This is a genomic window from Kocuria sp. 2SI (assembly GCF_005502825.1).
Taxonomy (GTDB): Bacteria; Actinomycetota; Actinomycetes; order Actinomycetales; family Micrococcaceae; genus Kocuria; species Kocuria palustris.
In genome coordinates, this window is the sequence record NZ_SCNB01000005.1 from 1 (window position 1) to 55,030 (window position 55,030).

At 69.8% G+C, this 55,030-nt stretch carries 55 protein-coding genes, 2 tRNA genes, 4 pseudogenes and 1 other annotated feature (1 of these 62 cut by a window edge); of the genes and pseudogenes, 30 read left to right on the forward strand and 31 right to left on the reverse strand.

The window, feature by feature from the left end; translation table 11 throughout:
- Positions 1-14: 14 nt before the first annotated feature.
- Positions 15-941 (reverse strand): hypothetical protein, encoded by a 927-nt coding sequence (locus FFS25_RS13370; RefSeq protein WP_171004092.1) that lies wholly within the window; start codon positions 939-941, stop codon positions 15-17.
- 238 nt (positions 942-1,179) lie between these two features.
- Entirely contained in the window at positions 1,180-2,259 is a 1,080-nt protein-coding gene (ychF, locus tag FFS25_RS04040; RefSeq protein WP_137802021.1) for a redox-regulated ATPase YchF, read from the reverse strand.
- A 151-nt stretch (positions 2,260-2,410) separates the two neighbouring features.
- Here ychF and FFS25_RS04045 point away from each other — a divergent pair, with 151 nt between their 5' ends.
- The 10 genes from FFS25_RS04045 to FFS25_RS04085 all read left to right on the forward strand — a co-directional run bounded on the left by FFS25_RS04045 (position 2,411) and on the right by FFS25_RS04085 (position 9,818).
- Positions 2,411-2,983: an LppP/LprE family lipoprotein gene (locus FFS25_RS04045; RefSeq protein ID WP_137802022.1), complete on the forward strand. Its 573-nt coding sequence runs from the start codon at positions 2,411-2,413 to the stop codon at positions 2,981-2,983.
- A 97-nt stretch (positions 2,984-3,080) separates the two neighbouring features.
- A complete protein-coding gene (locus FFS25_RS04050) occupies positions 3,081-3,605 on the forward strand; it encodes an LppP/LprE family lipoprotein (RefSeq protein ID WP_137802023.1) in 525 nt (174 codons plus the stop codon).
- A gap of 237 nt (positions 3,606-3,842) precedes the next feature.
- Positions 3,843-4,007 (forward strand): hypothetical protein, encoded by a 165-nt coding sequence (locus FFS25_RS13375; protein WP_171004093.1) that lies wholly within the window; start codon positions 3,843-3,845, stop codon positions 4,005-4,007.
- A 99-nt stretch (positions 4,008-4,106) separates the two neighbouring features.
- Positions 4,107-5,072, forward strand: coding sequence for an ABC transporter ATP-binding protein (locus FFS25_RS04055; RefSeq protein ID WP_249933768.1), 966 nt, complete (start codon positions 4,107-4,109; stop codon positions 5,070-5,072).
- 43 nt (positions 5,073-5,115) lie between these two features.
- Positions 5,116-5,949 (forward strand): ABC-2 transporter permease, encoded by an 834-nt coding sequence (locus tag FFS25_RS04060; protein WP_171004094.1) that lies wholly within the window; start codon positions 5,116-5,118, stop codon positions 5,947-5,949.
- Positions 5,946-7,046 (forward strand): sensor histidine kinase, encoded by a 1,101-nt coding sequence (locus FFS25_RS04065; RefSeq protein WP_137802025.1) that lies wholly within the window; start codon positions 5,946-5,948, stop codon positions 7,044-7,046. The genes FFS25_RS04060 and FFS25_RS04065 overlap by 4 nt, the downstream gene beginning before the upstream one ends.
- Positions 7,043-7,657, forward strand: a complete 615-nt coding sequence (locus FFS25_RS04070) for a response regulator transcription factor (RefSeq protein ID WP_137802026.1) — start codon at positions 7,043-7,045, stop codon at positions 7,655-7,657. Before FFS25_RS04065 ends, FFS25_RS04070 begins: the two co-directional genes overlap by 4 nt.
- Before the next feature lie 67 nt (positions 7,658-7,724).
- Positions 7,725-8,321 carry a hypothetical protein gene (locus FFS25_RS04075; protein WP_137802027.1) on the forward strand — a complete coding sequence of 199 codons (597 nt, stop codon included), beginning with the start codon at positions 7,725-7,727 and terminating at the stop codon, positions 8,319-8,321.
- On the forward strand, positions 8,293-8,493 hold the full coding sequence (locus FFS25_RS04080; protein ID WP_137802028.1) for a hypothetical protein: 201 nt from the start codon (positions 8,293-8,295) through the stop codon (positions 8,491-8,493). The genes FFS25_RS04075 and FFS25_RS04080 overlap by 29 nt, the downstream gene beginning before the upstream one ends.
- A gap of 86 nt (positions 8,494-8,579) precedes the next feature.
- Complete coding sequence (locus FFS25_RS04085) at positions 8,580-9,818, forward strand: DNA recombination protein RmuC (RefSeq protein ID WP_137802029.1); 1,239 nt, start codon at positions 8,580-8,582, stop codon at positions 9,816-9,818.
- Positions 9,819-9,839: 21 nt separating this feature from the next.
- Here the strand turns inward: FFS25_RS04085 and FFS25_RS04090 are convergent, their stop codons facing one another.
- Both FFS25_RS04090 and FFS25_RS04095 read right to left on the reverse strand, forming a co-directional pair.
- A complete protein-coding gene (locus tag FFS25_RS04090; RefSeq protein ID WP_058871506.1) occupies positions 9,840-10,922 on the reverse strand; it encodes a 4-hydroxy-3-methylbut-2-enyl diphosphate reductase in 1,083 nt (360 codons plus the stop codon).
- Positions 10,923-11,001: 79 nt separating this feature from the next.
- Entirely contained in the window at positions 11,002-12,054 is a 1,053-nt protein-coding gene (locus tag FFS25_RS04095) for a hypothetical protein (protein ID WP_137802031.1), read from the reverse strand.
- A gap of 82 nt (positions 12,055-12,136) precedes the next feature.
- On the opposite strand from FFS25_RS04095, the gene xseA reads away from it, so the two are divergent.
- Both xseA and FFS25_RS04105 read left to right on the forward strand, forming a co-directional pair.
- Positions 12,137-13,423: an exodeoxyribonuclease VII large subunit gene (gene xseA / locus FFS25_RS04100; RefSeq protein WP_137802032.1), complete on the forward strand. Its 1,287-nt coding sequence runs from the start codon at positions 12,137-12,139 to the stop codon at positions 13,421-13,423.
- A gap of 36 nt (positions 13,424-13,459) precedes the next feature.
- Positions 13,460-13,720 (forward strand): exodeoxyribonuclease VII small subunit, encoded by a 261-nt coding sequence (locus FFS25_RS04105; protein ID WP_006215477.1) that lies wholly within the window; start codon positions 13,460-13,462, stop codon positions 13,718-13,720.
- Between the two features lie 9 nt (positions 13,721-13,729).
- On the opposite strand, the gene FFS25_RS04110 is transcribed toward FFS25_RS04105, so the two are convergent.
- Positions 13,730-14,275, reverse strand: coding sequence for a TetR/AcrR family transcriptional regulator (locus FFS25_RS04110; protein ID WP_024289014.1), 546 nt, complete (start codon positions 14,273-14,275; stop codon positions 13,730-13,732).
- 233 nt (positions 14,276-14,508) lie between these two features.
- Here FFS25_RS04110 and FFS25_RS04115 point away from each other — a divergent pair, with 233 nt between their 5' ends.
- Positions 14,509-16,089, forward strand: coding sequence for an MFS transporter (locus FFS25_RS04115; protein WP_137802033.1), 1,581 nt, complete (start codon positions 14,509-14,511; stop codon positions 16,087-16,089).
- A gap of 107 nt (positions 16,090-16,196) precedes the next feature.
- On the opposite strand, the gene FFS25_RS04120 is transcribed toward FFS25_RS04115, so the two are convergent.
- Both FFS25_RS04120 and FFS25_RS04125 read right to left on the reverse strand, forming a co-directional pair.
- On the reverse strand, positions 16,197-17,420 hold the full coding sequence (locus FFS25_RS04120; protein WP_137802034.1) for a pyridoxal phosphate-dependent aminotransferase: 1,224 nt from the start codon (positions 17,418-17,420) through the stop codon (positions 16,197-16,199).
- A 19-nt stretch (positions 17,421-17,439) separates the two neighbouring features.
- Positions 17,440-18,492 (reverse strand): glycine betaine ABC transporter substrate-binding protein, encoded by a 1,053-nt coding sequence (locus tag FFS25_RS04125; protein ID WP_137802035.1) that lies wholly within the window; start codon positions 18,490-18,492, stop codon positions 17,440-17,442.
- Positions 18,493-18,548: 56 nt separating this feature from the next.
- Between FFS25_RS04125 and FFS25_RS04130 the strand changes: the two genes are divergently transcribed.
- Positions 18,549-19,553 carry a magnesium and cobalt transport protein CorA gene (locus FFS25_RS04130; RefSeq protein ID WP_137802036.1) on the forward strand — a complete coding sequence of 335 codons (1,005 nt, stop codon included), beginning with the start codon at positions 18,549-18,551 and terminating at the stop codon, positions 19,551-19,553.
- Between the two features lie 79 nt (positions 19,554-19,632).
- On the opposite strand, the gene FFS25_RS04135 is transcribed toward FFS25_RS04130, so the two are convergent.
- Positions 19,633-20,448 carry a DedA family protein gene (locus tag FFS25_RS04135; protein WP_137802037.1) on the reverse strand — a complete coding sequence of 272 codons (816 nt, stop codon included), beginning with the start codon at positions 20,446-20,448 and terminating at the stop codon, positions 19,633-19,635.
- Between the two features lie 151 nt (positions 20,449-20,599).
- Here FFS25_RS04135 and FFS25_RS04140 point away from each other — a divergent pair, with 151 nt between their 5' ends.
- A complete protein-coding gene (locus FFS25_RS04140) occupies positions 20,600-21,607 on the forward strand; it encodes a mechanosensitive ion channel family protein (RefSeq protein WP_058871395.1) in 1,008 nt (335 codons plus the stop codon).
- Positions 21,608-21,637: 30 nt separating this feature from the next.
- On the opposite strand, the gene FFS25_RS04145 is transcribed toward FFS25_RS04140, so the two are convergent.
- The gene (locus FFS25_RS04145; RefSeq protein WP_137802038.1) at positions 21,638-22,663 is read right to left on the reverse strand and encodes a LysR family transcriptional regulator substrate-binding protein; all 1,026 of its coding nucleotides are present in this window, start codon (positions 22,661-22,663) and stop codon (positions 21,638-21,640) included.
- A gap of 74 nt (positions 22,664-22,737) precedes the next feature.
- Here FFS25_RS04145 and FFS25_RS04150 point away from each other — a divergent pair.
- Positions 22,738-22,810 (forward strand) — tRNA-Ala (locus tag FFS25_RS04150).
- A 28-nt stretch (positions 22,811-22,838) separates the two neighbouring features.
- Positions 22,839-23,447, forward strand: a complete 609-nt coding sequence (locus FFS25_RS04155) for a hypothetical protein (RefSeq protein WP_137802039.1) — start codon at positions 22,839-22,841, stop codon at positions 23,445-23,447.
- On the opposite strand, the pseudogene FFS25_RS14100 reads toward FFS25_RS04155, so the two are convergent.
- Positions 23,373-23,945 (reverse strand): annotated as a pseudogene (locus FFS25_RS14100) (recombinase family protein); the annotation flags it as partial. The gene FFS25_RS04155 and the pseudogene FFS25_RS14100 overlap by 75 nt on opposite strands.
- On the opposite strand from FFS25_RS14100, the gene FFS25_RS13695 reads away from it, so the two are divergent.
- From FFS25_RS13695 to FFS25_RS04210, 11 genes and pseudogenes are all read left to right on the forward strand, one after another.
- The gene (locus FFS25_RS13695; RefSeq protein ID WP_024290233.1) at positions 23,856-24,170 is read left to right on the forward strand and encodes a transposase; all 315 of its coding nucleotides are present in this window, start codon (positions 23,856-23,858) and stop codon (positions 24,168-24,170) included. The pseudogene FFS25_RS14100 and the gene FFS25_RS13695 sit on opposite strands and share 90 nt — an antisense overlap.
- Positions 24,128-24,235, forward strand: a sequence feature (AL1L pseudoknot). (Overlaps the previous gene by 43 nt.)
- Positions 24,167-24,784: pseudogene (locus tag FFS25_RS04165) on the forward strand (IS3 family transposase); the annotation flags it as partial. It overlaps the preceding feature by 69 nt. The gene FFS25_RS13695 and the pseudogene FFS25_RS04165, both read left to right, overlap by 4 nt.
- A gap of 140 nt (positions 24,785-24,924) precedes the next feature.
- Entirely contained in the window at positions 24,925-26,274 is a 1,350-nt protein-coding gene (locus FFS25_RS04170) for an IS30 family transposase (protein ID WP_502704719.1), read from the forward strand.
- A 4-nt stretch (positions 26,275-26,278) separates the two neighbouring features.
- Positions 26,279-26,581 (forward strand): annotated as a pseudogene (locus FFS25_RS04175) (integrase core domain-containing protein); the annotation flags it as partial.
- 22 nt (positions 26,582-26,603) lie between these two features.
- A pseudogene (locus FFS25_RS04180) lies at positions 26,604-27,023 on the forward strand (HAD family hydrolase); the annotation flags it as partial.
- Positions 27,020-27,466 (forward strand): riboflavin kinase, encoded by a 447-nt coding sequence (locus FFS25_RS04185; RefSeq protein WP_171004095.1) that lies wholly within the window; start codon positions 27,020-27,022, stop codon positions 27,464-27,466. The pseudogene FFS25_RS04180 and the gene FFS25_RS04185, both read left to right, overlap by 4 nt.
- 210 nt (positions 27,467-27,676) lie before the next feature.
- Positions 27,677-28,588 carry a sensor histidine kinase gene (locus FFS25_RS04190; RefSeq protein WP_137802044.1) on the forward strand — a complete coding sequence of 304 codons (912 nt, stop codon included), beginning with the start codon at positions 27,677-27,679 and terminating at the stop codon, positions 28,586-28,588.
- On the forward strand, positions 28,585-29,217 hold the full coding sequence (locus tag FFS25_RS04195; RefSeq protein WP_137802045.1) for a response regulator: 633 nt from the start codon (positions 28,585-28,587) through the stop codon (positions 29,215-29,217). The genes FFS25_RS04190 and FFS25_RS04195 overlap by 4 nt, the downstream gene beginning before the upstream one ends.
- A gap of 99 nt (positions 29,218-29,316) precedes the next feature.
- A complete protein-coding gene (locus tag FFS25_RS04200) occupies positions 29,317-29,838 on the forward strand; it encodes a hypothetical protein (RefSeq protein WP_137802046.1) in 522 nt (173 codons plus the stop codon).
- A gap of 168 nt (positions 29,839-30,006) precedes the next feature.
- Positions 30,007-30,519, forward strand: coding sequence for an anthrone oxygenase family protein (locus FFS25_RS04205; RefSeq protein ID WP_137802047.1), 513 nt, complete (start codon positions 30,007-30,009; stop codon positions 30,517-30,519).
- 19 nt (positions 30,520-30,538) lie between these two features.
- Complete coding sequence (locus FFS25_RS04210; RefSeq protein ID WP_137802048.1) at positions 30,539-30,916, forward strand: hypothetical protein; 378 nt, start codon at positions 30,539-30,541, stop codon at positions 30,914-30,916.
- Between the two features lie 278 nt (positions 30,917-31,194).
- On the opposite strand, the gene FFS25_RS14105 is transcribed toward FFS25_RS04210, so the two are convergent.
- Positions 31,195-31,539 carry a helix-turn-helix domain-containing protein gene (locus tag FFS25_RS14105; protein WP_137802049.1) on the reverse strand — a complete coding sequence of 115 codons (345 nt, stop codon included), beginning with the start codon at positions 31,537-31,539 and terminating at the stop codon, positions 31,195-31,197.
- A 225-nt stretch (positions 31,540-31,764) separates the two neighbouring features.
- On the opposite strand from FFS25_RS14105, the gene FFS25_RS04220 reads away from it, so the two are divergent.
- Positions 31,765-32,538, forward strand: a complete 774-nt coding sequence (locus FFS25_RS04220; RefSeq protein ID WP_137802050.1) for an SDR family NAD(P)-dependent oxidoreductase — start codon at positions 31,765-31,767, stop codon at positions 32,536-32,538.
- A gap of 1 nt (position 32,539) precedes the next feature.
- Here the strand turns inward: FFS25_RS04220 and FFS25_RS04225 are convergent, their stop codons facing one another.
- The 4 genes from FFS25_RS04225 to FFS25_RS04240 form a co-directional block, all read right to left on the reverse strand.
- On the reverse strand, positions 32,540-33,952 hold the full coding sequence (locus FFS25_RS04225; RefSeq protein WP_137802051.1) for a TIGR01777 family oxidoreductase: 1,413 nt from the start codon (positions 33,950-33,952) through the stop codon (positions 32,540-32,542).
- Positions 33,953-34,142: 190 nt separating this feature from the next.
- Positions 34,143-36,455, reverse strand: coding sequence for a choline BCCT transporter BetT (gene betT, locus FFS25_RS04230; RefSeq protein WP_137802052.1), 2,313 nt, complete (start codon positions 36,453-36,455; stop codon positions 34,143-34,145).
- 209 nt (positions 36,456-36,664) lie between these two features.
- Positions 36,665-37,420: a DsbA family oxidoreductase gene (locus FFS25_RS04235; protein WP_137802053.1), complete on the reverse strand. Its 756-nt coding sequence runs from the start codon at positions 37,418-37,420 to the stop codon at positions 36,665-36,667.
- A 36-nt stretch (positions 37,421-37,456) separates the two neighbouring features.
- Positions 37,457-38,035: a YceI family protein gene (locus FFS25_RS04240; RefSeq protein ID WP_058871400.1), complete on the reverse strand. Its 579-nt coding sequence runs from the start codon at positions 38,033-38,035 to the stop codon at positions 37,457-37,459.
- Between the two features lie 197 nt (positions 38,036-38,232).
- Here FFS25_RS04240 and FFS25_RS04245 point away from each other — a divergent pair, with 197 nt between their 5' ends.
- Complete coding sequence (locus FFS25_RS04245; protein WP_058871401.1) at positions 38,233-38,655, forward strand: YccF domain-containing protein; 423 nt, start codon at positions 38,233-38,235, stop codon at positions 38,653-38,655.
- Between the two features lie 105 nt (positions 38,656-38,760).
- On the opposite strand, the gene FFS25_RS04250 is transcribed toward FFS25_RS04245, so the two are convergent.
- The 16 genes from FFS25_RS04250 to FFS25_RS04325 form a co-directional block, all read right to left on the reverse strand.
- Positions 38,761-38,837, reverse strand: a tRNA-Leu gene (locus FFS25_RS04250).
- 53 nt (positions 38,838-38,890) lie between these two features.
- Positions 38,891-40,279, reverse strand: a complete 1,389-nt coding sequence (locus FFS25_RS04255) for an NAD(P)/FAD-dependent oxidoreductase (RefSeq protein ID WP_137802054.1) — start codon at positions 40,277-40,279, stop codon at positions 38,891-38,893.
- A gap of 131 nt (positions 40,280-40,410) precedes the next feature.
- Positions 40,411-41,820 (reverse strand): S8 family peptidase, encoded by a 1,410-nt coding sequence (locus tag FFS25_RS04260; RefSeq protein ID WP_137802055.1) that lies wholly within the window; start codon positions 41,818-41,820, stop codon positions 40,411-40,413.
- Positions 41,821-41,879: 59 nt separating this feature from the next.
- Positions 41,880-42,872, reverse strand: coding sequence for a Ppx/GppA phosphatase family protein (locus FFS25_RS04265; protein ID WP_137802056.1), 993 nt, complete (start codon positions 42,870-42,872; stop codon positions 41,880-41,882).
- 46 nt (positions 42,873-42,918) lie between these two features.
- Positions 42,919-43,482, reverse strand: a complete 564-nt coding sequence (locus FFS25_RS04270) for a DUF501 domain-containing protein (RefSeq protein WP_375543934.1) — start codon at positions 43,480-43,482, stop codon at positions 42,919-42,921.
- A 92-nt stretch (positions 43,483-43,574) separates the two neighbouring features.
- Positions 43,575-44,156: an FtsB family cell division protein gene (locus FFS25_RS04275; RefSeq protein ID WP_058871403.1), complete on the reverse strand. Its 582-nt coding sequence runs from the start codon at positions 44,154-44,156 to the stop codon at positions 43,575-43,577.
- A gap of 239 nt (positions 44,157-44,395) precedes the next feature.
- Positions 44,396-45,676, reverse strand: a complete 1,281-nt coding sequence (gene eno / locus FFS25_RS04280; RefSeq protein WP_137802057.1) for a phosphopyruvate hydratase — start codon at positions 45,674-45,676, stop codon at positions 44,396-44,398.
- A 124-nt stretch (positions 45,677-45,800) separates the two neighbouring features.
- The gene (locus FFS25_RS04285; RefSeq protein ID WP_058871405.1) at positions 45,801-46,499 is read right to left on the reverse strand and encodes a MazG family protein; all 699 of its coding nucleotides are present in this window, start codon (positions 46,497-46,499) and stop codon (positions 45,801-45,803) included.
- Positions 46,496-47,761, reverse strand: coding sequence for an adenosine deaminase (locus FFS25_RS04290; protein WP_137802058.1), 1,266 nt, complete (start codon positions 47,759-47,761; stop codon positions 46,496-46,498). The genes FFS25_RS04285 and FFS25_RS04290 overlap by 4 nt, the downstream gene beginning before the upstream one ends.
- A 4-nt stretch (positions 47,762-47,765) precedes the next feature.
- On the reverse strand, positions 47,766-49,583 hold the full coding sequence (locus FFS25_RS04295; RefSeq protein WP_137802059.1) for a hypothetical protein: 1,818 nt from the start codon (positions 49,581-49,583) through the stop codon (positions 47,766-47,768).
- A gap of 78 nt (positions 49,584-49,661) precedes the next feature.
- Entirely contained in the window at positions 49,662-51,002 is a 1,341-nt protein-coding gene (locus FFS25_RS04300; RefSeq protein WP_249933770.1) for a thymidine phosphorylase, read from the reverse strand.
- Entirely contained in the window at positions 50,999-51,415 is a 417-nt protein-coding gene (locus tag FFS25_RS04305) for a cytidine deaminase (RefSeq protein ID WP_024289054.1), read from the reverse strand. Before FFS25_RS04305 ends, FFS25_RS04300 begins: the two co-directional genes overlap by 4 nt.
- Positions 51,416-51,476: 61 nt before the next feature.
- Positions 51,477-52,559 carry a BMP family ABC transporter substrate-binding protein gene (locus FFS25_RS04310; protein WP_137802060.1) on the reverse strand — a complete coding sequence of 361 codons (1,083 nt, stop codon included), beginning with the start codon at positions 52,557-52,559 and terminating at the stop codon, positions 51,477-51,479.
- A gap of 41 nt (positions 52,560-52,600) precedes the next feature.
- Positions 52,601-53,302 carry a BMP family ABC transporter substrate-binding protein gene (locus FFS25_RS04315; RefSeq protein WP_137802061.1) on the reverse strand — a complete coding sequence of 234 codons (702 nt, stop codon included), beginning with the start codon at positions 53,300-53,302 and terminating at the stop codon, positions 52,601-52,603.
- A 51-nt stretch (positions 53,303-53,353) separates the two neighbouring features.
- The gene (locus FFS25_RS04320) at positions 53,354-54,616 is read right to left on the reverse strand and encodes an amidohydrolase (RefSeq protein WP_082676939.1); all 1,263 of its coding nucleotides are present in this window, start codon (positions 54,614-54,616) and stop codon (positions 53,354-53,356) included.
- Positions 54,617-54,703: 87 nt separating this feature from the next.
- A protein-coding gene (locus tag FFS25_RS04325; protein WP_058871410.1) for a mannose-1-phosphate guanylyltransferase crosses the window boundary here: on the reverse strand, positions 54,704-55,030 show its final stretch. 792 nt of this gene lie beyond the right edge of the window; the window shows 327 of its 1,119 coding nt (coding positions 793-1,119); the start codon falls outside the window, past its right edge — the gene reads right to left on this strand; it ends in the stop codon at positions 54,704-54,706.

Sequence of the window (55,030 nt, forward strand, 5' to 3'; positions counted from 1 at the left end):
CCCACGAGGCCGTCTCATGGAACCGGCCCAAGGAGGTGCACCTGGGCCTGGCCGACCCCACCACCCCGACATTCAAAACCAAGGAAATCCTGCCAACTACTTGACGCGGGACATAATGCCGGAAGCGTGATGTCAGAGCCTTCAGTGGATACGACCGGCACACAGTAATTGTGTACGGTGCTGGCGGGTGTCTCCATTGCTAGCTCGGGCGTGCGCGGGACCAGGATGAGCGGTTGGGGCGAGGCAGTCAACTGCCTCCATGTGGATACGTCGTCAACGAATGCGAGCCGTGCGAGCATCTGGCCCTTGCCCTGTTCGTCGAGGTTGACGGCGATCGCATCGATGAAGGCGCATACCTCCTCCATCGATGCGCCAGCAACCGTCGTGACGGAACCGGACGAAGCGAGCCGCTCTACCAGGTCCTCTGCAGCGTCGTTTCGACCAGCGAGTACAACTTCCGGCGTCAATGCCGGATTTGTTTGTGCTGCCCAGTCGCGCCACCATGTCAGGCCGGTGCGAAGGCCGTATGGCGACAGCCCGAGTTCCTCCGAGAGCCATGCCCATGTGACTGGCGCTGCCTCAAGCCAGGTCTCGATGTCGTCTAGTCCGAGGGCCTTGACGTCTCTCCAGACCTTGTCGCTTCGCTTGCCCGTAGCCCATCTGGCCCGTGCCGTCCACGGACGCAGGATCGCTTCTACGTAAGTGCAATCAGAGGTCGGTGTCCCATCTGGAGTGTCTGTTCGCTTGGAGTAGTCGTCGTCGGCCTTGGGGTTAGGGTGGGAATTGACCGACAGTTCCCACACAGACAAACCGTCAGGAACCCAAGCCGTCGCCTCGGTTGTCCGGAGAGAACCGTCCCAGTCACCAGCCGCCACGCCGTCGCCCGCGGGCATACCAAAGTCGACCAGACCCGGTGTGGTCTCAAGGATGAGGCGTCGCACCAGACGTGGGAAGTCAGACTGTGAGGAGCGTGTGTCAGCCCAACCATGCAGCTTGTTTCGGTCGATGTACCCCGCTCTAGTCTTCATGGTTAACGTCCCCGGTCGCGTACGAGTTGGTCCTCACATCCTATGAGCGCTCCAAGTCCGAACAAAGCGAATATGTCGGCTGCACGCCTCATGTTGATCGAACGAGTAATCCGACACTAACAATGAAAAAAGATCAGGCCATGGGAGAGTTCTACACATTAAACCTAAATTCCACCACGTCCCCGTCCTGCATGACGTAGTCCTTGCCCTCCATGCGCACCTTGCCGGCGGCCTTGGCATCGGCCATGGAGCCGGCGGCCACGAGGTCGTCGAAGGACACGATCTCGGCCTTGATGAACCCGCGTTCGAAGTCCGTGTGGATCACACCGGCCGCCTGGGGAGCCGTATCGCCCTTGTTGATCGTCCAGGCACGGGCCTCCTTGGGCCCGGCGGTGAGGTAGGTCTGCAGCCCGAGGGTCTCGAAGCCCACACGCGCCAGCTTGTCCAGGCCGGCCTCGTCCTGCCCGGACATCTCGAGCATCTCGGCGGCCTCCTCCTCGGAGAGCTCCACGAGCTCGGACTCGAGCTTGGCGTCCAGGAACACGGCCTCGGCCGGGGCCACGAGCTCGGCCAGCTCGGCCTGGCGCTCGGGCGAGCCGAGCACGCCCTCGTCGCAGTTGAAGACGAAGATGAACGGCTTGGCCGACAGCAGCGTGAGGTCGCGGATCTGATCGAGCTCCAGCGAGTCCTTGCGGGAGTAGATCGTGTGCCCCTCGGAGAGCACCTCGTAGGCCGCCTGATAGGCCGAGAGCTTGGCGGGGTCCGCCTTCTTGATCTTGACCTGCTTCTCCAGGCGCGGGATCGCGTTCTCGAGGGTCTGCAGGTCGGCGAGCACCAGCTCGGTGTTGATGGTCTCCATGTCGGAGGCGGGATCAATCTTGCCGTCCACGTGGACCACGTCGGGGTCGTCGAAGGCGCGGACCACCTGGGCGATGGCGTGCGCCTCGCGGATGTTGGCGAGGAACTGATTGCCCAGCCCCTCCCCCTCGGAGGCGCCCTTCACGATGCCCGCGATATCCACGAACGACACCGTGGCCGGGAGGATCTTCTGCGACCCGAAGATGCCCGCGAGCGCATCCAGTCGCTCGTCCGGAAGGCTGACCACGCCCACGTTCGGCTCGATGGTGGCGAACGGGTAGTTCGCCGCGAGCACGGTGTTGCGGGTCAGCGCATTGAACAGGGTCGACTTGCCGACGTTGGGGAGACCGACGATTCCGATAGTAAGAGCCACGGGAGGACACCCTACCGGCGACGGGCGCGGCGGTCCTCCGAGCGGCCGAACATCACAGTCCGATCACAACCCCTTGCGATCGCGAATCACGACTACCAACGTGGGTGCCATCGCAAATCGCGATGCAGGACACACCGAAGAGGTGAGCACGATGAACAGCAAGCAGATCCGCAGCACCGCCATTGCCACCGGAGCGGCTTCCCTGCTCTTCCTGGGCTCGGGCGTCGCCGCACAGGCCGCATATGCTGGCCCCACCACCGACCCGTACGAGGCCGACCAGGCTGCCGCCGCCGAGAAGTGCGACGGACTGACCGGCCAGGAGGCCTTCGACAAGAAGGTCGACGACCTGCCGGACGCCGACGACGGCCACTACACCTGGACCGCCGACAGCGGCATGGCCGACACCGAGCACTACGACCCCTGCGACGGCCTCTCGGCCATCACCGTCAGCTACGCCACCGACGAGGGCATGCCCGCCGGCAGCCCGGGCTACTCCATCGTGATGCTCTTCCACGACGGCGAGTACCTGGGCACGGACACCGCCGAGGCCTACGAGTGGACCCCGGAGATCGAGCGGGTGGACGAGCACACGCTGGATGTCGAGTACCCGTACGGCCAGCGCGACGATGCCGTCGGCCCGGAGGGCACAACGGAGTCCACCTTCACCTGGGACGAGGAGTCCGATTCCGTCGAGCACTCGGGCGAGTTCCCGGACACCTTCTGATCCCCTCTCCGCCGTTCGCCCTCTGGGCGGGCGGCGGCCTTTCTGAGCACCGGAACCCAGACGCTTCAGCACGATCGATCCTCACGAGGTGAGACTCATGAACCGCACCCAGCTCCGAGACTCCTTCATCGCCGGCGCAGCGGCCTCCGCCCTGCTGCTCGGCACCGGCACCGCAGCCCATGCCGCAGACGTCGCCCCACCCCAGAACCAGCCCTCACAGTCCTGCTCCGACCTCACCGGAGAGGAGGCCGTCTCCGTCTGGGGCACCCTCGTCCTCAGCGCCGACGACAGCACGGAGATGCTCGACCATGCCGACACCTCCGGCTACGATCGCTGCGCCGACCTGTCGTGGATCGTCGTCCCGCACGGCGGCACCGCCTCCTCGGCCAACAGCGTGATGCTGTTCCACCACGGCATCTACAAGGGCACGGCCACGGCCGAGCCGCAGGCCTTCGTCCCGCAGATCGAGCGGATCGACGACGGCGCGATCTCCGTCACCTACCGGTATCTGGAGGGTGACGAACCCAACGCCGCACCCCAGGGCCGCGCCGAGTCGACCTTCACCTGGAACGACGCGAGCGACTCCGTCGACCACGAGGGCGAGTTCCCGCCGACTGCCTGACCTGTGTCGACAGATCTCAGATCTCGGCTCCAAGGCCACGGGGTCCCGCACTCGCATGAGTGCGGGACCCCGTGACTTTGACGACACCCGGGCGCAGTTCACCGCGAAAGGACTCCATGCCAGCTCTCGGAGCACCCACCCCGTCGACCATCTCGCGTCGCCGCGTCCTCCACTCCGCATATGATCCCGCCACCCGCACGACGCGTCTGCAGTGGATGCTCCCCGCAAGGGACCCGCGTGACGAGCGAATCGCGCTCCAGCAGGAACCCGCAGACCCTGTTCATGTTCCGCGACGGCGCCTCGGTCTCCAGCCCGTGCGAGCTGTGCGAGGGGCGCCGCTACGACGCCTCCGTGGTCAAGGACTACAACCAGAGGGCGACCAGCCCCGACGGCATCTACTGATCCCGTCGGGCTCGTCCCGCACATATGGGTCATCTGTCATGGTCAGCTCATGACACCTCCTGACGGCGCGCTGGGGCCTGCGCAGTGGACCATGGAGACATGCGCACAGCACCTGATTCCCCAGACCCCCGCTCGGAGCCCGTCGCTCCCCCGGCTGTCGAGCTGACCGACCTGCACAAGAGCTTCCGCACACGCTCCGGCCGGGTCGCAGCCGTCGACGGACTGGATCTCACGATCGCCCAAGGCGAGATCGTGGCGCTGCTGGGCCCCAACGGGGCCGGCAAGACCACGGCGCTGGACATGGTGCTGGGCTTCACCGACCCCACGTCCGGGACCTGCCGCGTCCTGGGGCTTCCCCCGCGCCAAGCGGTCAACCAGGGTCGGGTGTCGGCGGTGCTGCAGAGCGGAGCCCTGCTGGATGACCTGACCGTGCGCGAGACCGTGGCCATGGTCGCCACGCAGCATCCCCGCCACCTTCCCGTCGACGAGGCCCTGGAGCGCGCCGGAGCATCCGGCATCGCCCGCAGGAAGGTCTCCAAATGCTCCGGTGGCGAGCAGCAGCGCCTGCGCTTCGCCCTGGCACTGCTGTGCGAGCCCGAGCTGCTCGTGCTCGACGAGCCCACCGCCGGCATGGACGTGACCGTGCGACGCGACTTCTGGGCCTCCATGCACCAGGAGGCCCAGCGGGGGCGCACGATCATCTTCGCCACCCACTACCTCGAGGAGGCGGAGCAGTTCGCCGACCGCATCGTCGTGGTGAGCGCCGGGCGCATCATCGCCGACGGGACGACCGAGCAGATCCGCGCCATGGGCGGGCTGCGGCGCGTCACCTGCCGCTGGGACCCCGTCGACGGCGATCCCGCCTCCGTGCTGAGCCGTCTTCCGGAGGGCGTGCAGATCGAGCAGACCCCGGAGCGCACCGTCTTCAGCGGCGCCGATACCGACCTGATCGCCCGCACGCTGCTGACCACGACCCGGGCCAGCGACCTGCTGATCGAGCAGGCGGGCCTCGAGGAGGCCTTCGTGGGACTGACCTCGACAACCGCCGACGACGACGCCGCCTGAGCGTCCCCGGACAGCCCTCCGCCCGCATGAAGGAGCCCTCGTCATGATCACCTCCACCGCACACGGTACGCAGGCAGCGCCCTCGCCTGTCTCTGCAGCTCGACGCAGCCCCGTCCTGGCCGTCCTGCGCTACGCCGCTTACGACCTGCGACGGAATCTGCGCATGGTCGAGAGCCTGTTCTTCGTCATCGTGCTGCCCTCGGCGCTGTACCTGATGTTCGGGGCCCTCACGGAATTCGGCGACTTCCCCGCCGGCTCAGGCAACGTCGCAGGGACGATCGCCGTCTCCATGGCCGTCTACGGAGCCACGGTGGCCACGACCAGCATCGCCGGCACCGCAGCCGTCGAGCGCTCCAAAGGATGGGGCCGGCTGCTCGGGCTGACCCCCATGCGCCAGGCGGAGTACGCCGCCGCCAAGGTCCTGGTGGCGCTGGCCATCGCAGCGCTTCCGGTGATCGTCGTCTTCATCGTGGCTGCGCTGACGGGCGCCGACATCGGCCCGATCGGCACCTGGATCTCCACCGGGCTGATCACCGTGGCGGCCTCGGCCATGTTCGCGCTCTACGGGCTGACCTTCGGGCTGCTGTTCCGCTCGGAGTCCGCCGTCGGGGCCGCCTCGGGCCTGCTCGTGGTGCTCGCGTTCTTCGGCAACCTGTTCATGCCGCTGTCCGGGACGCTGCTGGAGATCGCCAAGTTCACTCCCATGTACGGGCTGAAGGGACTGGCCTCCTGGCCGCAGATGGAGGGGATGACCACCGGGATGAACGCCGCACAGGAGGACAGCCTGCTGGGACTTCTGGTCAACGTGCTCGCCTGGACCGCGATCTTCGCCGTCACCACCCTGCTGGCGGCCCGACGCTCGACGGCACGGGCATGACCATCTCCCCCGCCGAGACCACGCACGACGAGCGCGTCGGATCGACCCTCTATGCCTCCATCTGGCTGATCTTCCTGGCCTTCCCCGTGGTCGGTCTGCTGCGCAGCGCACACGGCCCGGCGGCCATGGCCGTCGGCGTCGGGCTCCTGCTGCTCTTCGCCGTCGTCTACGTCCTGTCCTGGTGGGAGCCGGGCGCCCTGAACCGCCTGCCGCGCATCCCGGCCACCCTCATGTGGCTGTTCGGCCTGACTCTGTGCCTCGCTCTGCTGACCCCCTTGCTGGGCGGGTCGGTGCTGGGGTGCTTCCCCTTCCTGGTGGCGCTGCTCGCATTCCGCCTCCCCTCGGTGCGCTCCCGGGTGTTGTGGATCCTGGTTCTCGACGCGATGACGGCGGCGCTGCTGATCTGGGTGTGGCCTCAGCACCTGTTCTGGGCCGTCCCGGTCATCGCCATATCCTCGGTGCTGATGGCCGTGCTGGCCTCCGTGATGGACCGCGAGGAGCGCACGCGCGACCTCGCCGAGCAGCTGCGCCTGGCACAGCAGCGGGAATCGCTGGGACGCGACGTCCACGACCTGCTCGGGCACTCGCTGACCGTCATCACGGTCAAGACCGAGCTCGCTCGCCGGATGGTGGAGCGCGACCCGCAGCGCGCGATCGCCGAGCTCGACGAGGTGCTCGCCTTGTCCCGCGAGGCCGCCAGTGAGGTGCGGCAGGCCGTCGGCGGTCTGCACAGCCCCGAGTGGGCGGCGCAGCTGCGCGCGGCGCGCACGGCCCTGGACGCCGCCGCGATCGAGGCACGGCTGCCCGGCCCTGCTGGTCTTCCGGCCGAGCAGCAGACCCTGCTGGCCTGGTGCCTGCGCGAGGCCGTGACCAATGTGATCCGCCATGCCCAGGCCACCGTCTGCACGGTGGAGGCCGGACCCGGCAGACTGGTGGTGGAGGACGACGGCGTCGGAACCGATCCGGGCGCGGGCACGGGCAACGGCCTGCGCGGCATGCGCGAGCGCGTGCGCCAGGCAGGCGGCGAGCTGATCCTCAGCGCCGCCGACGCCTCCCCCGATCGACCCGGAACCCGACTGGAGGTGCGGCTGCCATGACCGAGAAGATCCGCCTGCTGCTGGCCGATGACCAGGCGCTGGTCCGCGGCGCCCTGGCCGCACTGCTCGAGCTCGAGGAGGACCTCGAGATCGTGGCCCAGACGGGTTCGGGAACGGAGGTCGTGGACCTGGCGCGCGAGCACCGGGCGGACGTGGCGCTGCTGGACATCGAGATGCCCGGCCGCGACGGCATCGAGACCGCCGCCGCCCTGCGGGACGCGCAGCTCGGGTGCCGCAGCCTCATCGTCACCACGTTCGGGCGCCCCGGGTACCTGCGCCGGGCGCTGGAGGCGGGGGCACGCGGCTTCGTCGTCAAGGACACGCCCGCCGAGCAGCTTGCCGCCGCGGTGCGCACGATCCACGGCGGCGGACGCGTGATCGACCCCTCCCTGGCCGAGGAGTCGCTGATCACCGGCGGCAGCCCTCTGACCGAGCGCGAGCGCGACGTCCTGCGCATCGCCCTGGACGGCGCCTCCGTGAAGGAGATGGCCGCCCGCCTTCACCTCTCCCAGGGCACGGTGCGCAACCACCTGTCCTCGGCGATCGGCAAGACGCATACGGCCAATCGCGCCGCGGCAGCACGGGCGGCGCAGGACAACGGGTGGCTCTGAGCTGTCAGTGCATCGGTTCGCATGGAGAACCTCCTAGGATGTTGGACACAGCCTGAACGATGGCTGAATGCCCGAGAATCCGGAGGCCCCTGTGTCCCGCCCCCGTCACACCCTGTTCGCCGCGAGCCTCCTGGGGCTGACGCTGGCGCTGTCCGGATGCATTCCGGACTCTTCCTCCGACGAGCCCGAGCCGGCACCGGAGACCGTGACGGTGACGCAGACGGCCCCGGCCGATGATCGGTCCTCCGCCGAGGCGTCCCCGGAAGCCGCAGAGGACTCCCCCGAGGGCGACGGCGATGATTCCGCCGAGGCCTCGGGGCAAGCCTCGGAGGCGGCCGATAGCGATGCGGCGGCGAAGCCTGCCGCCGACGCCTCCGGCCTCAGCGAGCGCGGCAACATCCCCAAGCAGATCGGCGAGGAGGCGAGCCTCACCGCTTCCTCCGGGGAGAAGGCGCTGTCCTTCGAGGTCACCGATATCCAGCCCCACTTCCAGTGCACCAGCCCCTACGCGGAGGCCCCCGGAGAACGAGTCCTTCGTCAAGGTCGACATCACGGCCAGCACCGGCACTGCTGCGGACCTAGAGGAGCTGTTCTACATCAACTCCATGATGTTCAATCCGTACGACTGGAAATTCGTGGACTCGTCCGGTCGCACGGCCAATGACATCGGCACTGTGGCCAGCTACATGTGCCTTGACACCGGCGAATCCCTGCCCGATGAGATCGGCCCGGGTGAGAACGTCTCCGGATCACTGATCCTCGACGTGACCGACTCCTCCGGCACGCTGGTGTATGCCCCGCTCTTCGACTCCGAAGGCTGGGAGTGGAGCCTCTGACCGGCTGAGGCCTTTCGACACAGCGGGGCTCCGTCCGAGGACGGGGCCCCGCTGTGCTGTCGGAGCGGGCTGAGAATCTGAGTCGCATGGAACAGACCTCCTCCTTCGGCATCGTCCTCCCCCTGCTGCTCTTCATCGCAGGCACGGTGGCCGGACTGGCCGTGGGCTGGCTGCTGGCCTCCCGTCGTGCGGCCGGTGGAGCGGACGCCCGGGAGCTCGAGAGCATGCGTCAGGACAACGCCGAGCTGCAGCGCCGGCTTGCCGCAGCGGAGGAGAGCTCCCGACTGCAGACCGAGCGGGTGGCCGCGCTGGAGGAGCGCTCTGCTCAGGACCAGGACGTCCTCACCGCTCTGGCTCCGCTGGCCGATCGGCTGCGCGGGGTCCAGGAGCATGTGACCCGGCTCGAGAAGGATCGCTCCCAGCAGTTCGGGGAGGTCTCCCGCGCGCTCGAGCAGGCTCGGGAGGCGGACGCCGAGCTGCAGCGAGTCACGGGATCGCTGGCGGGATCGCTGCGCTCCAACTCCGCCCGCGGCACCTGGGGCGAGGTCCAGCTGCGTCGCGTGGTGGAGGCCGCGGGGATGCTGCGCCACGTCGACTTCCAGGAGCAGGTCCATGTGCAGACCGAGGACGGCGCGCACCGTCCGGACATGGTCGTGAAGCTGCCCGGGGAGCAGCGGCTGATCGTGGATGCCAAGGCCCCCATGGCCTCGTACCTGCGCGCCCAGGACCTCGGCCACGACGGCTCGGAGCCGGCCCTCGCCGCCCGGACCAAGCTGCTCAAGGGCCACGCCGATGCCCTGCGAGCGCACGTGGACGCCCTGGGCTCCAAGAAGTACTGGACCTCGACCGTGGGCTCGCCCGAGCTCGTGCTGTGCTTCGTGCCCGTGGAGTCGGCGCTGTCGGCCGCGCTGGAGGCGGATCCCTCGCTGCTGGATCATGCTGCGGCGCGCAGCGTGGCCCTGGTGTCGCCGGTCTCCCTGCTTGCCTCGCTCAAGGCGGTCGCCTTCTCATGGCGCCAGGAGTCGCTGGCTCAGGACGCGTCGCAGCTGCTGCAGCTGTCGCGGGACCTCTACGACCGGCTGGGCACCGTGGGCGGGCACCTCAGCGCCATGGGCGGATCCATCCGCCGCTCCGTGGAGACCTACAACAAGCTCGTGGGCTCGCTCGAGACCCGCGTGCTGCCCACGGCTCGTCGGCTCAACGACCTGGATGTCACGGCACCCGCCGACGACCGCCTGGAGACGGCCACGGTCGAGTCCACCCCGCGTGCGATCACAGCCCCGGAGCTGCTGGACCAGGAGACGCAGGAGGGGCCGCAGGACTGACCTGTCGATCGGCCGACAGGCTCAGCGCGCCGGGCGCGCTCCGCGGCCTCCGAGGTTGCGGTTGGCGTCGCCGTCTGCCGTCAGACGCGCACGCAGCTCCTTGGGAAGCGAGAAGAGGATGTCCTCCTCGGCCGTGACGACCTCCTCCACGTCGGCGTAGCCGTACTCGGCCAGCAGGGCCATGACGTCACGGACCAGGACCTCCGGCACGGAGGCGCCCGAGGTCACGCCCACGGTGCGCACGCCCTCGAACCAGGACTCGTCCACCTCGTTCGCGTTGTCCACGCGCTCGGCGCGAGCCGCGCCGTACTCGGCGGCGACCTCCTTGAGGCGCACGGAGTTCGACGAGTTCGGGGAGCCCACCACGATCACCAGATCCGTCTGCGGCGCGATCTCCTTGATCGCGCCCTGGCGGTTGGAGGTCGCGTAGCAGATGTCGTCGGAGGGCGGATCCTGCAGGTTCGGGAAGCGCTCGCGCAGGGCGGTGACGATCTCGAGGGTCTCGTCCACGGACAGCGTGGTCTGGGACAGCCACACGAGGTTGTCGGGGTCCTCGACCTCGAGGCTCGGCACGTCCTCCGGGCCGTTGACGATGATCGTGCGGTCCGGGGCCTCGCCGTAGGTGCCCTCGACCTCCTCGTGGCCCACGTGGCCGATGAGCAGGATCTGACGGCCCTGCTTGGCGAAGCGCACGGCCTCGCGGTGCACCTTGGTCACCAGCGGGCAGGTGGCGTCGATGGTCTGCAGGCCGCGATCGGCGGCCGAGCTCACGACCGCCGGGGAGACGCCGTGGGCGGAGAACACGAGCAGCGAGCCCTCCGGGACCTCGTCGACCTCCTCCACGAACACCGCGCCGTCCGCCTCGAGGGTCTGGACCACGTGCTTGTTGTGCACGATCTCCTTGCGCACGTACACCGGCGCGCCGTAGTGATCGAGCGCCTTCTCGACCGCGATCACCGCACGATCCACGCCGGCGCAGTAGCCGCGCGGGGAGGCGAGCAGGACCTTCTTGTCCCCTTCGACGGGCGCTGCCGCCGCGACCTCCTCAGGAGAGCGGCGCACGCGGGGGACGACGGGCATGGAGAGAGCGACGGGTGCGGACATGCCCCGCATTCTACGGGCTCCACAGGTGCCGGGGACATGTCATGCATGTCACCGGATCACTGCCGGCGGCCACACGGCATCAGGCCTCGATGACCCGCCGACCGCTTCGGCTCAGCCCGGTCGTCGAGTCACCGCCGGAGGCGTCGTCGCCCAGGCGCCAGGTCAGGCGCAGCCCGCCCAGGACCACCCCTGCTGCGGTCAGCGCCACCCCGGTCCACAACCAGGGGCTCAGCCGCTGGTCCAGGCCGGCGCCGAGCACCGCGAACAGCCGATCGACCACGGTGCGACCCACCCCCTCCAGGTCAGGGGAGGCCATGACCGAGTCGGCGAAGCCCTGCAGGACCATCCCGGCTGCGATCACGCCGCCGACGAGACCGATGCCTGCCCCCAGCAGCACCCACTCGCGATGCCGGGCGATGAGCAGCGCCAGGACAGCGGCGACCGCAGCAGCGATCCACCAGTACGGCGCCTGATCCGAGGCCTCGGAGAGCTGATCCAGCGCGGGGCCGGTGGCCGAGTCGGGGATCTCGGCCACGCCGTCCTGGATGCCCACCAGATCCATCGAGGACAGATCGACCTCCAGGCCGAAGGGCAGCCTGTCGTTGATCGCCTCGGAGAGCCCGTCCATGACCGGCGCGACCTCGACCTGCAGGTCCTCCGGGGCGCCGTCGGGGCTCTCGGCAGCGGCGACGTTGGCGTCGTACGTGCCCTCGAGGACCTCGCGCATGTCCTGCTGGTAGGCGTCGCCGTCGAAGTAGTCGCTCATGGTCGACTGCACCGTGCGGTCCACCCAGCCGGTGATAGTCCCGCCCAGCGGGATGTCCCCGGTGTCGGCGTTCTGGACGGCTTGGGAGGCGGAGTCCAGCGCCATGTCCTCGATCTCGCCGCGCAGCTGCTGATCGGCCAGCAGGTCCTCCGACAGCGCCGAGAAGCCCTCGCGATCCATCACGGTGTCATCGATCCAGGTGGTCGCCACGGCCATCACCGCCGCCAGCCCGGCGCACAGCGCCAGGACCGAGGCCACGACGGTGCGCAGAACGCCCAGCGCACCGGGACCGCGACGTCGCGCCGCGGGCGCAGGCCGGTCCCAGGGAAGGCCTCCGGCGGGGGTCTCGGGGCGCTGAGCAGTCATGCGCACCACGCTACCGGGACAGGCTGTCCACCCACCGGCGTCGGACCCGTGACCTGCACGACTCGGGTGGTATGCATGGAACATGACGGAACAGCCCCCCGCCGGCGATCAGCGCCCGGCACCGGCCCCGCGCGCGGGGCTGACCACGCCGGAGAACCCGTGGCCGCTGCGGCTGCTGGCCGAGAACCTCCACGCGTACATCGCCCGGTGCGACCCCACCTGGGTCGAGGGCCAGATCATCGAGATCAACCAGCGCCCGCGCGTCACCTTCCTGACCCTGCGCGACGTCGACCAGGAGATCTCGGTGCCCGTGACCCTGTTCCCTCGCGAGATGCAGGCCCTGGAGACCCCGCTCGAGAAGGGCATGCGGGTCGTCGCCCAGGTCCGCCCCGACTACTGGACCAAGACCGGGCGGCTGTCGATGATCGGCCACGGCGTACGTCCTGTGGGCCTGGGCGATCTGCTGGTGCGCATCGAGCAGCTGCGCCGCGCGCTGGCCGAGGAGGGCCTGTTCGACGCCGAGCGCAAGCGCCCGATCCCCCAGCTGCCCCAGCGCGTCGGGCTGATCACCGGGCGCAACTCGGATGCCGAGAAGGACGTCGTGCGCAACGCGTCCCTGCGGTGGCCGTCGGTGCAGTTCGAGATCCGCAACGTCGCCGTGCAGGGCACGGCCTCCGCCGGCCAGGTCATGGGCGCGCTCGCCGAGCTCGACGCCCACCCGGACGTCGACGTCATCATCATCGCCCGCGGCGGCGGCGCCTTCGAGGACCTGCTGCCGTTCAGCGACGAGCGGCTGCTGCGCGCCGTCGCCGATGCCTCCACCCCCGTGATCTCGGCGATCGGCCACGAGAACGACCAGCCGCTGCTGGATCACGTGGCCGACGTCCGCGCCTCCACGCCCACCGACGCCGGCAAGCGCGTGGTCCCGGACCTCGTGGAGGAGAAGGCGAATGTGGCCCGCGCCCGAGCGGTGCTGGATCGCGCGGTGACCCAGTTCCTCGACCGGGAGCAGCGCGCCCTGGAGTCGATCCGCTCCCGCCCCGTCCTGGACCAGCCGGAGGGCATGATCCTGGTGCGCGAGGAGGACATCGACCGCCTGCGCGAGCGCTCCCAGCGCACCACCGCCCACCGGATCGAACGGGACCGCACCGCGATCGAGCAGATGAAGCTGCGGGTGCGCGCACTGTCGCCGCAGGAGACCCTCAACCGCGGCTACGCCGTGGTCCAGGATGACCGCGGCGCCGTGGTGCGCGGCACCGATCAGGTGGCCGTGGACGACGAGCTCACGGTGCGCCTGGCCGCAGGCGAGCTGTCGGTGCGGACCCTCGAGCTCTCCGAGCGCCGCCCCGGACAGCTCCGCGACGACTGACCCACGATCACCGCTTTCCCCGAAAGGACCGCACTCATGACCGAGACCACCCCGTCCTCCCCCGGTGCCGCCCCGGACCTCTCCGACATCGAGTCCATGGGCTACGAGCAGGCCCGCGAGGAGCTCGTGGCCACCGTGTCCAAGCTCGAGGCCGGCGGCACGGCGCTGGAGGAGTCACTGGCGCTGTGGGAGCGCGGCGAGGCACTGGCCAATCGCTGCGAGCAGTGGCTCGACGGCGCCCGAGACCGCCTGGATGCCGCCCGCGCGCGCCGCGAGAGCGCCGAGGACCAGGACTGAGACCGCGGCTCAGGAGCTCGGGCGAAGCCGCTCGAGCGCCTCGAGCAGCTGCTCCATGACCGCCTCGCGGTCCTGCGCGCGATCAGCCAGGATCCCCAGCGCGGCGTTGTGATACAGCCCGTCGCCCATGTGCAGCACGGCCTGGGCGGCCACGGGATCGCCCAGCTCGGCCTCGAGCATCCGGTACCAGCGGGCCTCGAGGCCCAGCATGGCCTCCCGCGCACCCTGATCGCCGCTCTGCACCAGTCGCGAGGTCGTGAGGATCGAGCGGTCCAGCGGCGTATCGGCCCACAGGGAGGAGCGCAGGTAGGCACGCGCCGGCCCCTCGGCGGAGGCCTCCATGGCCTGCGTCCCCTCCTCCGAGAGGCGCTGCATCCGCTCGACGGAGGCGTCTGCCAGGTCCTGGCGCGTGGAGAAGTGGTAGAGCAGCCCGCCCTTGGAGACCCCGGCGCGCGCCGCGACGGCCTCGAGGGTCGCCGAGCGCTCCCCCTCATCCACGACGATCCGGTCGAAGGCGTCGAGGAGCCGCTCCCGGGCCTGGGGCTTGCGTGCCATGCTGCCTCCTTCCGACGTCGTCCGGACGGGTCGAACCGACTGTTCTGCGCGGCGGGTCCCCCGCCGCGGTGAGCCTCACGACACTCGCGTGAAACCATACCGTCCAGACGGTACAGTTACGCGGGCGCCGCTGTCACGGCGCACCGAGAAGCCACCGCTCGCCCGAGCCGCCGGTGAGGCACAGCCCCGGCTGCGCTCAAGATCGCGAGCCGAGAGCATGTGAGGAGGTCAGCGTGTCCACTGCCCAGACCGCCGCCCAGGAGCAGGGCACCCAGCGCAGCGCGTGGATCGGGCTAGCCGCCCTGATGCTCCCGGTGCTCACCGTCGCCGTCACCACCACCACCCTGAGCTTCGCCCTGCCGGACATCGGCGCGGATCTGCGCCCCACCGGGACCCAGCTGCTGTGGATCGTGGACATCTACCCGCTGATCCTGGCCGGGCTGCTGATCCCGATGGGCACCGTGGGCGATCACATCGGCCGTCGTCGCCTCCTGATGATCGGCGCCGTCGGCTTCGCCCTGTCGTCGGTGGCCGGCGGGCTCTCGACGAGCCCCGAGATGCTCATCGCCTCCCGTGTGGCCGTGGCCATCTTCGGCTCCATGCTGCTGCCGGCCACGCTGTCCCTGATCCGCGTGCTCTTCCCGTCCGACGCCTCCCGCCGCATCGCGATCGCCGTGTGGACGGCAGGCTTCAGCGCCGGCGCGGCACTGGGGCCGATCATCGGCGGGGGGCTGCTCACCTGGTTCAGCTGGCACGCCGCGATCCTGGCGCCCGTTCCCTTCTGCCTGCTCTTCGCCGTCCTGGCCCCGCTGGTCCTGCCCGAGTCGCGGGATCCCAACCCCGGCAAGCTGGATTTGATCTCCGCCGCTCTGGCGATCCTGACCATGACCCCGATCGTCTACGGCATCAAGACCGCGGCCACCGCCGGGTCTCTCCTCACCGCTGTGGTGACCATGCTCATGGGACTGGCCTTCGGGACCCTGTTCGTGCTGCGCCAGCGTCGGCTGAGCCACCCCATGCTCGAGCTCGGGCTGTTCCGCTCGGGCCGCTTCTCCGGCGGCGTGCTGGTGAACATCGCCTCCAACATGGCGCAGTTCGGCTTCCTGTTCTTCCTCACCCAGCACATGCAGCTCGTCGTGGGCATGGACTCCTTCACCGCAGGGCTCATGATCATCCCGGGCATGACCCTGGCCATCGTCTCCGGCCTCGTGGGGGCTCGCTGGGCAGGCACCGCTGGCCCCCGAACGGTCGTGGTCACCGGCGTGCTGCTCATCGCGGCCGGCTACGGCGTGATCGCGGTGTTCGCGAACGAGTCCTGGTGGCCGCTGACCCTCGCCTACGCGGTGCTGTCGCTGGGGCTGGGCTTCTCGACCACGCTGTCCACCGAGCTCGTGGTCGGCTCGGTCCCTCCGGAGAAGTCGGGCTCGGCCTCGGCGATCTCCGAGACCGGCTACGAGCTCGGCTCCGTGCTGGGCACGTCGCTGGTGGGCGGGATCGTCACCGGGCTCTACCAGCGCTTCCTGCGGGTCCCCGACGGCTTCGACGCCGAGAGCACCCAGGCGGCTCGCGAGACGCTGGGCGGCGCCTACGCGATCGGCGCGCAGTCCGACGGCGGCCAGCGCCTGATCGACGCCGCCGGGCAGGCCTACACGCAGGCCATCCAGATGACGGGCGTCGTCTCGACGATCGTGCTGGTGGCCTTCGCGCTGCTGGTCCTGCGCATGCTGCGCAGCCCGTCGTTCACCGCGACCGTCGATGCCCGCACGGGGCAGATGTCGATCGTGCCCCCGGCCTCGACGGATCCCGAGGACTGATCTGCCACCAGCCCGCCGCATCGGCGGTGCCGCGATCCTCCTCGCCCGGAACGACGGCGGCTCCCCAACTCGAGGAGTCGAGGAGCCGCCGTCGTCGGGCATGCCGCTCAGCGGACCTGGTGGTAGCTGCCCAGGAACTCCTCGATGCGATCCAGCGCCGTGGCGAGCATCTCCACCGAGGGCAGGAACACGAGCCGGAAGTGATCGGGCGTGGGGAGGTTGAAGGCCGAGCCGTGGCTGACCAGGATCTTCTGTTCCTTGAGCAGGTCCAGGGCGAAGCGCTCGTCGTCCTCGATCCCGAACTTCTCGACGTCCAGCTTGGGGAACAGGTACAGCGCGCCGCGAGCCGGCTCGCAGGTCACCCCGTCGATCGCGTTGAGGCGCTCGTAGGCCAGATCGCGCTGGGCCTTGAGGCGCCCGCCCGGGAGGATGAGGTCGTTGATCGACTGGTACCCGCCCAGGGCCGTCTGGATGGCGTGCTGGGCCGGGACGTTGGCGCACATGCGCATGTTGGACAGCAGCTTGAGCCCCTCGAGGTAGGACTCGGCCTTCCAGTTGGGGCCCGTGATCGCCAGCCAGCCGGAGCGGTAGCCCGCCACGCGGTACGCCTTCGACAGCCCCGAGAAGGTCAGGCACAGGACGTCCTCGCCGCACAGCGAGGCCAGGTTGATCATCTCCGCGCCGTCGTAGGTGATCTTCTCGTAGATCTCATCGGCGAACAGGATGAGGTCGTGCTCCTTGGCCAGATCCACGATCCCCTGCAAGGTCTCGCGCGAGTACACGGCCCCGGTGGGGTTGTTCGGGTTGATCACCACGATGCCCCGAGTGCTCGGCGTGATCTTGGCCCGGATGTCCTCGAGATCCGGGTTCCAGCCGTCGGCCTCGTCGCAGGCGTAGTGCACGGGCGTGCCGCCGGACAGGGCTGTGGCTCCGGTCCACAGCGGGTAGTCCGGGGCGGGTACCAGGATCTCGTCGCCGTCGTCGCACAGCGCCTGCAGCGACATGGTGATCAGCTCGGAGACGCCGTTGCCCAGAAAGACCTCGGAGACGTCGAGGTTCATGATCCCGCGGGTCTGGTAGTACTGCACGACCGCCGTGCGGGCCGAGAAGATGCCGCGGGAGTCCGAGTAGCCCTGGGCGTTCGGCAGGTTCTTGATCATGTCCACCAGCACCGCGTCAGGGGCCTCGAAGCCGAAGGGCGCGGGGTTGCCGATGTTCAGGCGCAGGATGCGGTGTCCCGCGTCCTCCATGCGCTCTGCCTGCTCGAGGACCGGGCCTCGAACGTCGTAGCGGACATCGGCGAGCTTCTTGGACTGGGTGATCTTGCGCATGCGTCCACGATACGCGGACCTAGTTCTGAGTTCCCCACCAGTAATCGGCCGCCTCGTACGGCGTGTACAGGTCCTGGGAGGTCGTCATCCGCGTCAGCAGGGTCATGGCATCGGCATCCAGGCGGTCGTCGACGTCATCGATCACATCCTGGACGTTCTGCGGCAGCTGCTCATCGGCCACGGGCACCACGCGCTCGGGGATCATGGCGCCGGAGCCGTCCTCGAGGACCACGAGCGCGTTGTCCTGGATCTCCGGACGCGTCGTGACCACTACTGCGGCCTGCACGTCGTCGCGCAGCAGGGCCTCCACCGTCTCCTCCGGCGATCCGTAGCCCACGACCTTCTGCGGCTCGCAGCCGTAGAGCTCCTCCAGCGCCGGCACGGTGACCGGCTGTTCGGTCTCCTCCTGAGGCACGCCGATGGTCATCTCCGAGCAGTCCTCGCTCAAGGCTTCGAGGGTGCTGCCGGACAGCTGCGCGCCCGTGGCCGCGGTGACAGCCATGGCCCGTGTGCGATCGGCGGAGCCCGTGGGCAGAAGGGTCAGTCCGCCGGGCAGCTGCTCCTGCACGGCTGCCTCGACATCGGCATCCGAGAACCCCGCGGTTCCTGGGTCCTGTCCCACCAGGGAGGCCAGCGAATCGATCAGTCCCCCGCTGTCGGCTGCCGCCTCCTCCCCGGGGCTTGGGGTCGGCTCTGCTGGGGACTGCTCGGCCGAGGCGGCGTCGAGCTCCAGATAGAGATCGCCGGTGTAGTCCGGGTAGACGTCGAGCTTGCCGTCCTCGACCGCCTGGAGGTAGCCGGCACGGCCTCCCTCGACCTCGCGGGCCTCGGCTGCGATGCCGCTGTCCTCCAGCGCCAGCACCCACGCATCCGCGACGGCCTGCGTCTGGACGGTGGGACCGGCGCCGACCAGCACGGGCCCCTCCTCCGAGACCGCCGGCTGGGGATCGTCGCCGCGGTCGCCGCAGCCGGTGAGCACGAGCAGGCCGGTCGCCGAGACCGCCAGCAGGCCGCGCCGGAGGCTCCTGCCGGTGGATCGCGCCGTGGTCTCCTGCTGCCCGCTGATTCCCATGCGCGCCAGTCTAGGGAAGCCCGGCCTCCGGCGCCGACGCCCCTAGGATCGACGCCATGCCCCTTCAGCACTGCGCCGTCTATCGTGACGGGCGCCTCCTGGCGTCCCCGAGCTCGATCCGCGAAGGAGCCCGGCTGCTCGATGACTCCCCCGGGCACGACGGCAGCTTCATCTGGATCGCCCTGGAATCGCCCACCCGGGAGGAGTTCGACCAGCTGCAGGGGCGCTTCGAGCTGCACGATCTGGCCGTCGAGGACTCGCTGCAGGCCCATCAGCGGCCCAAGGTCGAGCGCTACGGGCCGGACATGTTCACGGTCCTTCGCCCGGCCGTCTACGACGATGCCCAGGAGCAGATCCGGATCGGGGAGATCCACTTCTTCCTGGGCACCGACTACGCGGTGACCGTGCGCTACGAGCCGTCGGACGTGCTGCGCCGAGCCGCTCGGCGCCTGGAGGACGATCCCAAGCTGCTGGCCCGGGGGCCGGCTGCCGTGCACTACGCCGTCGTCGATCAGATGGTGGACGACTACTTCCCGGTCCTGCAGGGGGTCTCAGCCGATCTGGATCAGATCGAAGACGATCTGCTGGCCGGCGAGGACCGGGTCTCGCCGCGCATCTACAGCCTCGCCCGGCAGGTCACCGGCTTCCACCGCGCCTGCGAGCCCCTCGAGGGCATGCTCGGGCAGGCTGCCCGGGCCGAGCGGGTCCGGGACGACGAGACTCTGCGCCACCTGCTGCGCGATGTGTCCGATCACGCCGTGTCGGTGACCCGCCGCGTGGAGTCGCTGCGCGCGGCGCTCAACGACGCCATGCAGCTCGACGCCACGCTGACCGCCGCCCGGCAGAACGACGCCGCCATGCAGCTCAACGACCAGACCAAGAGGATCTCGTCCTGGGCCGCCATCCTGGTGGTGCCGACCCTGATCGCGGGCATCTACGGCATGAACTTCGACGCCATGCCCGAGCTGCACTGGGCGCTGGGCTACCCGTACTCGCTGGGGCTGATGGCGCTGTGCTCGCTCGTGCTCTACCTCGTGTTCAAGCGCAAGGACTGGCTGTGAGCGCTCGTGCCTGAGTACGACGACGGCCGGTCGCCTCCCCGGAGGAGGCGACCGGCCGTCGTCGTGCGGTGTGCGGGACTCAGGCGCGCTTGGCGCGACGAGCCGCCTTCTTCTCCTCGCGCTGATGCCGCATCTGCTCGTCCTTGCGGGCGCGGCGCTCGAGGATCTCCTCGACCGACTCCTCCCGGGAGCCGTCGGTGCGGCCCTTGCGGATCTTGAGGACGCGCTTCACGACCCACCAGAGCAGGAAGACGATGACCACGACGTAGACGATGTTGGAGAACACCCCGGCCCACTGCTCCATGAGGTGCCAGTTCGCCCCCAGGATCCAGCCGGCCACCACGAAGATCGTGTTCCAGATCAGCGAGCCGATCGTGGTCAGGCCCGTGAAGAACCAGAACGGCATGCGCTCCACTCCCGCCGGGATCGAGATCAGCGACCGGAACAGCGGCACCATGCGGCCGAGGAAGATGGTGTACGGGCCGTACTTGTCGAACCAGTCCTCCGTGCGCTCGACGTCGTGGACGTCCACCAGCGGCAGGCGGTCCACGATCAGGTAGAGGCGACGACGGCCAAGCCAGGCGCCCAACCCGTAGAGCGCCATGGCTCCCACGACGGAGCCCAGCGTGGTCCAGAAGATGGCCTCCCACAGAGTGAAGCCGCCCTGGGTGGCCGTGAAGCCGGCCAGCGGGAGGATGATCTCCGACGGCAGCGGCGGGAAGAGGTTCTCCGCGGCCACCAGGAGGCCCGCGCCGGGGGCGCCGATCGCATCCATCAGGTCCACGGACCATCCGGCGATGCCGGTCAGCCCGGCCTCCTCGGAAGCGGACTGCGCAGCGATCTGCGGTGCGGACTGGGCTGCGATGGTCAGCGCGGAAGAGCTGGTCAGGGGCATGGGTCTCCTTGCGGGAAGTCGGTCGCGCGGACGGCGCGCATGCGGGGCGCACGTCGGCGGGCGGCTGTGTCGCAGCATTGTTCCAGACCGGACCGGGTATCCGCTGGGAGCCATCAGCTGTCGTCAAGCCGCGGACACTATCCTTCCCGGCATGCAGCTGCTGGCCTCCTCAGAGACTTCACCCGCGGACCTGGCGACCTGGTCCTTCTGGCTCGGAGCCCCCTCCCGGATCCTGCTGATCATCATGATCGCCCTGGTCGCCTCCGCCCTGGTCCGGCTGATCATCCGCCGTGTCACGCGCGGCATCGCCAAGGGCACCCACGCGCGCGTGATCGCGAAGGTCGAGGAGTCCGGGGCACGCAGCTGGGTCGAGGACTCCGGAATCGCCACCAAGCGCCAGGCCCAGCGCGCCCGCACCGTCGGGGCGGTGCTCTCCTCCGTGGTGGTGCTCGTCATCTGGGCCGTCGCCCTGCTGATGGTGATCGCCGAGATGGGGTTCAACATCGCCCCGGTGCTGGCCTCAGCGGGCATCGCGGGTGTGGCCCTGTCCTTCGGCGCCCAGTCGCTGGTCAAGGACTACCTCTCCGGCATCTTCATCGTCGCGGAGGATCAGCTCGGCATCGGCGACATCGTGGACCTGGGCGAGGCTTCGGGAACGGTCGAGGACGTGGGCCTGCGCATCACGCGCGTGCGCGATGTGGAGGGGACCCTGTGGCACGTGCGCAACGGGGAGATCCTGCGCGTGGGCAACCAGTCCCAGGGCTGGGCGCAGTGCGTGCTCGACGTCCCCCTGCCCTACGACGCCGACCTGGACGACATGATCCGCCGCCTCGAGGCTGAGCTCTCCTCGCTGCCTCGGGATCCCGAGGTCGGTCAGCACGTGATGGGCGTGCCGGAGGTCTGGGGCGTGGAGGCCCTGTCCGGCGAGTCCCTGACCGTCCGGCTGGCCGTGAAGACCGCTCCGGCCCAGCAGTGGGCCGTGGCCCGGGTGCTGCGCGTGCGGATCAAGAAGATGCTCGACCGCGAGGGCCTTCGAGTGCCCCTGGTCAACCAGGCGGTCATCCGCGGCGGCGGCCTGACCGTCGACTCCCCGCACGACTCGACCCCGCCCACCGGAGCGCAGCCGATCGTGGGCGGCGGGCAGCCGAAGCAGGGCTGAGGCCGGGGCACCCTGCTCGGCAGCGCCTGCTCAGCGCCCCCGGCCGGGCCTTCCGCCGCGGCCCTTGGGCTTGCCACCGGGTCGACCTCCGCCGGAGCGGCGCGGCCGCCCTCCGGCCAGTCGCTTGCCTGCCAGCTGATCGCCGCGGCTCGTGCCCTTGCCGGTGCGGGAGCCGCCCGAGGCGGAGCCGGACTTCGCCTTGCTGCGCTTGCGCGCCGCACTGGCCGCCCGCTGCACCTCGGGATCGCGGCTGTTGGACAGGTCCTCGTCTCCCCGGGAAGCGATCGCCTCGGACTCGCTGCCGCGGGAGCTGCCCTCACGGCGCCCGCGGACGATGCCCTGGAAGTCCTGGACCATCGCCTCGGTCTGCTCCGGGAGGTCCTTCGGCCACGCCAGCACGACCGGCACGAGCGGCAGGTCCTGAATCGGGCGGTAGGTCAGATCCTTGCGGTGGTGCCACCGAGCCACGGACATGGGCGCGACGTACAGGCCCACCCCGGCCGCGACAAGCTCTACGGCGGCCCCGGAGTCGGTGATCTCGGGCAGCTGGCGCGGCGCACCGGCGTCGTCGGTGCCGCGCCCCTCGGCGGAGGGACGGTGCTCGGGCAGCTGGTCGAGCTCCTGGAGCAGCCACTCATCGGCCAGCTCTCCCACGGGGACGTCGTCGAGCAGTGTCAGCTCGTCGTCCACCGGAAGGATCACGACCTGCTGCTCGTCATAGAGCTCCACGACGTGGAACGACTCCCGCAGCTGGGTCAGGTCCGCGAGCGCCGCCCCGGCCTCGGTGTGCGGGTGCGGCGCCAGACGGATCAGGGCGACGTCGACCGTCTCCCCCAGCGCCTGCGGCCACTGCCCGGGTGCCAGCTGCTGCTCCTCGAGCCCGTCACCGCGCTCGCGCCAGCGCCGCAGCCACTTGCCCGGCATCATCCCGGTTTCGTAGCCCACCCGTAGGACGGGGCCCTGTGCGGTGTCGGAAGCGCCCGACGACGGCCCCGGCACGTCCTGCTGGTCAGTGGGGGCCGGCTGATCGGGCTCCGGGTGCGCGTGGGATTCCATGCCGCACAGACTAGAGGCTGCGCCCGGAGTTGGACGCCCAGCCCCCTGGGGCGTACCCTGATCTGGTTCGTTCCGGGGCTATAGCTCAGTTGGTAGAGCGCTTCGTTCGCAATGAAGAGGTCAGGAGTTCGATTCTCCTTAGCTCCACCGTAGTTAACGTACTCGAACCCCCGACATGCGAAAGTGTGTCGGGGGCGAGTGCGTTGAAGGGCTCGGCGAGTTCGACGATGGGCTGCTCGTCCTCGCCGATGTAGATCTTGTCGAAGAAGGCTTGGTTCGCGAGCCGCTTGGCTTCATCGTCGGACTGCCGGTACATCGTGGCGCAGTAGGTGAGCAGCTTCATGGCGCTGGCGAGGTACTTGCGTTGCCCGGTGTACTGCTCGTGGTCGTTCTCGAGCTTGCGGTCGATCTCCGCGAGGCCGGCGCGGATCCGGTCCTGATGACGCTTGAGCGTGTCGAGGTCGATGGCGTCGGCGAAGTGCGCAGCCAGGAGCTTCTCGCTCTCGGCCTGAAGGCGTTTGCGGTTCGCAGTCAGCTCGGCGAGCTCCTGGGAGCGGGAGGCCATGCGCTCATCGAACGCGGCGTCGACCTGTTTGGCCAGGGCCGTGTAGGTGGCCTCGCTGATCCCGATCCGCTGGTAGCAGGTGGTGATGAGGTCCTCGGCGATTCCGACGGGCACGGCCTTGCGGGTGCAGGTGGTGCGTTTGCTGGTCCGGCCGGAGCAGACGTAGTAGGCGTAGCGGATGCCTTGCTTGTTGCGGTCGAAGTCCAGGTGCAGCCGTGACTTGCAGGTCGCGCAGTACAGGATCCCCTTCAGCGGGTGCTCGTGCTTGCGGAACCGGATATCGGCCTGAGCGCGGGAGTCCAGGAGACGCTGCACACGCTCCCAGACCTCGGCGTCGACGATCGGCGGGTGATTGCCGTCGTAGACGGCTCCGTTGTAGCGGATCCGCCCGATGTAGTAGGGGTTGCGCAGGAGCTTGAAGAACCCGGACTTGCTGACCGGCTTGGACGGCCGCTGCGGGGTCGCCACCGTGGTCAGGCCGCGGGCGGTGAGATTGGTGAGGATCTTCTCGACCGAGGTGTCACCGGCGGCGTAGACGGCGAATGCCCACTGGATCAGCGGCGCCCGCTCGGGGTCGACTGAAACGTCCTGGGTTTGGTTCCGATCCAACTGAAGGAGAATCGGAACATGCCCAAGAAGTTCAGTCCCGAGCTGCGTGAGCGTGCTGTGAGGATGGTCCTGGAGCGCCAGGCCGCTGAGGGCGGGCCTCGCTCGCACTCGATCCGGGTGATCGGCCCGCAGGTCGGTGTCGGAGAGGAGACACTGCGGATGTGGTGCAACCGCCACGGCCACGAGATCGCACCCGCGGCGGCAGGTGAGACCCCGGAGCAGGAGATCCGCCGCCTGCGACGCGAACTGGCCGAGGCCAGACGCGCTAACGAGATCCTCAAAGCCGCCTCAGCTTTTTTCGCCGCGGAACTCGACCGCCCCACGACGAGATGATCGCGTTCATCGACAAGCATCGCGATCGCTTCGGGGTCGAGGCCATCTGCCGCACGCTGGCTGCGACAGACTGTGGGTTCATCACCTCCCGCGCCTACCGGGCCTCTAAGACCAGGCCTGCCTCGACTCGAGCCGTGCGTGACGAGATCCTGGTGGAGGAGCTCCAGCGGATCCACGCGGAGAACTACTCGGTCTACGGGGTGCGGAAGATGTGGCACGCGATGCGCCACGCCGGGTGGAGCATCGGCCGCGATCAGGTCGCCCGCCTGATGAAACGGGCGGGGCTGCACGGCGCGCGGCGGGGCCGCAAGCCCGTGACCACCCGCCCCGCACACCAGGCGGATCATCGTCCAGATCTCGTCGAGCGCCAGTTCACCGCGGACGGCCCCAACCGCCTCTGGGTCGCAGACATCACCGACGTCCGGATTCTGGCCGGGTTCTGCTACCTCGCGTTCATCACCGACGTGTTCACCCGCCGAATCGCCGGCTGGGCGGTCTCGACCAGTCTGCACACTGACGCGTTGCCCTTACTGGCTCTCGAGCAGGCCCTCGCGGTCACCGGTGCTTCCCGCAGCCACGGCGGGCTGATCCACCACTCCGATCGCGGTTCTCAGGGCGGATTCAACAGGTCGTCGCAACACCTTGATGTCGGAGGTGTTCGAGCATGGCCACAAAGGACTGGACCAAGAAGACGAGCGACGCGGCAGAGGAGCTTCGTCGGCAATGGCGTGCTGACCGGGCGCTGAGACCGCCGATGCGCTCGCCCGGACGTCCAGACCCGTCCCGGGAGGTGCAACGGCAGTTCTGGCGTCTGATCGCCACGGGCATCACGTCGGCAGAAGCGGCGCTCGCGGTCGGCGTGTCCGTGCCGGTCGGGTCCCGCTGGTTTCGCCACGCTGGCGGCATGCCGCCCATCTCGCTTGCTGAGCCCACCGGCCGATACCTGAGCTTCGAGGAACGCGAGGAGATCGCCATCCTGCACGCCCAGGACAAGGGCGTTCGCGAGATCGCCCACGTGATCGGGCGTGACCCCGGAACCGTCTCACGCGAGCTGCGCCGCAACGCGGCGACTCGTGGTGGGAAGCTGGAGTACCGGGCCACGGTCGCCCAGTGGAAGGCGCAGCAGGCGGCCAAGCGGCCCAAGGTCGCGAAGCTTCTCAAGAACGAGAACTTGCGCCAATACGTCCACGAGCGGCTCGCCGGCGATGTTCGCCGGCCCGACGGCACGATCGTCACGGGCCCCACCCCGGCCCCGTGGAAGGGGCTGAACAAGCCGCACCGAGCGGACCGGCGGTGGTCGCTGGCCTGGAACCCGGAACAGATCTCTCAGCGTCTGAAGCTCGACTTCCCCGATGATGAGTCCATGCGCATCAGCCACGAGGCGATCTACCAGTCGCTGTTCATCGAGGGCCGGGGGGCGCTCCAGCGAGAACTGGTCACCTGTCTTCGCACCGGTCGCGCGTTACGGCGGCCCCGGGCCCGGTCACGGAACAAGCCCGGTGGGCATGTCACGGCCGATGTGATCCTCAGCGAACGCCCCGCGGAAGCCGAGGACCGCGCCGTGCCCGGTCACTGGGAAGGCGACTTGATCATCGGCACGGGCAGGTCGGCGATCGGGACGATCGTTGAGCGCAGCAGCCGCTCAACGATCCTGGTCCACTTGCCCCGCATGGAGGGCTGGGCAGAGAAACCCCATGTGAAGAACGGGCCATCGCTGGGCGGCTACGGGGCCGTCGCGATGAACGCGGCGCTGAGTGCATCGATCACCACGCTGCCCGAACAGCTGCGCAAGACCCTAACCTGGGATCGCGGGAAGGAGCTCTCGGGGCACGCGCAGTTCGCGATGCAGACCGGCACGAAGGTGTTCTTCGCAGACCCCCATTCACCGTGGCAGCGACCGACGAACGAGAACACCAACGGCCTGCTCCGCCAGTACTTCCCCAAAGGCACAGACCTCTCGCGATGGTCCGCCGGGGACCTCGAGGCCGTCGCTCACGCACTCAACAACCGCCCCCGAAAGGTCCTCCAATGGAAGACGCCCGCCGAAGTGTTCGAAGAGCAACTACGCTCGCTACATCAACCCGGTGTTGCAACGACTGGTTGAACCCACGCAGTACGTGTCGTTGGCCTACACCGACGCGCTCGTGACCGCGGGAGTGACCGCGTCGGTCGGCACCGTCGGAGACTCCTACGACAACGCTCTCGCAGAGACCGTCAACGGGCTCTACAAGACCGAGCTGATCTACTCCCGGCCCGTCTGGGAGACGGCCAGCACGGTCGAACTCGCCACGATGGGCTGGGTCAACTGGTGGAACACCCAGCGCCTGCACGAGGCCCTCGACTACCGCACCCCCGCAGACGTCGAGGCCGCCTACACTCACCCCACGACGACCGCACCCGCGACCGTCTGACCACGGAACGAAACCCAGGACGCTTCAGCCTGCGGTGAAGCTGCTGGTCCAGGGGACGGGCTGGGAGCCGGATGTGTTGCGCGAGCGGGCGATCGACGTGGTCGGTGATGAGGTGGTGGTGACGTGGACGAGCCCGCACCTGTTGGAGCTCAGTGCGGCTGGGGTGACGAAGGCGAGCACGCTCGCACGCGTGTGCGAGCACGTCGGTGTCGGCGCCGGAGAAGTGCTCGCGTTCGGGGATATGCCGAACGACACTGCGATGCTGTCGTGGGCGGGGCGCGGGTACGCGGTCGCGGGTGCCGACCCGCTTGCCGTCGCGGCGGCGGATGAGGTGGTCCCCTCCAATGACGATGATGGTGTGGCCCGGACTCTCGCGCGGGTCTTTGACCTGGATCGGCGCTGGCCAGGGCCCGATCTGCGGGTGGAAGGCGAGCGATCGTGAACAGCAGGCCCGCCGCCCGCGGCACGACGATTGATGGCGTGATCGTCGCGGGGGTGGGGTGGGGCCGCGACCTGGGGTATCCCACAGCAAATCTGGACGTGCACGATCACGCAGCGATTCCTGACGATGGCGTGTATTTCGGCTGGTTCACGCTGCATGACGGCTCCGCGGGGAGCGGGCCTGCGCTGGTGGGGTGGCCGGCGCTGTTGTCGATCGGGTCGAATCCGACGTTCGCCGGCACTGCCCGGACGGTGGAAGCGCATCTGCTCGATATCGACATGGATCTGTATGGGCGTGCCGCTCGTGTCGAGCTGGACCATCGGATGCGGCCGCAGCGTCGTTTCGAGACAGTGCAGGCCCTGATCGCATACATGGATGACATCGCCGCCGAAGCCCGCGCGTTTCTAGCGGACAGCGGATGGACTGCGGGGGATACTCGATGATCGATGTCGCGCCCATCGGTCGGCGGGCCACTGTGCTCGTGCGGGTTCTGGTTGCCCTCGGCCTTTTCGCCGCGGTAAACGCCGCTGTCCCCGCCGGCTGGGAGCACCGGCTCTTGGTCGTGGCAGGGGTGGGGGTGCTCGTCGTTCTCGCGTGGGGGGGTGTGGGCATGGCGTTCGCGTCTGTCTTCGCCGGCGCTGGCGTGGGTCACCGTGATCGTGCTCGTGCTGGGCGGAGCGTTCTTGGCAACGTGGTCGCCCGTGGGCGCGGTCATCCTCGGCCTGGGCGTGGCGTGTGCCACCGCGCTGCCCGGCGTGGTGATGACTCTGGTGATCGCCACCGTCGGTGTCGCTGCGGCAACGATCGCGGGGTGGACCTTCACGGGTGGATTCGAGGCCGGCCTTGTCGCGGCCGTTGGCGGCTTGACTGGGCTGATGATCGGCTTCGGGCGGCGCGAGCGTGCAGTCCGGGCCAGACGAGAAGCAGCACTGGAGGTGGCGAAGGACAGGGCGCAGGTCGAGCATGAGCGTGCCGAGCTGCTCGATGAGCGGGCGCGGATCGCCCGCGAGGTACACGACGTTCTCGCGCACACGCTGTCGGCGTTGGTGGTGCAGTTGAACGCGAGCGCGGCGATCGCCGATGACCGGGCATCGACCCGGGACGAGGTGAGCGCATCCCTGGAACGATCCCGGCGGCTGGCCGTGGAAGGCCTGGACGAAGCCCGACAGGCGGTGTGGGCCCTGCGTGAGGACCCTGTCGCGGTGGACGCACGGATCGCGGATCTGCTCCGCGACGCCGGTGCCGAGTTCACGCTGACCGGTCCGGTCCGGCCGCTCCCGGCGCAGATCGGGCATGCCTTGATCCGTATCACTCAGGAAGCGCTGACGAACGTCACCAAGCATGCTCCGGATGCGGAGAAGTCCGGCACGCTCGAGTACACGGATGCCGCGGTCGTCCTCACCATCGTCAACGGTCCTGCACGCGCAACCGGTCCGAATCTCGAGATGGCTGGCGGCGGGTTCGGGCTGACCGGGATGCGGGAGCGTCTGGCACTGTCCGGCGGCACACTGCAGGCTGGCCCTTATGCTGCGGGGTGGCGAGTACGTGCGGAGGTGCCGCTATGAGAGTCGTGATCGCTGATGACCAAGCCCTCGTCCGCGATGGCCTGGTCACCATCTGTGAACGGATCGCAGGCGTCGACGTGGTCGCCGTCGCCAGCGACGGCGAAGAAGCCGTCCGCGCTGTGCAGCAGTACGCGCCGGACGTCGTGTTGATGGATCTGCGCATGCCCCGCCTGGACGGGATCGACGCGACCAGGCGCATCCATGCCTACCACCCCGATACCCGGGTCGTGGTGCTGACCACTTACAGTGACGACGAGTCCATCGATGCGGCTCTTGCCGCGGGCGCCCTCGGGTATCTCACGAAGGATGCCAGCAAGGCTGACCTCGAACGGGCGCTCCGCGCGGCACACGCCGGGCAGTCTCTCCTGGATCCCGTCGTGCATTCCCGCCTCATCGCGCGGCTGAGCGCCCGCCCCCCGGCCGCGCCTGTTACGGATGAGGGGCTCACGGCGCGGGAGACGGAGATCCTGGTGCTCATCGCCGGTGGGCTCTCCAACGGGCAGATCGCCCGGGAACTGTTCATCAGCGAATCGACGGTGAAGACCCACATCAACCGCATCTTCACCAAGACCGGCAGCCGCGACCGCGCCCAGGCCGTCGTCTACGCCCACCGGCACGGCCTCACCTGACCGCACGTTGCGAGTAGACACGGGTGGAGGGGTTTTCTCCACCCGGCCTCCACCCTCAGGTCCACGACATTGGCCCTAGTTTCGACGGAAGATGAGTCCATGAGCGCAACTGACTGGATCATCGACCTCGTCCTCATCGGACTCGTCCTCATTCAACTGTTCGAGCGGCGCCTGTCGCTGATCCAGGTGCTCCTGCCCGTCGCGATCGTCGTCTGGGCCGGAACCAACTACATCACGACCATCCCCACCGACGGCAACAACCTCCTCCTCCTGGTCATCACCGTCCTCATCGGTGCGGCCATCGGCGCCGGCGTCGGCGCCTTCACGCGCGTCCGCGTCCGCGACCGCGTCGTCGTCGTGAAGGCCACCGCACTAGCCGCGGCGTTGTGGGTCATCGGCATGGGCTCCCGGCTCGTGTTCCAGATCTGGGCCACTAACAGCGGCGGACAGAGCCTCGGCACCTTCACCGTCCAGAACAACCTCTCCACCGATGTCTGGGCGCCGGCCCTGCTGTTCATGGCCGCTGCCACCATCATCGTCCGCACCGTGATCCTCCTCGCCCGCGTCACCGCCACCGGCCGCCGCGAGAACGCCGACGCGTCCCTCATCGCCCGCCGCTGACCACCCACCGGGCCCGCATCTCGATCGAGAAGGAGCCCGGGTGTCTGCCAGGGCAGGTCCTGCGCTGATACTCTTGACGCACGCGGAATAGTCCGAGACTCCCCGTCCGAGAGTTTCGCTGGTAGAGCGCACCCTGACGTGCGCACGCCCTCGAACGATCGGACGCCCATGGTTTTTCTCCTCATCGTCACCCTGGCGATCGCCACGGTCTCCGCGGGAATCGTCGCCGGGTATGTGTTCGCCTACGCGAACTCCGTGATGCCGGGACTCGCAGAAGTCGACGATCGTGTCTTCGTCGTCGCGAACCAGCGCCTCAACGCGCGGGTCGAGAACCCGGTGTTCTTCGCCGTGTCCACGACGCCGGTGATCGCGCTTCTGATCGCGACCGGAACAGCGGCTTTCATTCCGAATGCTGGCCTCGTGTTGGGGGCCTGCGTCCTCGCTCTCGCCGCCTACGGCGGCGGTATGGCGGTCACCTTCACGATCAACGTTCCCCTCAACCGTGCCCTCATCGCCCTCCGCAACGGCGCCGACGCGAATGCGCTGAGGAGTGCACGCGTCGCCTTCGAGCGGCCATGGGCTAGGGCGAATCGGCTGAGGACCTGGTTGATGGTCCTGGCTCTAGCCGGAACGACGACCGCGCTCGCACTGACAGTCCTGACGCCGTCGGCCCGAATCTGACCACCAACGAAGGAGCACCATGCCTCGCACAACCCTGATCCTCGGCGCCATCCTCATCGGCGTCGGTGTCGTCTCGTACATCGCGGCCGGATTCAGCAGCTGGACCGCGCTGATCCCCGCCATCCTGGGTCTGCTCGTCGCGGCGTGCGGGCTGATCGCGGTGAAGAACCAGAAGATCGGCATCCATATCGCACTCCTGGTCGCGCTCCTGGGGATCGCCGGAACGTTCATGAACGTCATCAATATCAGTGACCTGTTCACCGGCCAGGCCGAGCGCCCGATCGCGATCATCGCCAGCGTCGTGACGTTCCTCCTCCTCATCGTCTACGTCGTGATGGGGGTGCGATCATTCATCGCCGCCCGACGGTGGAAGAACTCCGAAGCGGTCACCGAGTGAGCCCACAGGCACAGAACCGCTCCGCCCCTGACAACCGTCCGACTCCGTCGCCAGACCCCCAGGACAGCACGTCGTCATCGAGCCGCAGGACGGCACGCCGATCCGGCTCTGGCTTGACGACAAGCTCGCGCCCGCAGATCGCATCGTCCCAGAGCCGTGGAACTTGCCGGGGATCGATGAGCACCCAGGCCTGGAGCAGGCACGGCGCGCTGCTCTCGAAAGCGCGGAAAAGACGAAGGATGGCAAAGCGCCCTCCGAGGAATGATTAGGGCGCCTACTCACCTTGTCGGCGAGGACTTCGTGTGCTGCCACACAGTCGCGCGGTGTACACCGAACCGTTTCGCGATCGCCATCACGCTCTCGCCGCCCGCCCGAGCGGTTCGAATAGCTTCTACTTCCTTCTCCGTGAGACGGGTTCTACTACGTCTACTAGGGTTCTCAACTACATCGAATCCCTCCGCGAACTTGAGTGTTGGTGACGTTGCGACGGCCGGAGATCCCCGTGACCACGCGGAATCAAGACGTTCCAGCCGGCGCAGGTGGTTCCAGTTAGGTACCTCAGGTTCCACCCCGTGAAAGGCCCTCCGACCAGGCATGACGTCAGGTAGGAGGGCCTTCTTCATGCCCTGTTGCAGCAATCGCCCCGCGCCCAGCCCCCGAGCAGGTCAAGTGGCCTCTCAGTGTGAGTCAGCTTCTCCCCCCGTCATCCAGTGGCCTAGTGGTGTGCATCCGAGGCTGCAGACCCACACCACGACGCCACTCGCATCGAGCGAGGACTCTGCGGGGCCACTCGATGCGGTGCGCCTCCCCGCAAGGCTGCCTGGCGCGCCACGTCCTAAGCTGGTGGCATGTCTTCTCTCGCACTGATCACCGGGGCCTCAGCGGGCATCGGCCTCCAGCTTGCCCACGGCCTTGCCGAGCGCGGCTTCGACATCGTGGGCGTCGGGTCCGGAGACCGGATCCTCGACCTGCCCGAGCAGCTGCCGGGCGTCGAGGTGCACCCGGTCCAGGCCGACCTGTCGACTCGTGAGGGCGCGGAGGCGGTCTGGCAGGCTGTCCAGCAGCTGGATCCACCGCTCGAGGTCGCTGCGCTGAACGCCGGACGCAGCCTCGGCGGGTCCTTCCTGGACACGGACCTGGACGACGAGCTGGCCATGCTCGGGCTCAACGTGACCTCCCAGGTGGTTCTGGCCAAGCACGTGGCCCGGCACATGGCCCAGCGCCGAGCGGGGCGGATCCTGATCACGTCGTCGTTGTCCGCCACTACCCCGACCCCCTACGAGTCGATCTACGGGCCCACCCGCGCCTTCATGAGCAGCTTCGCCCAGGGACTGCGCCAGGAGCTGCGCGAGTTCGGCGTGAGCGTCACGGTCCTGATGCCCGGGGCCACGGCCACCGACTTCCACCACACGGCCGGCATGGACGACACGAAGTTCGGCTCGAACGACTGGAAGAACGATCCGTCCGTCGTCGCGCGGCAGGGCCTCGACGCGCTGTTCGCGGTCAAGGATCATGTGGTGGGCGGAGACGCCGCCACCAAGCGCGCCGCGGCTGTGAACCGCGTCCTTCCCGAGCGCATCAAGGCGGAGCGCTTCGCCCGCGATTCCAAGCCGAGCAGCTGAATCAGCTTCTCGGCGGCAGCGTCTCCCCCAGGGCGTCGGCCAGCTTCGGGTGGCGGAACGCGTGCCCGTGGGCCTCGAGCGCGGCCGGGCGCACGAGCTGGTCGGCCATCACGAACTCCTCGTTCGCCTGGCTCCCCAGCAGGAGCCTGGGCCCCAGCGCCGGGGTCGGAACGATCCGGGGCCGGTGCAGTGCGCGGCCGAGCTCGCGGGCGAACTCCCGCTGGCGCACCGGCTCCGGGGCCACGGCGTTCACCGGCCCCTCCAGCCCGCCGTCGACGACTGCCCGGGCGTAGATCCGGGTGAGGTCATCCAGCGAGATCCAGGACAGGTGATTGCGCCCGCCGCCCAGCGGGCCGCCGATCCCGGCCAGGTACAGCGGCAGCTGGAGCCGCAGCATCCCGCCCAGGCTCGTCATGACCACGCCCGTGCGGAGGCTGACCCGGCGCATGCCCAGGGCCTCCACACGGGCCGCCTCCGCCTCCCAATCGCGGCAGACCTCGGCCAGGAAACCGCCTCCCGAGGCCGAGCCCTCGACCAGCTGCTCGCTGCCGCGCTGGCCGCCGTAGTACCCGATCGCTGAGGCGCACACGAAGGCCTCCGGGCGCACGGAGGCGGGCAGCTGCTCGCACACGTCGGCGATCAGCCCGGTGGAGGACAGCCGCGACTCGCGGATGGCGCGCTTTCCGGATTCCGTGAGGCGGCGCGCGATGCTCGCTCCGCCCAGATGCACGACGACGTCCGCCCAGGCAACGTCCGAGGGATTCAGCTGCCCTGTGCCCGGGTCCCACGAGACCTCGTCCTCGCGCTGGGCCGCCCGCCGGACCAGTCTGCGCACGCTGTGCCCACCGGTCGAGAGCATGGCAGCGACCTGGGAGCCCACGAGCCCCGAGGCACCGCCGATCAGCACGTTGAGCCTGCGCCCTCCGCTGATCCCGTCGAGCTGCCCCTGGAAGTCCAGGTCCGCGCGCAGCTTGGTGGAGCGCGCGCGGAACGTGGCCTCCAGCGTGGGGCGCATGGCGGAGGCGACGAACCTCGCCCTCTCACCCAGGCGGCCCGGCAGCGGCTCGTAGGCGATCCGATCGGCGATCAGCGTCGCGCCGTCCTCATGCGCGGCGAAGGTGTGCGTGTGCTCCCAGCTGCTCAGCGGACCGCGCACCATCCGATCGACGAACGAGTGCTCCGTGGGGCCGGGCTCGTGCTCGCTGACGAACGGCACGCGCACCGACCCGGCGGTGCCCGGAGCGCTGGTGCGCAGGTGGGCCCGGGAACCCGTCGACAGCGGCGGCCAGGACTCCTGCAGCACCGTCTGGGCCCACTCGGGACTCAGCCGGGTCAGGGCTCCGCTGCGGCAGTGCCAGTCCCAGACGGTCTCCAGCGGATGCTCAAGGACCTCCTGATGGTGGAAGACCGCCATGTCGCACTCCTTCCGGCTCGGGTCATCGGCCACGGGGCCGATCCCCTCAAGTGTCCTCCGTGCGCGGTGACGGCGCCAGCCGCCGAGCCGTGGGCCGGCACGGGCGAGGCGATCCCGCAGATGACGCAGGCCCCCGCCCCGACGCGCGGCGTCGGAGCGGGGGCCTGTTCCCTGCGGGGCTCGGGAGGACTCAGCGGCGCTGATCCGGATCCGGGGCATCGGGCGACGGCATGGCCACCCGCGAGGAATCCGGCTGCGGGCCGGGCAGATCTCCGGGCACCGGCGTGAGGTCGTCTGCGGGATCCGTCTCCTGCGGAGGGGTCAGCACGGAGGCGGTCGAGTGCAGGGTCGAGTAGTCCAGGAACCCGAGGTGGGACTCGAAGCGGTCCAGGACGTCGTCGATGATCTGCTGGCGGGTCACGCCCATCAGGTCGTAGCCCTCCGAGCCCGTCTGTGTGAAGACCTCGAGGCGGAAGTAGCGCTCGGGGTTCTGGCCCATGCGCGCGCCCACCATGGGGACGTTCGTCTCCACGGCCGCGACCTCGTAGCGGAACGGGCGCTGATCACCCATGGCCACCTCGATCGACGACGACGGGATCTGGTGCCCGGTCAGCTCGTTGACCGCCATGGTGGCCTCGTAGCCCTGCTTCTCGAACTCATGGGCCACGTCACGCAGCGACGGCTGCACGGTGCCAGTCACGAACTCGACGACCTGGCGCTTGGACGGGTAGGAGCGCAGGTTGGCCAGGCGCTGGCGCCAGCTGCGCTCGGGGGCGTGGCCGCCGCTGGCGGCGGTGTTGGACCGACGCAGCTCACGGCCCTCGCGGTCGGCCTTCTCCATGCGCAGCGCCTTCAGGAAGGAAGCCATGAGCAGGTAGGCCACGATCGTCACCGGCAGGGCGAAGATCAGCGTGGCGTACTCCATGGTCGTCACACCGCCGGCGATCAGCATCGCGATCGTGAGGATCGCGGTGAGCACGGCCCAGAAGATGCGCAGCCACTTGGGGCCGTCGTCGGCGGGGTCCGGGATGGTCGAGGAGTAGTTCGACATGACCATGGCGCCGGAGTTGGCGGAGGTCAGGTAGAAGAGCAGCCCGGACAGCGTGGCCAGCCCGATCAGGAAGGTCGCCCCCGGGAACATCTCCAGCAGCGCATACCAGCCCTGCTCGGGGCTGTCCATGGACAGCTGGGCGAACTCCCCGTTGCCGTTGACCATGACCTCGTGCAGCGCGGAGTTGCCGAAGATCGTCACGATGAGGAAGTCGCACAGCACCGGCGCGGTGATCGCGGCGAGCACGAACTCGCGCAGCGTGCGGCCGCGGGAGATGCGCGCCAGGAACAGGCCCACGAACGGGCCCCAGGCCAGCCAGAAGGCCCAGAAGAACAGGGTCCAGGAGCCCATCCACTCCGCGCCGTCCGGGTTGTAGCCCATGGTCTGCAGAGTGCGCTCGGGCAGGGTGAAGATGAACCGGCCGATGTTCTGCACGATGCCGTTCATCAGGAACGCGGTCTGCCCGAAGATCAGGATGTAGACGAGCATGGCCGCAGCGGACCAGATGTTCAGCTCGGAGATGATGCGGATGCCCTTGTCCACGCCGGAGGTGCAGGCCGCGATCGTGAGCACCACGGCCACGATGATCAGTGCGATCTGCAACCCGAGCCCGTCGGGGATGCCGAACAGGGTCGAGAAGCCGACGGAGAGCAGCACCACGCCGATGCCCATGGAGGTGGCCACGCCGAACACGGTGCCGACCAGGGCGAAGATGTCGATGACATCGCCGGTGGCTCCGCGCACGCGCTTGCCCAGCAGCGGGTACAGCGCCGCGCGGATCGACAGCGGCATGCCCCAGCGGTAGGCGAAGTAGCCCAGGGCCATGCCGATCAGGGAGTACATGGACCAGCCGGCCACGCCGTAGTGGAACATGGTCCACACGACCGACTCCTCCGCGGCCTCGAGGCTGCGCGGGTCGCCGTCGATCGGGTGGATGAACTGCGTGATGGGCCCGGTCACCGAGTAGAACAGCATGTCGATGCCCACGCCGGCGGCGAAGAGCATGGCCAGCCAGGTGAAGAACTTGTACTCGGGGCGCGAGTGATCAGGTCCCAGGCGGACGGAGCCCTCCTTGGAGAAGGCCACCCACAGGACGAAGCCGATCACGAGGGTCACGGTCAGGACGTAGTACCAGCCCAGATTCTCGGCGATCCACAGCACGATGCCGTGCATGGTCTCCCGAGCGCTGTCCGGGGCGGCCATCGCGAAGGCGGAGAACGCCAGGATCGCGCACGCCGCGATCAGGAACACCACCCAGTTGACCTGCGGGCCCCTGTCCTGCGTCAGGGCGGAGTATCCGGCCGAGAGCTCCGAGGAGGAGACGGGGGCCCGCCTCTCCTCGCGCTTGGTCTCGCGCTGCTGGTCCTTGTCCGTGCCGCCGAGGCGCTGGCGGTCCAGCGGCGTCCGCTGTCCTCCTTCACGTGCTGTCTTCTCCTGCTCGGATTCGCTCACGCAGTGCTCCCTTCGCTGGATTCGAGTGCTCGGGTCGAACCGCAGGAGCGTGCGAGCGCCTCATCCAGAGGAGATCACGACTGCTATGGGGAGATTCCCAGGCAACTCCTACGAGTCGAGCAACCTGGTGATGGTATGGGGAATGTCTGGAAACAGCCAGGTATCCAGGTCGAGTGTGAGCGGCCTGTCCTGTGGATCAGCCCCGCCGGTCAGCTTGCGGGGCGCGGCTCGCTCGGGTCTTCGCCCGCACTGTCGGGGCTGGCCGCCTGGCCCGTCGCAGCGTTCGTGTCCTCGACGACGGCCGCCCAGGCACTGCGCAGGGCCTCCAGCAGCACCTCCGGCGGCTGCGCCCCAGAGACGGCGTATCGGGAGCCCAGCACGAAAAACGGAACGCCCTGCACTGACAGGCTGCGGGCCACCGTCAGGTCATCCTGGACCGCCTCTCGCCAGGTGCGCTCGTGCAGGGCGGAACGGGCCTGCTCGGGTTCCAGCCCGATCTCCGAAGCCAGGGCCACCAGGACGTCGATGTCGTCCAGGACCTTCCCTTCTGAGAAATAGGCCCGGAAAAGCCGCTGCATCATCTCGCGGCCCTTGCCTCTGGCCTGGGCGAAGTGCGAGAGCTCATGGGCCCTGCGGGTCGACGACGACTGCACCCGATCCATCGCGAAGTCGATCCCGACCTCGCGACCGCGCTCGATCACCGGATGATTCATCTGCTCGACCTGCTCGCGGCTCATGCCCTTGTGCTGAGCAAGCATCTCGAGCATGGGCATGGTCCGACCCTCCGGGAACTCCGGAGCCAGCAGGAAGGAGTGGTAGACCACGCGCACGGCATCGCGGTGCTCGAACTGCTCTAGCGCCAGCTGCAGATGCCGGTCGCCCAGGCAGCAGAACGGGCACATCACATCCGACCAGATGTCGATGCTCAGGGTGCCGGGCTCGGGTGCGCTCAGGGGAGAATCCATGTCCGGGACACTACCGTCGGCCGCGACGGCAGCCGCTCAGCCCTGCGGGGCAGAATCGGCGCCTGCGGGTGCATCCTTCACCAGGGAGAGCTCGAATTCGAGGGTGATCTTGTCCGAGACGAGCACGCCGCCGGAGTCCAGCGGGGTGTTCCAGGAGACGCCCCAGTCCTTGCGGTCGATGCGCCGCGAGCCCTCCAGGCCGGCCCGCAGCTGCCCGAACGGATCGGTGTCCACGCCCAGCAGCTCCAGCGGCACGGAGATCGTGCGGGTCACGCCCCGGATCGTGAGCTCGCCGGTGACGATGAACTGATTCTCGTCCACCTCATCCACCGCCGTGGAGTCGAACTCGATGGTGGGGTGCTGCTGTGCATCGAAGAAGTCGGCACTGCGCAGGTGGGCATCGCGCTGAGGACTGCGGGTGTCCACGCTGTCCACGCTCAGCACGACGCTCACTTTCGAGCGCGACATGTCCTCGGCGTCCAGCTGCGCGGTGCCCGAGACGTCGTTGAAGGCCCCTCGGACCTTGGTGACCATCGCGTGGCGCGAGGAGAACCCCACCCGGCTGTGGGTCGGATCGATGCTCCAAGTCCCCGTCAGTTCCTTCTGAGCGCTCATGTTCGTCTCCCCTGCCTGCGTCGTAGCTGCGCGGGCGACCAGACCCGCTCCCCCATCGTAGGACCGGGCCCCACCCCGATGGCACCTTATCGGTCCCCAGTTCAGGGGCGCTCATCTGCCCTGTGAACTGGAGCGATGCATTACCGGGCAGTCACGGGGACCCGCGGCCGCAGCGCCCAGTCGGCTAGTCTCGGTATATGAGAAGCCTCCTGTCATTCATCCTCAACATCATCTGGTTCCTGACCGCCGGATGGACCCTCTTCCTGGGCTACGCGCTGGCCGGGATCCTGGCCTGCCTGCTGATCGTGACCATCCCGTTCGGGCTGGCGTCGTTCCGCATCGCCGGCTTCGTGATCTGGCCCTTCGGCCGCGAGGTCATCACCACCCGGCGCGCCGGTGCCTTCAGCGGGCTCGGCAACATCGTCTGGTTCGTGATCGCCGGCTGGTGGCTGGCTCTCGGCCACGTCGTCACCGCAGTGGCCCAGGCGGTCACGATCATCGGCATCCCGCTGGCATGGGCGAACCTCAAGCTGATCCCCGTGACCTGCTTCCCCTTCGGGCGCGAGGTGGTCCCCGCCTCGCAGCTGCGCGCCCAGATGTACCCGGTCGCACGGGCCTGATCCCCGGCAATCTGCCGGTTGCTGACAGATGAGCACCCCCGTCAGCGCTGACGGGGGTGCTCATCTGTCACTGATCGGATGCGGGCCGTCGATCCGAGGGTCGGCTGGTGCCCCCACTGGGACTCGAACCCAGACTGAGCGGATTTTAAGTCCGCTGCCTCTGCCGATTGGGCTATAGGGGCTATGACAGGAGCCCCTCCCGCCGAGAGCGAGAGGGGCTCCTGCGCGCATCAGCTCAGAGCTTGACCTGCTTGCGCACGACCTCCTGGCCGGTGGCCGTCTCGAAGTTCAGGCGAGGATCGCGCACGTGGCGGATCTGGGTGGTGTTGCGCCCGAAGACCATATTGGCAGTCCACTCGCTGAGGATGCGGAACTTGCGGTCCAGAGTCGGCATGGCGTAGGCGTGGTAGCCGCGGTGCATGAGCCAGGCCAGGGGGCCGGAGAACTCGACGCCCTTGAGGTTGGCAGCACCCTTGTACAGGCCCAGTCCCGCCACGGTGCCGAGGCTCTCGTGGTAGTAGTCCTCCAGCGGCTTGCCCTCCCGAGCGGCCAGGATGTTCTTGACCATGACCTTCGCCTGGCGGATGGCGTGCTGCGCGTTCGGGACGCAGAAGCCGCCGGGGCCCTGACCGGACAGATCCGGAACTGCGGCGTTGTCACCGCCGGTCCAGGCGCCCGGGATGGGGCCGTCGTCGCCGGTGACCCGCAGGTCTGCTCCGGCGCGGACGCGGCCGCGGTCGTCGACGGGGAACGGGGTGTTCTTCTTGAACAGCGGGTTCGCCTGGACGCCAGCGGTCCAGATCAGGGTGTCGGCGTCGAACTCGCCGGCCGGGGACTTGTCCTGCATGTTGATCAGCTTGATGTGATCGTCCTCGGCGGATTCCAGCGAGGTGTTCAGCAGCACCTCCACACCGCGCGAGCGCAGCTCGGCCACGACCTTCTCCGCGCGGTCCTGGGAGACCTCGGGCATGATGCGCCCGGCCGCCTCGACCAGCACGAAGCGCAGGTCGGAGACCTTCACGCGCGGGTTGCGCTCTGCGGCCCTGCGTGCCGCGTCCTCGAGCTCGCCGATGGTCTCGATGCCTGCGAAGCCGCCGCCGACCAGCACGAAGGTCAGGGCCTTGCGGCGCTCCGGACCGTCCTCCATCTGGGAGGCGGCGCTGATCCGCTCGAAGACCCAGTTGCGCACCGCCACGGCTTCCTCGATGGACTTCATGCCGATCGCGGACTCGCCCAGCCCCGGGATGGGGAAGGCGCGGGTCACGGAGCCCGCGGCGAGCACGATCTCGTCGTAGGGGACCTCGAAGACGGGGCCGTCGTTGATGGAGGCCACAGTGGCCACGCGCTTGTCGTGGTCGATGCCGATGACACGGCCCGACAGCGACTCGGTGTCCTTGAGGAACTGCTGGAAGGGAGCCACGGCGGAGCGCGCCTCGAGGCTGCCGGCAGCGACCTCCGGGAGGAAGGGCAGATACATCATGTAGGGGTTCGGATCGACGATCGTGACGATGCCGCCGGACTCCTTGATCCGCTTCTGGAGCCCCTGAGCCACGTGGTAGCCCAGGTACCCGCCGCCCACGATGAGGATGCGATTACGGTCCTTTGCCAGGAAAGAGCTAGACATGGTTTCGAGTCTAGTCATAGGACGAGGCCGTCCTCGCCCCCGCTCCCCCGTGCGTCTCGAGAGTTCACGCACATCTCATCCGTCGCCCGGTCGGGAGCCCTCACGAGGGGCTCGCCGAGAGGTGCGGGGCCTCATCCGCGGCGCAGCAGCCAACGGATGTGCCGGACCGCCCCGATCGTGATCGCGGCGACCAGCAGCCCGAATCCGGCCAGCACGAAGATCGGCAGCATCCCGGTCGAGTTCAGCGGCTCGACGGGCTCCGGAGCCTCCGCCTCGACCGTCACATCCTCCGTCAGCGGCGGCCCGGAGGTCGCTGCCGAGGCGCTCGGCTGGCTGTCGTGACGGCGATGCACCTCGATCCACTGCTCCATGGAGCCCAGCGGAGAGTCCTCCATCTCCGGCAGGTCCGCGGTCACCGCCCGGTTCACGTCCAGGATCCCGTAGCCGTAGAGCGGGTCCTTGCCGGGCTCGCCCGCGTCCTCGGCCGAGGCCGTGATCCGGTGAGCCACCTCGTCGGCGCTGAGCTCAGGATGCTCCGAGCGGATCAGGGCTGCCGTGCCCGCCACGATGGGGGCGGAGGCGGAGGTGCCCGTCCAGCTGGCATAGCCGTCTCCCGAAGTGGCTCCCACGAGCTCCTCCGCCGGACCCGCCACCGAGATCGAGATCCCCTGCGACGACGACTCCCAGCCGGCCTGCCCGTCCTGATCCACCCCGCCCACGGTCAGCACGCTGGGGATGGTCGCCGGAGCGCCCACCTGCACCAGGCCGTTTCCGCGGTTGCCTGCCGCCGCCACGATCAGGACGTCCTTCTCCTCCGCGTAGGCGAACGCCGAGTCCCAGGACTCGGGCCAGGACTGCTGCGGGGAGCCCACGGACATGTTGATCACGTCGGCGCCGTTGTCGACGGCCCAGCGCACGGCGTCGGGGATCTGCTCGTCGGTCGAGCGCACGCCGGCCTCATCGGTTCCCAGCGCGGTCGACACGGCCAGGATCTCCGCCTCGGGGGCCACGCCGATGATGCCCTCGGCGTGACCGGCGCCGTGGCCGCGCCCGGCCGCGACGGAGGCGACCATGGTCCCGTGATCGGGATCCGCCCCCAGCGGCTCCTGGCCGTTCGCGGCCCCGATGCCGGAGACGTCCGCTCCCCCGGAGACGGCCCCCTCGAGGTCCGGGTGCGAGCCGTCCACGCCGGTGTCGATGATCGCGATCGTGGCGCCCTCCCCGCGCGAGGCCTTCCAGGCGTCGCGGACGCCGTACTCATCGAGCCAGTACTCGTCCGCGCGGGCCTGCGACTCGGAGATCTCGGTGGACTCGGCCGGCTGCGAGGGCTCCGGCACCGGCACGTCCGACGGGTCCGTGACCGGCACCGACGGCGCGGGGCCATCCGGCACCGGGGTCTCCTCGGTGGCCTGGACGGGGCCGGCGATGACCGCGCTGGTGAGCATCCCGCTCAGCACGACGGAGGCGCTCAGCGCCACGGCGGTGCGGACCGGGCCCCGCCCTCCATTGCCGGAGGTGCGCTCGGAGGCTGAGGGGCTCATGGTCAGGTCCTTCGTGGACTCCGCGAAGCGGATCCGGGTCGGCAGGCGCACCGGGGACGTCAGGCCAGCGGAGCCTTCTGGGGGATGGTGGACAGGCGGGACAGTGCGATGCCGTCCAAAATATCGTGCTCGCTCGTGGTGGCGGTGCTCACACGCCCGTCGGTGGCCTCGGCGATCCGCTGCAGCACGCGCCCCCACACCAGGGCGCCGCCGCCGATCACGTCGCCGCGCCCAGGGTGCATGACGCCCAGGGCGTCGCGCTGCTCCCGGGTCATGGCGGTGAGCTCGCGGCAGGTGCGCTCCAGATCGGAGATCGGCAGCTCGGCGCCGTTGATCCGCTGCTCGTCGTAGTCCTCCAGGCCCAGGGCCAGTGCGGTGATGGTGGTGACGGTCCCGGCCACGCCCACGATCTTCCGGGTCTGGCCCAGCGAGACGGTCAGCGCCGCGGAGTCCAGGGCGCGGTCCACATCCGCCAGCACCGCGCGCTGCTGCGCCTCGGTGGGCGGGTTGGAGCCCAGGTGGCGCTCGGTCATGCGCACGCATCCGATGTTCAGCGAGCGCGAGGCCAGGATCCCCGCCGAGCTGCCGAGCACGAGCTCGGTCGAGCCGCCGCCCAGGTCCACGACAAGCGTGCGATCGTCCTCGGACTCCGGAGCGGCCACCATGGTGGCCCCCGCGAAGGACAGGGCCGCCTCCTCCTCGCCCGAGATCACCTCGGGGGCCACGCCCAGGCGCGAGCGGATGCCGTCCACGAAGACGTGCCGATTGCCGGCGTCGCGCGTGGCCGAGGTGGCCACGAAGCGCACCGAGTCCACGGCGTGCTCATCGAGCAGGCGGGCGAAGCCGTCGACGGCCGCGAACGTGCGCTCCAGCGCCTCCTGGGCCAGCCAGCCTGTCGCATCCACGCCCTGGCCCAGACGGACCATCTCCTTGGTGCGCACGAGCTCGTTCAGCTCGATCTCGGCCGGGGAGGCGCCCACGGCGTCGTCGGCCGCCTCGGTGATCAGCAGGCGGATCGAGTTGGTGCCGCAGTCGATGGCTCCGACGCGCATGGGGGCTCCTCGGTGTACTCGGGCTCTTCAGGGGGTGGGGCGGTGCTCAGGACTCGCGCCAGGCGGGATCGCATCGGCAGATCTGCGGGGACCAGGTGTCGGCGATCAGCTCGAGCGTCTCGTCGCCGAGCAGGTTCACGCCGGGTCCCGCGGACAGCGAGTGTCCGACCAGCACGTGCAGGCACTTCACGCGGGTGGGCATGCCGCCTGCGGAGATGCCGTCGATCTCCGGGACCTCCCCCGAGCCGGCGATGGCGCCGATGCGCTCGCGCCGGGCCAGGTAGTCCTCGTGCGAGCGCTGGTAGGACGCCGCCAGCTGCTCGTCCTCGCCCAGGCGGTCGGTCATCCCGTACATGGCTCCCTCCGCCTCCAGCCGCGAGACGGCGGCCGTGATCACGGGGTGGGCCAGGTAGTAGACCGTGGGGAACGGCGTGCCGCCGGACAGCCTCGGAGCGGTGGCCGCCACGAGCGGGTTGCCGCAGGCGCACCGGGCCGGGATCTCCACCACATCGCGCACGGGACGGCCCAGCTGGCGGGCCAGCACCTGAAGGTCCAGCTCCTGCGGGCGGCGGTTGGCGGCCGTGGAGTTCAGGCCGCGGGGCTCGGCCACGTCCACACCGGCCGGGGCGATCCCGGAGACGGTCTGCTCCAGATCCGGGCGCGGCTGATCGCTGCTGGTGCTCTGCTCGCTCACGGGGGTCCTCACTCGGTGGTCTCGGTGGTGGGCGACGGCGAGGCGGACGGGTCCTCCTGCGCCTCGTCGAGCTCGGGGAAGCTGTCGGCGGAGTCCTCGGCGCGCTGCGGCCAGGCGGAGTCCTTGAGCGAGCCCCACAGGGCATCGGCCCAGGCCGGCCTGCTGGCGGACTCCTCGACGGCAGAGGTGTCCGCGGCCCCGGTGCCGACCTCGTCGGCGCCGACCACCAGGTAGGAGCGCTGCCCGGGCTCGACCATCATCAGCCGCTCCCCTGCCTGCTGCTCGACGTAGTCCGGGTTCTCCCACAGCTCGAGCTCGTCCTGCAGGGCATCCCGGTCGGCGGACTTCTCCTCGATGCTGGCCTCCAGCTCGGCGATCTCCGCCTGCTGGTCCAGGTAGATCTTGGTCGTGGGGGCGGCCAGGAAGACGATGAACAGCACGATCGCCACGACCCACAGCAGGCGACGGCTGCCCGACGACGTCGTGAAGCGTCTCAGGCTGCGCGCGGGGGCCTCGTCGCGCTCGGCCGGATCCGGCTCGGAGCCGCGCTCGGACCGCGGCGCGCGGTCCTCGGTGCGGTGATCGGACACGGATGCTGCTCCTGGCTCTGCGACGGTCTGCGTGCTCGGGGCGTCCCCTCCGGTGCGAGGGCTGCGGGACGCGCGTTCGACGAGCGAGCGGGCCCAGTCTAGTGGCACGCTCGGACCCCGCTCGGCACCGACGAGGCAGCGCCTGCCCCCGCGACGACGGACCGCCGCCGCCCTCCCGAGTCAGGAGGACGACGGCGGTCCATGTGCGGGCGGCTGCGTTCAGCCGTTCACCCGCGCTCTCAGGCCGAGAAGCGCGGGAAGGCCGAGACGCCGGCGTAGGAGGCGGCGTCTCCCAAGGCCTCCTCGATGCGCAGCAGCTGGTTGTACTTGGCCACGCGCTCCGAGCGCGCCGGGGCGCCGGTCTTGATCTGCCCGGCGTTGGTGGCCACGGCGATGTCCGAGATCGTGGTGTCCTCGGTCTCGCCCGAGCGGTGGGAGACCATGCACCGGAACATGTTGGTCTGCGCCAGGGTGATGGCCTCCAGGGTCTCGGTGAGGGAGCCGATCTGGTTGACCTTGACCAGCAGGGCGTTGCCGACGCCCTCGCGGATGCCGCGGGCCAGGAACTCGGGGTTGGTGACGAAGAGGTCATCGCCCACGAGCTGGACCTTCTGCCCGACCGAGGAGGTGAGCTTGGCCCAGCCGTCCCAGTCGTTCTCGTCCAGCGGGTCCTCGATCGAGACCAGCGGGTAGTCGGCCACGAGCTGCTCGTAGTAGGCCGCCATCTCATCGGCCGACTTCTTGCCGCCCTCGAAGGTGTAGGAGCCCTTGTCGAAGAACTCGGAGGAGGCGACGTCCAGCGCCAGCGCGATCTGCTCGCCCGGCTTGTAGCCGGCCTTCTTGATGGCGTCCATGATCAGGTCCAGGGCAGCGCGGTTGGACTCGAGGTCGGGCGCGAAGCCGCCCTCGTCGCCCAGCCCGGTGGACAGGCCGCGGTCCTTCAGCACGGACTTCAGCGCGTGGTAGACCTCGGTGCCGGCGCGCAGGGCCTCCGAGAAGGTGGCGAAGCCGATCGGGGCGATCATGAACTCCTGGATGTCCACGTTGGAGTCCGCGTGGGAGCCGCCGTTGAGGATGTTCATCATGGGCACCGGCAGCACGTGCGCGTTGGGGCCGCCCAGGTACTTGTACAGCGGGAGGTCAGCCTCCTCCGCCGAGGCGCGGGCCACGGCCAGCGAGACGCCCAGGATGGCGTTGGCGCCGAGCTTGGACTTGGTCGGGGTGCCGTCGAGCTCGAGCATGGCCTGGTCGACCAGGCGCTGGTCGGTGGACTCCATGCCGATGACGGCCTCGGCGATCTCCTCGTTCACGGCCTCGACCGCGCCCAGGACGCCCTTGCCCAGGTAGACGTTCTTGTCGCCGTCGCGGCGCTCGACGGCCTCGTGCTCACCGGTGGAGGCGCCCGAGGGCACCGCCGCGCGACCGAAGCTGCCGTCCTCGAGGCGGACCTCGACCTCGACCGTGGGGTTGCCGCGGGAATCGAGGATCTGACGTGCGTGGACGTCGATGATCATGGCCATGGAAGGTCTCCTTCGATCGGTGCTGCGGAAACGGGCCGAGGCGTCCCGCCAGGACCCGGTGCTTCTGCTGACGAGCCTATCGAGAAGGCCCTGTCACGAACATCATTATTGCCTGTGCTTCCGCTCAGTCCTGCGGGAGCCGTGCCGGATCGCGCTGACGGACCCACCGGGCGCTGTGCTCGCGCAGGGCGCGCTCGGCATCCAGTCCGTCCGACGAGGCCTGGCGCACCAGTTCGAACAGGGCCTGCCCCAGCTGCTCCTGAGTGCGCGGGCGGTCCTCGTCCGGCTCCGAGGGGCTCTGCGGCTCCAGTCCGTGGCGCCTGGCCTTCGAGAGGATCTTCTCGGTGCGCTGCAGGGCGGGAAGCCCCGGCGGCACGCCGTCGAACGGGCCGGTGCGCTGGGGCTTCTCGGCCCGCTTGAGCTCCTCCCACCGGGCGTGCAGGGCGGCATCGTCCGAGGCCTCGGCCCTCTGGCCGTCGGCGAAGACCTCGGGGTGACGGCGCACGAGCTTTTCGCTGATCCCCGCCACGACATCGTCGATGTCGAACCCGCCCTGCTGCGCGCTGCGCTCCTGGGCGATCCTCGCGTGGAAGACCACCTGGAGCAGGACGTCGCCGAGCTCCTCCACGAGCTCGTCGCGGTGGGCCTCCGGCCCGCCGGGGGCTTCGACGGCCTCGACGACCTCGTAGGACTCCTCGATCAGGTGCTTCACGAGCGAGGAGTGGCTCTGGCGCCCGTCCCACGCGCAGCCGCCGGGCGAGCGCAGACGGTCCATGATCGCCAGCAGCCGCTCGAAGGCCGCCCCCGATCCGTCCTCGCTCACCAGGTGCCCTCGGAGGCCTCGGCCTCATGAGCGGCCATCATGTCCCCCAGGCCCAGCGGGATGCCCGATCCGCGCACGGCGTCGAACTCCGCTCCGATCCGCGCCTCGAGGGCCACGCGCTGATCCAGCGGCAGGAAGGCCGACTGGGCCGCGCTGCGCTGCAGGGTCTCGAGGTCATCCAGCGAGAACCCGTGCAGGGCCACGAGCTCGCCGAGCTCGGTCGTGAGATCCGTGCCCGAGACCAGCCGGTTGTCCGCCCCGACCACCACGCGGAAGCCCGCACGGTGCAGGAAGCCGATCGGATGGCGCTGCGTGCCGGGGCCCAGGACGCGCACGAGGTTGTGCGGAGGGTTCCAGCCTGCGACCGCACCGGTCTGGCTGTTCGAGCGCGGGCAGACCTCCAGGGCGATGCCGCGGTCGCGCACCCACTGGGCCAGCTCGCCGAGCTCGATCGAGACGTCGTCGTCCGGGGCGTCCGACAGCGCCACGTCCTCGACCAGGCGCACGCCGTGGCCCAGGCGCAGCGCGCGGCCGTCGACCACCGCCGAGCGAAGGGAGTCCAGGCCGGCGCCCTCGCCCGCGTGCAGGGTGACGGGCACCAGACTGCGCGCCAGCAGGTCCAGGGCCTCCTGGTGCCGGCTGGGCGCGAAGCCCTCCTCCGACCCGGCCAGGTCGAAGCCCAGCACGCCGCCGGGCTCGTCCGGGGAGAAGCGCTCGATGGTCAGCTGCGCGATCTCGAGGCTGCGGTCGGCCTGGCGCATGGCGCACAGCAGCTGCCCGGCGGAGATCTCCAGGCCCTGCTGGGCGGCCGCGACCACGCCCTCCTGCAGGCCCTCGCTGACGGCGTCGACGGCCTGGCCGAGGCTCAGACCGCCGGCCACGTGCTGCTCGGGGGCCCAACGCAGCTCGGCGTGGATCACGCCGTCGGCGGCGAGGTCCTCGACGGCCTCGCGAGCCGCCCGACGCAGGGCCTCGGCGCTCTGCAGGACCTCGAGGATCACCGAGAAGGTCTGCAGGTAGCGCTCGAGCGAGCCCGAGTCCGCGGACTCGCGCATCCACTGCTCGAGCTCGGCGGCCGAGTCAGCGGGCGGCTCGGTCCCCGCGGCCTCGGCGAGCTCGGGCAGGGTCTGCGGGCGCAGGCCGCCGTCGAGATGATCGTGGAGGCTGATCTTGGGAAGGGAGCGCAGGACCCCGCCGGCCGAGCCGACGGGGTCCTGGCTCCCGCGCTGACCGGCGGGGCCGGTGCTCGGGATCTGGGTCATGGGATCAGTAGTTCCAATCCTGGAGGGCGTCGTTGACGTGCTGCGGGATGTTCGCCCCGGTGCGCGGGTACATGCGCAGCTCCTCGACGTAGTTCTGCGAGGGCAGGCGGTTCTCGTAGCGCACGAACGCCTCCTCGTCGTCGTAGTCGAAGGAGACCTCCGGGGGGATGCCCGGACGGAAGCGGAACATGATCGCCAGCGGGGCGCCCTCGCCCTCGACGTACGAGTCCTGCTTGAGGGCCTGGACCTGCAGGTCCTCCTCGGGGATCAGGTCGAAGGTCGAGCGCTGGTCCCAGAAGCCGCCCTGGCGCACGTGGGTCAGGGCGTCGTAGTAGGTGCCCAGCGTGCGCACGCGGATCAGCACGGTCGAGACGTCGCGGGCGGAGCCGTCGGCACCGAAGAGACGCTTCTGCGCGCCGGCCACGCGGCGGGCGATGTCCTTCTGCGACAGGACCTTGTTGCCCTGGGCCAGGTCCTCGCCGCCCGCTGCCTGCTCCGCGGCGCGGTACGACGGGGCCACATCGGCGCCGCTGGCGACCGTGGGGGCGCCGGAGCCGTCCCGGCTGGACACCGAGTGCGCGGCTGCCGCACCCGTGGGCGCGGCTGCCGGGGAGCGCCGGGCGCCGCTGTCATCGCGCCACTCGTCGTGATCGACGTGCGCCGGGATCTGCTCGCCCTGGGCCTGCGAGGCTGCGGAGGTGCCCGCGTGCTGCTCGCTCGTGCCCGAGCTCGCGGCGGACTGGTGGCCCGCCGTGCGCGCGACCGACTCCTGGACCTCGTGGTCCACCTCGATCGGCTCCTGGCCCTGCTGGCGGGGCGCGAGGTTGTCGACCGTGCCGTTGTCGGTCAGCTGGCCCTCGGGCACGCGCCGCTGCTCCGAGCCGGCGACGACGCCTGCCGCGCCGGCACCGGCCGCGGCGCCGGCGACGCCGGCACCCGCGGAGCGCTGCTCGGCCTCGACGGGGCGCGCCTCGGCGCCCGAGGTCTCGGATGCTGCTGCCTCGGTGCCCCGAGCATCAGCGGCCCGTGCCTCAGCAGGACGAGCCTCCTGGGTCCGTGCCTCGGGGGTGCGGGCCTCGGTGTCCTGGACGGTTTGCGGCTCGCGGCTCAGGGCCTCGGAGTCGCGGCGACGGTCCTCGCGGGACTCGGCGCCCAGGTCGCGCTGCTCAGCGGCGGGCTCGGCCGTGCCGGCCTGATCCTGCCCGAGCGGAGCCGACTGGTCGCGGCCGCCGGCGGCCGCAGCAGCTCCGGCACCGGCGCCGGCCCCCGCGCCGACACCCGCTGCGGTGGCCCCGGTGCTGGCGCCGCCCTGCGAGGAATCGCCCAGCGGGCCCTGCGCGGCGGCACCGGCCTGCGCGGAGCCGCTGGCGACCCGGTACTGCTCCGTGCGGTGCTCGGCGGCCGGGAAGTCGTAGTCCACGGTGACGGATCGGCCATCGGCCTCCGGTGCGGCCGCGGTGATCACGACGGTCTGCCAGGCGCCCGTGGACGAGTTCATGGACTCGGTGTAGAGGGCGGCGACGTCGTCGAACAGGGGCGAGGCCTGGTCGACCACGCCGGAATCGGTCTCCGGGGAGCCGTCGGCCGCGGCGCGCTCGGACTGGTAGCTCATGGTCGAGCCGCGCTGGACCAGGGTCAGCTTGGCGCGCTCGGCGCCGTCGACGAGCAGGCCGTCGACCAGGCTGCGCAGCGGGCCGGACTCCGGCAGCTGCTGGCCCGCGGCAGCGGTCTCAGCGCCGCGAGGCTGCGTCTGCTGGACATCCGCGTCCGCTGTGCGCGGCTCGCTCTCGGGGGTCTGCTTCCTGCTGAAAAGTCCCATCATGTCCTCCAGGTCGTCAGTCTCGTTCCGCCGGATCGGCGCACCGCCGGCACTGTCTGCCACCAGACTACAAGTCGTCTCTCACAAGTCCTCGAATTCCACGACTCCGAGGACCACGTCGGCCCGACTCGAGGCCTGCGGCCGGTCGGGGCCCACCGAGATCGCCCCGAGCACGAGCTGCTCGGCGCGCTCGAAGGCCTCCGGGGTGTCCGTCATGAGCGTGGCCAGGCGCTGCCCCGCCCGGACCGGCTGGCCTCGCTCCACGTGCAGGAGCACTCCGGCTCCGGCCTGGACCGGGTCCTGGCTGCGCTCGCGCCCGGCGCCCAGGCTCCAGCTGGCCGTGCCGATGCCGAGCGCCTCGATGCCCTGCACCGTTCCGCCTTCTGCCGCGACGACCTCCTGCTCGTGCCGCGCCCGCGGCAGCTCGGCATCGGGGTCGCCGCCCTGCGCTGCGATCATGCGGCGCCAGGAGTCCATGGCGCGGCCGTCGGCGAGCGCGTCGGCGGGATCGTCGTCCACTCCGGCCAGGGCGAGCATCCGGCGGGCCAGCTCGAGCACGAGCTCGACCAGGTCGGCCGGACCGCCGCCGGCCAGGACCTCGAGGGACTCCTGCACCTCGCAGGCGTTGCCCACGGCTCGGCCCAGAGGGGCGGACATGTCGGTGAGCACCGCGGAGGTCGGCAGGCCGGCGTCGTGGCCGAGACCGACCATGGTCCGGGCCAGCTGCTCCGCGGATCCGCGGTCCTTCATGAACGCGCCGGAGCCGACCTTGACGTCCAGCACGAGGCCGCCGGCGCCCTCGGCGATCTTCTTGGACATGATCGACGAGGCGATCAGCGGGATGGAGTCCACCGTGGCGGTGACGTCGCGCAGCGCGTAGAGACGGCGATCGGCCGGAGCGAGATCCCCGCCGGCCGCGCACACCACCGCGCCCACGTCCTGCAGCTGCGCCAGCAGCTGGTCGTGGGTGAGCTCTGCCGTCCACCCGGGGATGGCCTCGAGCTTGTCCAGGGTGCCGCCGGTGTGCCCCAGGCCGCGGCCCGACAGCTGCGGGACGGCGACCCCGTGGGCGGCCACGAGCGGAGCCAGCGGCAGGGTGGTCTTGTCCCCCACGCCGCCGGTCGAGTGCTTGTCGACGGTCGGCAGCGTTCGCCCGCCGCGGCGCAGCCCGGTGAAGTCCAGGCGGGTGCCGGAGTCGATCATGGCCTCGGTCCAGGCCGAGGTCTCCTCCCGATCCATGCCCCGGAACCAGATCGCCATGGCCAGGGCGGCCATCTGCTCCTCGCTCAGCACCCCGCGGACGTAGGCGTCCACGGCCCAGCGGATCCGCGGCTCATCCAGCCGACCCCCGTCCCGCTTGGCCCGGATGACGTCCACGGCAGCGAAAGGCTCGCGGACCGGGGACTGCTGCTGCGCGCTCACAGGACGAAGGCGTCCGGGAGGACCTGGTCCATGGTGCGCAGCCCGCTCACGGTGAGCAGCTGCAGCTGATCCCCGCCGTGCTCGTGCAGCAGCTGGCGGCAGCGGCCGCACGGCATGAGCACCGAGCCCTGGCCGTCGACGCACACGAAGTGCGTCAGCCGTCCGCCGCCGCTGGCGTGCAGGGCGCTGACCAGGCCGCATTCGGCGCACAGCGTGAGCCCGTAGCTGCCGTTCTCGACATTGCACCCGGAGACCACGCGTCCGTCGTCCACGAGCGCGGCCGCCCCCACCTTGAAGCGGGAGTACGGGACATAGGCGTGCTGCATGGCCCGGCGGGCCTCCTCGATCAGCCCCGCCCAGGGCTGCTCGGCGATCAGCTCCTCCAGCCGTGCGCCTTCGATGCTCTCGGTCATCTCCTGCTCCTCCTCGTCTCGACGGCCGCGCCCCGTGCTGTGCGGGCCCGGCCATGACGCCTCAGCCGGCGTCCTCCTGGGATTCGATCTCCAGCTCGCCGTCGATGATCTGCTGGCGCAGCCCGGCGACCTCGGCGGCCAGCTCCGGGCCCACGCGCTCCTGCTGGTCGTGGTGATCGGCGATGCCCACTCCCCCGTTCTCGAGGGTCCCCACGTAGGGGTCCAGATCGAGTTCACCGTCTTCCAGGTCGCGCACCAGCGACTCCACGGGCCCTGTGAGGTCCTTGAGCACCGAGGTCAGCTGGTGCGATCGCTGGGCCTCCGGCAGGACGTCGTAGCCGTCGGTGTCGATCCAGATGAACAGCGCCTGGTCCGTGCCCTCACCCGTGGCGGCCACGGCCTGCGCAGTGCCCTCGGAGGCGCCTCCGGCGGCCGGCAGGACGATGTCCGCGCCGTTGTCCAGGAAGCCCTCGGTGACCTCCCGGGCGCCCTCGACGTCCTTGAACGAGCCGAGCATGGTGCCCTCCTGCTCCTGCCGGTCCCAGCCGAGCAGCTCGACGTCGTCGTCCTTCTGCTCATTCCAGTGCTCGACGCCCTCGGCGAAGCCGTCGAGCACGAGCCTCACCCGGGGGATGTCCTCGCCCCCGAAGGCTGCGACCGTGCCGGTCTCGGTGGTGCCTGCGGCCAGGTAGCCGGCCAGGAACGCGGCGGTGCCGGAGTCGAAGCTCAGCGGCTTGACATTGCCGAGGCCCTCGCCTGCGGAGTCGTCCACGGTCGCGAAGGCGGCCTGCGGGTTCTCGGCGGCGACCTCCAGGGCGACCTGCGACAACGGCTGCCCGTTGGCGATCGTGAGGTCGCAGCCGCTCTGGACCATGGAGCGCAGCGCAGGGGCGGACTCGGCATCCGAGCCCACCACGGACTCACGGGTCGAGACCCCCGTGTCACGGGCCGCATGCTCGAGCCCCTGGTGCGCGCTCTGATGGAAGCTGAGGTCCTCGAAGCCCTCTCCATCGGCCACCATGCAGACGGTGGCCTCCTCCGCCGCGCCGAGCCCGGAGTCCTCCGACAGCTCGCCGCAGGCGCTGAGCGCGAGCGCGCTCAGACCGACCGCGCAGGCGGCTGGCACGGGACGGCGGAGGGACATGGCTGCTTCCGGGTGCTGTGGGGAGGGCGATCGCCTGCAGTCTACGTTCCCGCGCCGGGTCGGGTCGGCTGCCGACCCTCGATGATCTGCTGGCGCAGCTGCCTCAGCTCCTGGGTGGTCTGCTCGTCCACGCGCTGCGCCTGATCATGGAAGTCCCCCAGAGCGACGCCCCGGTTGGCCAGGGTCCCCGTGTAGTCGTCGGCCTCAGCCCCGGCAGTCGCGTACTGGGTCATCACATCGGCGACGGCGGAGCCCACCTCCTTGCGCACCGAGGTCAGCTGCCGAGTGCTCTGCTCATCGGGCAGCACCTCCCAGCCGTCCACGTCGACCCACACGAACAGCGCGTCGTCGTCGTGGACCTCGTTCCAGTGCTCGATCCCGGCCGCGTAGCCGTCGAGGAAGTCGTGGACCTCGGGGATGTCCTCCCCTCCGAAGGCGCCCACGCGCCCGGTCTCGGTGGCCCAGGCGGCAGCGTATCCGGCGAGGAACCCGGGCTGCGAGGCGTCGAAGACCAGCGTGCGGACATTGGGCAGATGGATCGAGTCGTCGTCGATGATCGCGAAGTCCTGATCGGGATGGCGCTCGGCGGCCGCCTCGACCTGCTCCACGAGCGTGGAGCCCATGGCGACCACCAGGTCGCAGCCGCCGGCCGGATCGGCCATCTCCTTCAGCAGCTGCTCGGACTCCCGGGGCGAGCCCGACTCCTCGGTGCGCACCTCGATGCCCAGGGAGTCTTCGAGCATCCGGCTGGAGTCGCAGCGGCCGGGTTCTTCCGGTGCAGAGGGGACGAGCGATCAGCGGAGGGCGGATTCTCTCACGTGGTGCGCCACGGCGCGCAGGGCCGTGCTGGCCATGACCTGGATGCCGCAGGCGATGGCGTCCTCGTCGGCGATGTAGTCGGCCTGGTGCAGATCGTGGGTCTGGCCCCCTCGGGTGCGGGTGCCCAGGCGCATCATGGCGCCGGGGACCTCCTGGAGGTACCAGGCGAAGTCCTCGCCGCCCATGGACTGCTCCACGAGCACCACGGCGTCCTCGCCGAGCTCCGCGCGGGCGGCGTTCTCGATCATGGTGGTCTCCAGCTCGCCGTTGACCACCGGCGGGACGCCCCGCACGTGCTCCAGGTCCACCTCCACGCCGTACGGCGCGGCGACGTCCCCGACGACCTGGTCGAGCAGCTCTCCGGCCTGGTGCCAGGCTTCGGCGTCGAGGCAGCGCATGGTCCCCGCCAGGGTGCCCTCCGAGGGGATGGCGTTGGGGGCCACGCCCGCTCCGATCTCGCCCCAGACCACCTGCACGCCCGAGCGGACGTCGATGCGGCGCGAGAGGATCGCCGGGACGTTGATCGCGATCTGGGCCATGGCGAAGACCAGGTCCTGCGTCAGGTGCGGGCGCGAGGTGTGACCGCCCGCTCCGGACAGCCGCAGCCGCACCGTGTCCGAGGCCGAGGTGATCGCCCCGATGCGGGTGCCGACCTGGCCGACGTCGACCTTGGGCTCGCAGTGCAGCGCGAAGATCCGCGGGACCCCCTCCAGGACGTCCTGCTCGATCACGGTCAGGGCGCCGCCGGGCAGCTGCTCCTCGGCCGGCTGGAACACGACGCGGACCCGCCCGGACAGCGGCGAGGTGCGGTTCAGATCGGCCAGCACGGTGGCCACGCCGAGCATCACGGTGGTGTGGATGTCGTGACCGCACATGTGCGCGACCCCGGGGTTCTGCGAGGAGAACTCGAGACCCGTGGCCTCCTGGATCGGGAGGGCGTCGATATCCGCTCGCAGCGCGACCGACAGCTCGCCGGTCCCGATGTCCACATAGCAGCCCGTGCTGCGCAGCCGCACCGGCTCCAGGCCGACGGCCTCGAGCTCGGCCATCAGCCGGTCGGTCGTGCGGTGCTCCCGGTAGGACAGCTCCGGGTGCGAGTGCAGGTCGCGGCGGAACTCGATCAGGTGCGGCAGGAAGCGGCGGACGAACGGCGCGATCGACAGGGCCTGGCCGCCGTCGTCGAACCGGTGCCGGGGGGCTTCGCTGCTGGACGTGCTCGCGGCGGGGGAATCGGACATTGCCTCAGGATACGGCGCAGCCGCGAGCCGACGGACCACGGCGCGCGGCCGCCCGGAGGAGGCCGCGCGCCGGAGAAAGGGTCCTGGTCAGAGGACGTCGGTGTCGCCAGCGGCCTTCAGGGAGTTGACGGTCTCCTTGACACGCTGGGCGTGCTCGCGCGTGGTGACCAGCAGGGCGTCGGGCGTGTCCACCACGACGATGTCCTCGACGCCGATCAGCGCGACGACCCGTCCGGTGTCCGAGACGACGATCCCGGAGGAGCTGTCCACGAGCACGCGCGGGTTCTCGCCCAGCACCGCCACGTCGTCCGATTCCCGCGGGTGGTTCAGCCGGGACATGGCCGCGAAGTCCCCGACGTCGTCCCAGGAGAAGGACCCCGGAACCACGGCGACATCCCCGACCGCCGCCGCCGG

Excerpts from the sequence above, each read along its gene's own strand:
- FFS25_RS04195 (WP_137802045.1), top strand. The coding sequence starts at position 28,585 with ATGAGAGTCGTGATCGCTGATGACCAAGCCCTCGTCCGCGATGGCCTG.
- FFS25_RS04090 (WP_058871506.1), bottom strand. The coding sequence starts at position 10,922 with ATGTCCGCACCCGTCGCTCTCTCCATGCCCGTCGTCCCCCGCGTGCGC.
- FFS25_RS04320 (WP_082676939.1), bottom strand. The coding sequence starts at position 54,616 with ATGTCCGATTCCCCCGCCGCGAGCACGTCCAGCAGCGAAGCCCCCCGG.
- FFS25_RS13695 (WP_024290233.1), top strand. The coding sequence starts at position 23,856 with ATGCCCAAGAAGTTCAGTCCCGAGCTGCGTGAGCGTGCTGTGAGGATG.
- FFS25_RS04085 (WP_137802029.1), top strand. The coding sequence starts at position 8,580 with ATGGAACAGACCTCCTCCTTCGGCATCGTCCTCCCCCTGCTGCTCTTC.
- FFS25_RS04235 (WP_137802053.1), bottom strand. The coding sequence starts at position 37,420 with ATGGATTCTCCCCTGAGCGCACCCGAGCCCGGCACCCTGAGCATCGAC.
- FFS25_RS04245 (WP_058871401.1), top strand. The coding sequence starts at position 38,233 with ATGAGAAGCCTCCTGTCATTCATCCTCAACATCATCTGGTTCCTGACC.
- FFS25_RS04105 (WP_006215477.1), top strand. The coding sequence starts at position 13,460 with ATGACCGAGACCACCCCGTCCTCCCCCGGTGCCGCCCCGGACCTCTCC.
- FFS25_RS04220 (WP_137802050.1), top strand. The coding sequence starts at position 31,765 with ATGTCTTCTCTCGCACTGATCACCGGGGCCTCAGCGGGCATCGGCCTC.
- FFS25_RS04210 (WP_137802048.1), top strand. The coding sequence starts at position 30,539 with ATGCCTCGCACAACCCTGATCCTCGGCGCCATCCTCATCGGCGTCGGT.
- FFS25_RS04290 (WP_137802058.1), bottom strand. The coding sequence starts at position 47,761 with ATGACCCAGATCCCGAGCACCGGCCCCGCCGGTCAGCGCGGGAGCCAG.
- FFS25_RS04125 (WP_137802035.1), bottom strand. The coding sequence starts at position 18,492 with ATGGGAATCAGCGGGCAGCAGGAGACCACGGCGCGATCCACCGGCAGG.
- FFS25_RS04075 (WP_137802027.1), top strand. The coding sequence starts at position 7,725 with ATGCCCGAGAATCCGGAGGCCCCTGTGTCCCGCCCCCGTCACACCCTG.
- eno (WP_137802057.1), bottom strand. The coding sequence starts at position 45,676 with ATGGCCATGATCATCGACGTCCACGCACGTCAGATCCTCGATTCCCGC.
- FFS25_RS04240 (WP_058871400.1), bottom strand. The coding sequence starts at position 38,035 with ATGAGCGCTCAGAAGGAACTGACGGGGACTTGGAGCATCGATCCGACC.
- FFS25_RS04205 (WP_137802047.1), top strand. The coding sequence starts at position 30,007 with ATGGTTTTTCTCCTCATCGTCACCCTGGCGATCGCCACGGTCTCCGCG.
- FFS25_RS04225 (WP_137802051.1), bottom strand. The coding sequence starts at position 33,952 with ATGGCGGTCTTCCACCATCAGGAGGTCCTTGAGCATCCGCTGGAGACC.
- FFS25_RS04155 (WP_137802039.1), top strand. The coding sequence starts at position 22,839 with ATGCGAAAGTGTGTCGGGGGCGAGTGCGTTGAAGGGCTCGGCGAGTTC.
- FFS25_RS04060 (WP_171004094.1), top strand. The coding sequence starts at position 5,116 with ATGATCACCTCCACCGCACACGGTACGCAGGCAGCGCCCTCGCCTGTC.
- FFS25_RS04110 (WP_024289014.1), bottom strand. The coding sequence starts at position 14,275 with ATGGCACGCAAGCCCCAGGCCCGGGAGCGGCTCCTCGACGCCTTCGAC.
- FFS25_RS04135 (WP_137802037.1), bottom strand. The coding sequence starts at position 20,448 with ATGCCCCTGACCAGCTCTTCCGCGCTGACCATCGCAGCCCAGTCCGCA.
- FFS25_RS04140 (WP_058871395.1), top strand. The coding sequence starts at position 20,600 with ATGCAGCTGCTGGCCTCCTCAGAGACTTCACCCGCGGACCTGGCGACC.
- FFS25_RS04065 (WP_137802025.1), top strand. The coding sequence starts at position 5,946 with ATGACCATCTCCCCCGCCGAGACCACGCACGACGAGCGCGTCGGATCG.
- FFS25_RS04045 (WP_137802022.1), top strand. The coding sequence starts at position 2,411 with ATGAACAGCAAGCAGATCCGCAGCACCGCCATTGCCACCGGAGCGGCT.
- FFS25_RS04145 (WP_137802038.1), bottom strand. The coding sequence starts at position 22,663 with ATGGAATCCCACGCGCACCCGGAGCCCGATCAGCCGGCCCCCACTGAC.
- FFS25_RS04315 (WP_137802061.1), bottom strand. The coding sequence starts at position 53,302 with ATGCTCGAAGACTCCCTGGGCATCGAGGTGCGCACCGAGGAGTCGGGC.
- FFS25_RS04305 (WP_024289054.1), bottom strand. The coding sequence starts at position 51,415 with ATGACCGAGAGCATCGAAGGCGCACGGCTGGAGGAGCTGATCGCCGAG.
- FFS25_RS04070 (WP_137802026.1), top strand. The coding sequence starts at position 7,043 with ATGACCGAGAAGATCCGCCTGCTGCTGGCCGATGACCAGGCGCTGGTC.
- FFS25_RS04120 (WP_137802034.1), bottom strand. The coding sequence starts at position 17,420 with ATGCGCAAGATCACCCAGTCCAAGAAGCTCGCCGATGTCCGCTACGAC.
- FFS25_RS04050 (WP_137802023.1), top strand. The coding sequence starts at position 3,081 with ATGAACCGCACCCAGCTCCGAGACTCCTTCATCGCCGGCGCAGCGGCC.
- FFS25_RS04295 (WP_137802059.1), bottom strand. The coding sequence starts at position 49,583 with ATGATGGGACTTTTCAGCAGGAAGCAGACCCCCGAGAGCGAGCCGCGC.
- FFS25_RS04130 (WP_137802036.1), top strand. The coding sequence starts at position 18,549 with ATGCCCCTTCAGCACTGCGCCGTCTATCGTGACGGGCGCCTCCTGGCG.
- xseA (WP_137802032.1), top strand. The coding sequence starts at position 12,137 with ATGACGGAACAGCCCCCCGCCGGCGATCAGCGCCCGGCACCGGCCCCG.
- FFS25_RS04170 (WP_502704719.1), top strand. The coding sequence starts at position 24,925 with ATGCGCTCGCCCGGACGTCCAGACCCGTCCCGGGAGGTGCAACGGCAG.
- FFS25_RS04200 (WP_137802046.1), top strand. The coding sequence starts at position 29,317 with ATGAGCGCAACTGACTGGATCATCGACCTCGTCCTCATCGGACTCGTC.
- FFS25_RS04255 (WP_137802054.1), bottom strand. The coding sequence starts at position 40,279 with ATGTCTAGCTCTTTCCTGGCAAAGGACCGTAATCGCATCCTCATCGTG.
- FFS25_RS04310 (WP_137802060.1), bottom strand. The coding sequence starts at position 52,559 with ATGTCCCTCCGCCGTCCCGTGCCAGCCGCCTGCGCGGTCGGTCTGAGC.
- FFS25_RS04265 (WP_137802056.1), bottom strand. The coding sequence starts at position 42,872 with ATGCGCGTCGGAGCCATCGACTGCGGCACCAACTCGATCCGCCTGCTG.
- FFS25_RS14105 (WP_137802049.1), bottom strand. The coding sequence starts at position 31,539 with ATGAAGAAGGCCCTCCTACCTGACGTCATGCCTGGTCGGAGGGCCTTT.
- FFS25_RS04260 (WP_137802055.1), bottom strand. The coding sequence starts at position 41,820 with ATGAGCCCCTCAGCCTCCGAGCGCACCTCCGGCAATGGAGGGCGGGGC.
- FFS25_RS04055 (WP_249933768.1), top strand. The coding sequence starts at position 4,107 with ATGCGCACAGCACCTGATTCCCCAGACCCCCGCTCGGAGCCCGTCGCT.
- FFS25_RS04095 (WP_137802031.1), bottom strand. The coding sequence starts at position 12,054 with ATGACTGCTCAGCGCCCCGAGACCCCCGCCGGAGGCCTTCCCTGGGAC.